Source organism: Pseudoalteromonas rhizosphaerae, from assembly GCF_902498845.1.
Taxonomy (GTDB): domain Bacteria; phylum Pseudomonadota; class Gammaproteobacteria; order Enterobacterales; family Alteromonadaceae; genus Pseudoalteromonas; species Pseudoalteromonas rhizosphaerae.
Genome location: NZ_CABVLM010000009.1, coordinates 173,015 through 230,685 on the forward strand (window position 1 = coordinate 173,015; position 57,671 = coordinate 230,685).

A 57,671-nucleotide genomic window follows, 5' to 3' on the forward strand; every position below is an offset into this window, starting at 1 on the left:
ATGGGTTGTTGATATACTTGAGCTTTTGGCAAGGTGTGCTCATTCACAAGCAACAAAGGCGCAATACTGTTAGTTGCAAAATCGGTGATTTCTTCTTCGTTATTATTTACCTGTAGCTGCATAATATCAGGGCCATCACTACTGATTGAAAAATACAGTAAATCCCCGTCAGATAATGCGAGTGGATTAGCAACCGCTTGTTGACCTTGAGTCAGCTTGAACAAACGTTGTGTAGTTAAATCATAACGGTAGATATCCGTTGCCTGAGCTAATCCTGCAACAAAATAAAGCTGCTTGCCATCCGCACTCCAACTTGGTTGTGATAAGTATTGATATCCCTTAGGCATTGGTACAGCAAATGATTTTTGTCCATCAAGATCTTGTATATACAATTGCCAATTATGATTAAACTCAGTTTTAAGAAAGGCGAGTTGCTGTTGATTGGGGCTAACTACAGGATAATCGTAAACCGTTGCTAGACTTTTTTCGAATAATGGTTCAGCTTGACCGGTTTGTAAATCAACTCGCACTAACTCTGAGTAACCTCCTTTAACCTGTTCTCCATAAAGTGTTTGCCCATTATCTGCAATACTAAAGCGCCGCAGGCCAGCTAAATCAGTTAGTTTGGTAACTTCACCGGTTTGCCTATCCCAGCTAAATATATCTGATATACGCTGATTATCAATATTATCTACGTTGCTGTAGGCTGAAAAATACAGCACGTCGTCATTTAGCCATTGTGGGTTTTGAATACCCGCACGATTGATTTGATTCAAGACTTGCTTTTGCTTACGTTGAAACACCTTGGGTGGTTTATCAGCAACATCTTTAGGATCATCAGCGAGTAGCTCTTGTTGCTCTTGGTTAAACTCTTCTGCAGCTTTGAGGTTATCCTCAGTACTGTAGAGTTTTAACTGAGTCTTGCCGTCTTGATCACGCTCCACCACTGCAAGTTGCTCGCTATTTGGTGATAAAGCAGGACCACTAGCATAGTGATCTAACGCCAACCAAAGCTCACTAGTAAGTGACTGTTCACTTCTTTCTTTACTCATTGCTTGATAGGTATACTCAGCAATAAAACGTCGATACAACTTACACGCAGAGTCACCAAAGACCCCTTCGAATGCGTCATCAAATTCGCGTTGCTTAACCCCTTGCATACGCGTCCAAACAGCATCAAGGGTTTGCTCTGAATAGTTTTTCTCTAGCCAAGCTAAAAATCGGGCGCCCATTAAATACGCCATAGAGCCAGCCATAAAGCCACCATCTGTACTATTCAACTGATCATAGCGGGGCAATGCACCTTGCTGAGCAAATTCGATTAAAATCGCCTCGCTGTAGTTATTAAATAATCGACCACGCCCCGTCATTTTCGATTCAAGTAATGTTGCGTAACCCTCTGCCACCCAGCGAGGCATCTCGCTGTGTGTTATATCGTATAAATCCCAAATATTCCTGAGCTCTTGACGCCATTTACTGCGGGTAGGTTGTGCTAAATGCACTAGATGAATATATTCGTGCAGTACCAGTAATTGCTGCCAACCACTATTATTTGAGATCACTGTATCTGACTGCGGTGGTGTAGTAAAAAGCGCCATCAATGGCTTATTTGAAACCGGTAATGCAAAACCATTAGCGGCATTGAGTGGATCAAACACCACCACATCAACCGCTTCATCTAAAGCACGGTTTTGTTGCTCAAGCACTTTGCTGCGGACGATTTCTAATTCATTGGCCGCAGAGCGTGCCCAATCTGCATTTTCTTGACTGTAATGAACATTAAAGTGTTCGGTATGAATAGTTTGCCATTGCACGGCGGCCTGTGTATGTGTGGCTAATAATAACGAAGTAGCGAGTAAGGTTTTTTTCATCATGTTCCCTGATCTCTTATTTTAAACCCATTATTGTCATAACTTAGTCTAAAAAGAGAGCATAAAAATGTAAGAAAACGTGAGTTACCGCTATTACGCTTTATAGCCTAATAAAATACCATCCTAAGAACTTGAAAGCGGTGAATTACATCCAACTTCGTTGATCCGATTCGGCTTGGCAAAGAATAAAGTCGATAATTTCATCGGCTTGCTCTGCTTTGATATAAGGCATAGTCGCTGTGCCCGCAGCGAGTTGTATAGACAAGCTCTTCAAACCACTTTTTCGCATAAAATAAGTGCTTACTGCGCGCGTGCTTTGCGCTTTATATAGTTCAAACACTCGATAATGCACACTTATCATGCCACTGCGAAACACTGCGTAATATCGCCCTTGATATTGATAAAAATAATAACCGTATCGTCGATATGATAAGTACACCAAGGAACTTAGTAATACAGCACAAAGCAGGCCATATACCGGGCTGTAACCTTGTCCTGCATAGCCCATAAATGCAATTAAAGCGCTCGGTAACAAAGCATAAAAGCATAGATTTTTGATCAGTAACGCTTTTTCGACACCTTTAAAGTTGAGTGCTTTAAAATCATCACCGGTTAAGTTAAGCCAAGGATGTACCCACTGACAAACTTGTTTTACTTGCTCAAGTGAAAGCACTGGCATCACTAAGCTTTGTTTGCTCTTTGCGCCCGCGCTAAAGCCGCCGCTGGTTGCTTGCAAGCACTGCACAGTATAACGTTTAAGTAGTCGTGCAATTAGGTTTTGCTTAATCAGCAGCGATTGTACTTTATCAAGACTCACCGACAACTGATGACGCTCTAATAATCCAGCAATGCGTTTAAATTTTCCGGCCTGAAAGTAAAGCTGAAAATTATAAAAGCGGATTAATGACATTAATACCGATAATAAAACGACAACCAACACAACAAGCACAAGTATTGAAAACACAGCGAGTGCTGCAGCATCAACCAACACGCCCACTTCTTGCTGATAGAATGATTCTAGGCGATTGATCACCGCTTTTTCTAAAAACTCCAGCACAACATTCATAAAAGGCGCAAGCGCTGCTAATGCCAAAATAGCCATATTCGACATCAAGCCAAATTTTGCAACTTCTTTATTGCTCAGCAGCAAACATTGTTGTGGTTCGTTGGTATGTGTATCTTCAGGTTGCTGCTTAGCTGCAGTTTGTTGTCGGGTTTCTTTATAAGCCAATACTCGCTCGCGCATTTGCTCTGCATATAGCGATGTAACCCCGGGTAATACAGCCTCTTGGCTAGTGCTGCCAGCGGCATCAAAAATACAGTTAACCAAACCCAGAGGCTTAAAATAAAACGGTTCGGCAATATTAACATTCTGCACTCGCAAAAAGTTCAAGGTTAAACGCTCTTTTTTAAACACCCCTTTATTGAGTAATATTTCATGCTCATCAGTAATGCAAAAGCGAAAATTAATATAGTAAAAAAATGAATAAATTAACAAGCTAATAATCGCTACCGCTAATGCAACTTGCCCCCAAAACCACTTATTTTCAACCTGCGTAACAAACACAACCATAATAGGTAGTAAGTTAAATACACCGTCTTTGACAAATCGGAAAGCAAAATGCACGATAAAATAAACCAGTGACCAAGACGAAACACGCTGCCATTTCAAATTATCCATTTAACGACTCATCAGTAGCTAATACACTATCACCGGCTTGATTGCTGGTATTGTTCGATACTTGTCTTGCTTCAGTGTACTTTTGAATATACTGACGGATATTTTTACAATCATAATAACTTAAGCCACTAATGTTGAGATCGGCGCTCATTCCGCCAGCACTGTACAAACGCAAGCTAGCCAAGCCCAGTTTTCGCTCCAAAGGGCCACGATGTATTTCTGTGTGCTGCACTCGTGAGAAAGGTAAAATCGTCACCTGCTGCCAAATAACGCCTTTGCGATAAGCTATATCATGCTCACGCATAGCAATTCCTTTAAGTCGCATACTGACAACGTTATAAGCTAGCGATAAAACTAAAATAATTGGTAAACCAATCAGTAAGCTCGTTTGTGCCAGTGCTGCAAACTCCTGATTAAAAAAGCAAACAGCGCCTAATATTGCAGTTAATGGTAGATAAAACAGCAGCCAGTTAAGCTGAGCGTGCAGCAACGCTTTATCTGCCAGTGGCTTATATAGTATTTGTTGATGTTGGGGTAAGATGTCCAGTTGGTGGTTTTCGAACACTATTTTTCCTTAACAAGCCAACGATTTGATACGTTGGCTTTGATTTATAGCAAAGTTGCGGCCCTATATTACACCCAGCGAATGGTCGTCGCTAAGGTATGACTTTCGCCTGGCGCTACAATCGCACTATCATCCATTACATTTGCCGCTTCAAGGCACAGCATTGTGTGGTATTCATCATCGGCAAAATTAGATAAACGCTTTGACTTATCAATCCACGGGTTCCACAGCACACAAGAGCTGGAGTTTTCACGGCCGACTTCAATAATTCCATCCGGAGTAATAATACGCTGGATAGCTGCGACTTGGGTATAAACCATATCTGTTTCACGAGCAAAACCAACCAGTCCATCTTGATCAAACGGGCCTTCGCTAAACTCAATATATTTGGAACCTTGCAGCCCATCCACTTGAGTTTCTTCAATAGCAGGGGTTGGAAAATAAGTGTGCAGCGCTTGCGTGAAAGTAATAGTTTGGTTACTTAAATTCGTGGTTGTTAAACGCACTTCAAGCTGATTAGTTAGTATAAATTCAACCTTTAGCTTTGATTTGTGTGGCCAGTAGGTTTCATCAACTTGTGCCATTGGCAAGGTTAAGCTAACTCGAATTTCATCGTCTTGCTCTGCAACTTCATCTGCTCGCCATAAGCTCGTACGTGCTACACCGTGAATTGGCCACTCAGGATTTGGATTGACACCAAACCATGGCCAACAAATAGGAATGCCACCACGTATACTTTTACCTTCTTGGTAATCTTCCTCGCTTGATACCCAAATTAATGGCTTTTTGTCACTTGGCGTGAATTCAGTGAGTTGTGCACCTTGTAGAAAAATTTTAGCGCTACAAAGCTCGCTTGCTACATTGATATATTCTAAACCAGTGTCAGTTTGTTCGATGCTTACAGATGGAGATAACTTCATTATACGTCCCATAAAAATGAAAAACCTATCTCACCTTACCCAATCCCCAACCAATTAGTAAATATTATTTAGTGAGTTTTTATGTCAAATTTACAATTTTTCACTCTGTCATGACTTATAGGTAAGATCAGCACCAAAAACGTTTAATTAAATAATATGTAAATGAACTAAATTTAATTTCAACTCAAAACAAATAAAAAACAGCCAAAGCTCTGTGTAAAGCCAATAATACAGTATAAATCGACCTTATCTATTTGAACTCTATTTATTAGATGTGTAATATTTATTGATTGCGCGAGCGCCTTGACCGTAAACCATCTGCGAATGAGATAAAAATGAAAAAATATGACGAATTATTGGTTTCTTTACGTAAAGTGATCCGCGCGATCGACCTCCATTCTAAGCAGTTAAATAAAATCTCCGGCCTTACCGGTCCGCAGCTATTAATTATGACTGAAGTAGCACAAACAGATGGTATTACAGCCAGTCGCATTGCCCAAAATGTAAACCTGAGTCCTGCAACTGTAACTAATATTTTGGATCGCTTAGAAAACCGCGATTTAGTGACGCGTGTTCGCAGCCAATTAGACAAACGCCGAGTGAGTCTTTACCTCACTGCAAATGGTCAAACGATTCTGCAAGCAGCACCACAACCGTTACAAGAACACTTTATTGAAAAGTTCTCAGCCTTAGACGAGTGGGAACAAAGCCAGCTACTATCATCAATGCAGCGCATTGCTACTATGATGGATGCTCAAAGTATAGATGCAGCTCCTTTATTAGAAGTTGGTGTGCTGACCCGCGCCGCTGAAGGCAAACCCACCGAATAAATAATTTATAAAATCATATTAAACAAATGATTACCCTAGAACAAATGGTTAGTTAACTTGGGTTAAAGGTACAATTAGTCTATTCTATACATACCTATATCAAGAATAGCGATTTATCATGCTTAAACTATCAAAGTTAGCTTTCGCGACTATGCTAGGCGCAACAAGCAGCGCCTCATATGCTTCAGACATTGATGCTATGCAAGCTCAACTTTCTCAACTCCAACAACAGATGCAGCAACTGCAACAGCAGCTTGCGGCTGAAAAAGCCAAACAAGCTAAAGTTAATCAACAGCTTGAAGAACAGACCAAGACCATCGCAAAGCAAACTCAAGATAATACCGAAACAGCCCTATCCGGAGTTAAATTTGGTGGTGCAATTCGTACTAACTACAGTCACACCTCATATGATGACGGCAATAAAAACCGTGGTGGCGATTTTGATTTTGATATTTTCCGCTTAAATGTTTCTGGCGATATTGGTGGAGTGCTGATCGGCGGAGAGATCCGCTTTTTTGATTACATGACCGCAATAAAATCAGCATGGGCAGGCTATCAATTTACTGACGACTGGCAAGTGCAAGTAGGTATCACAAAAGTGCCGTTTGGTAATGATCCTTATAACTCCCATAACTATTTCTTTAGTGCCAACTACTACGTCGGTTTAGAAGACGATCATGATTTAGGCGTGATGTTTAAACGTAAAGTAGCTGATAACTGGCAGCTCGATTTAGGTTTTTTCAAAAATGACGAACTCGGTGGTGTCGATGGTTATGTTGAAGATCGCAGCCATCGCTATTCGTACGATATTGTTGGTAGTCGCACCGCCGACGAGGGTATTTATGCCGAACCGAGCAAAGGGCTTGGTGAGTATAATACCTTTGCCGGCCGCTACGCCTATTACTTTGAACACGGCAAAGGCATGACCACAGAAGTCGGAATATCAGGCTTAGCCGGTGGCTTACATGACGGCCAAGACCGCGCAGGAAGTTACAACGCATGGGCACTGCATGTAAACAGCGTTATCAATAATTGGAATATTCAGCTACAGCATGGCGAATATGACTACAATATCGATGACACTAATCGTATCGCGGTTGGCGCATATGGGTTTTATGACTCTATTGCGACCGATGCAACCACCAGTAGCTTTAATGTCGCTTACAGCGTACCGGTTGAATGGGGTCCAGTAAGCAACCTGCAATTTTATAATGATTACAGCGCGATCTATAACAAGTCTGATGACACTGCCGATACTTGGATGAATGTAACCGGGGTATCCGTCGCGGCTGGCGGCTTGTTCACTTACTTTGATTTAGTTCATGCCCGCAATCAAGCATTTGTAGGTGGCTCTGTTGCCGGTGATAGTAATGAAACCGAGCGTCGCTTTAATATTAATATTGGCTATTACTTTTAATCTTTAAAATCAGCCTGTAATTAGGGGGGGTAGTCTTAAGAGGTTACCCCCTCATAAACTCATCCGTCATAACGCTGTAAGCAATGACTGCAAGCAATTACATTCCCATCAGCTCATAATAGGATATAAAAAGAACAGCGGCATCAGGTTGAATCGCAAGCTGAGGCGCTGAACGTGGCAGAGTATAACGTCATCGAGTACAATTAATTGACAATGCTGAGTAAACGAGCAGCATATCGTTTAACGTTGCTTGCCAAGCATTTAGCCGTTTTCAACTTTATCAGGCACAAGTCTATTCATGAATTTAAAAGTAATTTTAGCCACTTATAAAAATATTGGCTATCAACTATTAGGACTAGCCTTGGTTGGGCTGGGAATTATAGGTATTGTTTTACCTGTGATGCCCACCACTATTTTTTTCATTTTGGCATTAGCGTGCTTTACTCGCTCGTCCCCAAAACTTGCTGCTTGGTTACTCAATCATCCTCGTTATGGCGTAACCTTACGCCATTGGCAAAAGTACAAAGTAGTACCCGTAAAGGCAAAGTGGTTTGCGGGTATTGGTATGTCACTTGGCTTTATTGTATTGCTGCTTTGTGCACCGCCGTGGTGGGTTTTACTGCTGGTAGCCGGCATCGAAATAGCGGTTATGATTTATTTACTCTCTCGCCCTTCAAAATACCTACCAATGTAAATTTCGTAAATAATGTTGTGATAACTAATGCAAATCATTACCATGTAGATAATATTGCTTAACTACTAAATTATTTATGCCGTTAATAAATAAACGAACTTTATATAGTACCAGTCGTGCGTTGCATATTTATCTATCAACAGCACTGCTGTTTTTGCTTATTTTATTTGCTGTCAGTGGGATTGTACTTAATCATGTTGATTGGCTAGAAGGCGATAAAAGTGATGGGCAACTAACCACATCACTCCCAAGTGCATTACTTGAGCAGGGCCAAGAAAACCTAGCAACCTTACCCATTTTATATCCTGAAATAGAAGCTTATTTAGCTAACCAATATGGCTTAACTAAAGTAAAAAGTATCGACTGGGAAAAAGAAGATGCACTCGTGATGCTCGACTACCCGCTGCCTGCAGGTTTTGCCTTCGCAGAACTTAATTTCATCAGTGGCGAACTGAATCTCGAATATCAAACTGGCGGCTTTTTAAGCTTAATTGGCGATTTACATAAAGGCCGTCATAGCGGCGAAGCATGGAGCTGGGTGATTGATATATCAGCCGTGTTAATGATTTTTTTTGCTATCACCGGGATGATTATTTTATTTCAAAATAGAAAAAAACGCTTAGTAGGAATATGGCTAACAGTGCTTGGGGTCGCAACACCAGCAGTCATTTATTTATGCTGGGTTCCGCAACTAAAAGGAGTGTCTTAATGCTAAAACTTAATACCTTAATAAGCGCTGTTGTTTTATTTACAGCAGCTTTGTTTCAACCTCATGCGAATGCCGCTGAACTTGAAATAGAACTAACCCTACCTGATCTAGACGTACAACCTTACCATCGACCTTATGTCGCGGTTTGGCTAGAAACCCCAGAGCGTAAGCATGTAATCACGGTTGCCTTATGGGTTGAAAAAGCAGAATGGTTTAAAGACTTACGCCAGTGGTGGCGTAAAGCCGGAAAAAGTGACGCTAACTTTGATGGTGTAACAGGTGCAACAAAGCGCCCAGGTACTTACACCATTAACTGGAATGGCACAGATCTAGATGGCAAAGCCGTAGCTGCAGGCAAGTATTTACTTAATTTAGAAGTCGTTCGCGAAGAAGGTGGCCGTGATTACACCCGTGTAGAACTTGATCTAAATAAAGACGGCAAGATCACCATCGATGGCACCAATGAATTTTCACAAAGCTTCGTCACCATTAAAAGTCAGTAAATGTAGCTGCTAAAACAATTTAAATAAGGAAAGACTATGAAAATCAATTTACTTAAAAGCGCATTTATCGGCGCACTTACTTTCACTGCCCTAGCATCTAGCTATGCCAATGCACATGCTCGCTGGTTAGTGCCTTCGCACACATCTCTTTCAGGCGACAAAGCACATTATGTGATGATCGATGCCAGTATTTCGAATGAAATTTTCGCACCAGATAAAGCATATCGTCCAGCACAACAAGGCTCGGAATATGATGATAATCTGATTATGGCAATCGGCCCTGATGGCAAACCAGTTAGCGATAAAATTCGTGCATATTATCTGCAACGTAAAAATTCAGCGGCGGTAAAACTAGCTGGGGAAGGTACTTATCATATTACGATGAGCCAAGAACCACGACTAATGACTTTTTATAAAGATGCCAAAGGCGAACGTGGCCGTGTATTTGGCCCTAAAGACAGTAAAGATATTCCAGCTGATGCAACCGATATTAAAACCACAAAATCGATTGCAACGGTAGATACATTTGTAAGCCGCAACGGCACCTCAAAACCTGCGCTACTTGGTCAAGGCTTAGAGATCAGCGGCCCGACTCATCCTAATGATTTATTTGTTGGTGAAGAGGCGCGTTTTCAGTTATTAAAAGACGGTAAACCTGCTGCCAACATAGAACTTGCCATCTTAAAAGGTGATACACGTTATCGTAACGAACGTGGCGAAGTTAAAGTAACCACAGATAAAAACGGCTTTTTCACTAACACATGGCAACACCCTGGACTATACCTGATTGAAGCAAGTGTGAGCGAAGGTTCAACTGAAAAAGGTATCGATAGCGTACGTTATTCATTATTTACTACCTTAGATGTAGCACCTGAATAATTAGCGTTTATAAACGAGAGGTTAGCGCCTGCTAACCTCTCGTCAGTTTCACTACCAATTAGCACTATACACTATTTTATAGTCAGCCACCGTCACTGTTAGAATAAAAAAAACACTACAAAACAAAAGCTTAACTTATGGCTTCGATTTTGCTATTACTAGTTTATATGGAATGTATAACTAAAAACGAGTGACCAAATAATGACTAATAAACCTCTTTCTTTGCTAGCCAAAGCCCTTCCTATTGCCACTAGCCTATTGTTTCTCAGTGGCTGTATTGTGCATGTTTCAACCTCGTCAGCCAATATACAACAACAGCAGCAACGCTCAATATCAGCGTCACAATTACAGCAACTAAGTATTAATGCTGAGGCGGGTTCACTTAAAGTGATCGGCTCAACCACAGCAACTAACATCAGCGTAGATGCCACTATTTATACAGCAAAAAGTGATGACCCTTACATACTTACTCTGGAACAAAAAGGCGATAAAGCCGTACTTATAGCAAAAAATTATAGTTCATCAGGAATAGTGGTATATCAAGGTAATTCACCCAGTATTGATTTAGTTATTACTGTGCCAAGCTCATTTAACCTTGAGATTGACGATGACTCTGGCGATATAGATATTGCTGGTGTACTAGGTAATATCATTATAGATGACGACTCAGGGAGCATTCGTATTGATCAAGGTCATCACGTCACAATTGATGATGATTCAGGGGATATCGATCTGCAAAATATTACTGGTAATGTAGAGATCAGTGATGACTCTGGCAGTATTACTGCACGTAACGTTGCTGGCAATATGACTATTGAAGATGATTCAGGTGATATAACCCTTAATAATATCACTGGCAGCGTAGATATTGACGATAACTCTGGCAGCATCAATGCCAAAACTCTAGGCAGTTACATCACCATTGAAGATGAATCGGGTGATATTTATGTTGAACATGTAAATGGCCTAGTCACCATTGAGGATGGCTCAGGCAGTATTCGTGTTAACGACAGTAAAGGTCTCACCATCATTGACGCTGGCTCTGGTGATTTGAGCATCGATAATATCAACGGCCCAGTAAAACTTAACTAACTCTTGATGTAAAACGGCCAAGTAATTGGCCGTTTTTTACTGTCTAATTTTGTGTTGTCGGTCGTGTGATCACAACAACTGCTATATTTTGCTAATCGCAATGCTTGATGAGCGTAAATGTGTCATCGTTAGTTTCCCTACCAGCGGTATTTTGCATTAAAAACATCAACAAGTAATAGTAAGCACTGTTTACTACGCATAAAGCTCCTTTTAGTGCTATACAACACACCATTAAAATTCTTTAAAAAAGAATGTTAACACCTATTTTTACTAATTTTCGTTCTTTTAACCTGAGTATATTATTAATCAAGCATCAATAGTGACACTCGAAATTAAGTGATCATCTATTGTTAGGCTATAACTTATGTATTCAATTAATCGAATCAACGTGACTCTGCTTGGTCACCTTTAAGGAGCAAAACATGGCTAAAATACTCAACCCAACTGAACATGATATTGGTGGCTTAAACGTAAAGCGCGTACTGCCTAATTTTGATAAAAAAATGGTGGGACCATTTATCTTTTTTGATCACATGGGACCAAACGATTTTCCTGTTGGCCAAGGGATCAATGTTCGCCCTCACCCGCACATAGGCTTATCAACACTCACTTATTTATTTCGCGGCAGCATTTTACATCGCGACTCGCTAGGTAATAATTTAGAAATCCACCCAGGCGATGTGAACTGGATGACGGCAGGTAAAGGCATTGTTCACTCAGAACGAGAAAGCTTTGAAGTGCGCGCTAACCCGCATCATATTGACGGCTTACAATGCTGGATTGCGCTACCAGAAAATATGACTGAGATTGAGCCTTCATTCACCCATATAAAAAAACAGCAACTACCACACATAATTCATGAAGGTATCATGATGCGCTTAATTGTTGGTGAAGCTTACGGATTAAGCTCCCCAGTTAAAACCTACTCCCCCATGTTTTATATTGATGTGGTTGGCAGCGCCAATAGTCAAATTAAGTCGCCTAACCCACAACAAGAAACCGCGTTATATGTTATTTATGGAAGCGTTACCGTGGGTCAACAGGATTATCAAGCAGGTGATTTTATCCTACTTGATAACCTCGATACTGATATTCACTTTGCCAGTGATGCACGCTTTATTTTGCTCGGTGGCGATAAATTTGAAAAAGTCCCATACTTGCATTGGAACTTTGTTGCTTATAGCAAAGAACGCTTAGAGCAGGCAAAACAAGACTGGCAAACACAACGTTTCCCAAAAATCCCTGGTGACGATAAAGAATTTATTCCGCTATAGTAAACAGTATTTTAAGGCATAATAAGTTAGCCAGTATTAGCAAAGGACAACTATGTTAGAGATCGCATTAATTTATTTAGCCGCAGCCATTGTTGCGGTGCCTATCGCAAAACGCCTTGGGTTAGGCTCCGTGCTCGGCTATTTGCTGGCAGGTATTTTAATTGGCCCGTATTTGCTGGGGTTAGTGGGCGATCAAACGTCTGTTATGCATTTTGCTGAATTTGGTGTAGTAATGATGCTGTTTTTAGTCGGCCTTGAACTACAACCAGCAAGGCTTTGGAAGTTACGCCACTCTATTTTAGGGCTTGGGGGTTTGCAAGTAACCCTAACAGCCGCGGTAATTTTTGCAATTTGTTATTGGTTTATGGCCATGCATTGGCAAACAGCACTAGCAATTGGTTTAATGCTCGCGCTTTCTTCAACAGCAATTGTGCTACAAAGCCTGGAAGAAAAAGGTTGGCTGAAAAATGAAGCCGGCCAAAATGCGTTTTCGGTACTGCTATTTCAAGATATTGCCGTTATTCCTATTTTAGCATTACTACCATTATTGGCGTTTGAGCCAATGTTAAATGCCACCAGCACGCATAATTCGCTAACTGCTGATTGGCCAGTTTGGGGGCAAGTAACCGCCTCAGTAACAGTGATCGCGGCAATTATTTTAGCTGGTAAGTATATTTCTGCGCCGCTATTTAGGTACATTGCTGAAACCAGAATGCGGGAAATATTCACTGTATTTGCGTTATTTTTAGTGGTAGCGATTGCGCTGATTATGCAAAATGTTGGCTTATCTCCAGCGTTAGGGACTTTTTTAGCTGGTGTGGTACTGGCAGAAAGTGAATTTCGTCATGAGTTAGAGGCCGATATAGAACCCTTTAAAGGACTGTTATTAGGATTGTTTTTTGTCGCTGTCGGTGCCTCTATCGACTTTGCATTGTTATTTAATCAATTTACTTTAGTGGTTACATTGGTTGCCGCTTTAATTGTTGTAAAGGCCGCTGTTTTGTATGCCTTAGCACGAACTTTTAAAATTCATCATACCCAGCAACTGTTATTCACTTTAGCCTTAGCACAAGGTGGTGAGTTTGCTTTTGTGCTCCTGACGATGACTAATACATTGCAAATTTTAACCCCAGAACAAAGCAACTTAACCACCTTAGTCGTGGCCATCTCAATGTTAATAGCCCCTTTACTATTAATGCTTTACGACACATTACAAAAACGTAGCAACACAACAACAAAACCTGAGTTTGATAAACCAGAGCAGATAAGCCCAGCCAAACACGTAATCATTGCTGGGTACGGCCGTTTTGGACAAATTATGGGGCGCTTACTGAGCACCCAAGGGTATGATATTAGTGTCCTTGATCACAGTCCTAGCCAAATTGATCTGCTGCGCCGCTTTGGTAATACGGTGCATTATGGTGATGCAGCACGTAAAGAACTACTCGAAGCCGCTGGAGCTGATACCGCACAATTACTGGTTATTGCTATTGATAATGCCGACAAAACTCTCGAAATAGTTAAACTTGTCCGCAAACACTTTCCGCACTTAAAGATTGTGGCGCGCGCTAAAGATCGTCGCCATGCTTACCAATTACTTAATTTGCACGTTGATGCGTTTAACCGAGAAACCGTTGACTCCGCCATCAACCTTGCCGTTGAAACCCTAGAACTATTAGGAAATTCAAAGGAAGACTCGCAGCGCGCAGGACACTTATTTAGAGAGCACGATCGTGCCTCAGTACTGCAATTAGCAAAACTGTGGGGCGATGATCACAGTTATGGTGTAGCGGTACGTCAACGCACTGAAGATCTAAAACAAGTACTCAATCAAGATAAACGTGCCAGAGAATCACTCAATACCTGTGACCAAGGTGACTGCGAGGACAACCATAAAGATGCTTAAAATAACTTTAGAGCAATGGCGTATGTTTAGGGCTGTGGTTGAACATGGCGGTTTTAATCAAGCATCACTAAAAATTTATAAAAGCCAATCAAGTATTCACAATGCTGTTGGTAAAATTGAGACCGCTTTAGGTGTTAAGTTATTTACTATTGAAGGACGTAAAACCGTGATCACCGAAGCTGGTGAGATGATGATGCGCCGCGCTAATTACCTACTCGATGAAGCCGCCAAAATAGAAGCAATTGGGCAGACCCTCAGTGAGGGGATTGAAAGCAAATTACGTATTGCTGTTGATGAAGTTTTTCCGCAAGCACTGCTTTATAAAGTACTCAACAATACCTCGGCAATGTATCCATTATTACGTATTGAATTATACGAATCAGTACTGACTGGCGCGAATGAATTACTAGAGAACACCAGTGCCGATATTGCAATATCGGGATTCACTGGCAAAGCCGGGTTTAGTGAAGAGTTGTGCAATATCGAGTTTACTGCTGTTGCGCACCCAGATCATGCGTTACATAGCATCACCCGACCTATCACCCTTGAAGATTTAAAATCGCACCGACAAATTGTGGTACGCGATTCAGCCTTACACAATAAACAAGACGGTGGCTGGTTAGGTGCCGACCAGCGCTGGACAGTAAGCCATATGCGGACTTCCATTGATATGATCAGCAACGGCTTAGGCTTTGCTTGGCTACCTAGCACAGCGATTACCAATCAGTTAGCACAAAATCGGCTCAAGCCCCTTAATCTTAGCCACAATAGTAAGCGTAGTGCCATGCTACATTTACTATTTAAAGACGGTGATCGCCTTGGCCCGGCAGCGCGCACATTCATTGGCGAGTTACGATATCAAGTAATGCAGGCTGATCTTGATTGCTAATCAAGGGCTTTCATTCTATTAATTAGAACGAATAGTCCTTTTAAAAGCGATTTTAATCTTCCTTATAAAACTTATACTGCTGCTATTCAAATTAGCGATTAATCAGGAGTTAAGTTATGCACTACATACGCAAAGCCAGCGAGCGCGGCCAAGTTGATCTTGGTTGGTTACAAAGTCAGCATAGTTTTTCATTTGGCCATTACCATGATCTAAAACACATGGGGGTGTCGGTACTTAGAGTGATCAACGAAGATAAAGTACTTTCTGGTCAAGGCTTTGGCACTCACGGACACCGGGATATGGAAATAATTTCCTATGTCATTTCCGGCGCATTAAAACACCAAGACAGCACCGGCAATGAATACATTGTTCCTGCTGGTGACGTGCAACGGATGAGTGCCGGTAGTGGTATTATGCACAGTGAATATAATGCTTCAAATTCAGCAACAGCGCACTTTTTACAAATTTGGATACAACCCAAATTGCGTGGTATAGCCCCTAGCTATGAGCAAAAAAGTATTCCGCAAACAACTCAGCTTACACCACTTGTTACACCAAATGGCGAACACGGCAGCGTGAGCATCAACCAAGATGCCAGTATCTATCGTTTAAAACTTGATGAGGGTCAATCGCATACATTGCAAACAGCGAATAGAAAAGGTTATTTGCATATTATCTGCGGGCATATAGACGCAAACAAGCAAAATTTTAGTAACGGCGATGCCTTTGCACTAAATCGCAATGAACGGGTAACATTAACAGCCACCAGCAGCTTAGAAGCGCTGTGGTTTGATCTACCAGCATAAAGTAAATAATCAGTAAGTTGAAAAACTAATGACAGTAACAACCCTCTCTATCATCGCATTTGTCGTATTGCTCACCGGCGTGTCAAAATCAGGCTTTGCAGGAGCGCTTGGAGTGTTTAGTGTCCCTTTACTAATGCTAGTGATGCCCCCTGTTGCCGCAATCGGTTTGATGCTACCGGTACTTATTGTTGCCGATGTCTTTAGTTTAAAAAGTTACTGGCAACAATGGGATATACAGCAACTTAAACGCTTACTACCGGGTTTATTGGTAGGCGTAGTTATTGCACATGCGTTAATTGGCTGGTTAGATGCGGCGTTTATAAAAACAGCGATTGCTATTTTATGTATAGTGTTTGCTATTCGCAGTTTAGCCTTTAGCAAGTTTACTTTGAGTGCCTTAAATAGCCGTTTAGGTGCCTTCTCTATGGGCGGTTTAGCCGGTATTGCAAGTACCTTAGTACATGCTGGCGGCCCACCTTTAATAATGTATTTCAGTACCATTAAGTTACCACCGAAACGATTTGTCGCAACTGTGGCGATTATTTTTGCGATGATGAATGCCGTCAAGCTTATTGGCTTTATTAGTCTGGGTTTAATCGAAATAAAGTGGGCATTAATTGCACTTGCCAGCTTGCCGATTGCTTTTTGTGGTAATCGTTTAGGGATCTGGTTGCAGGGCAAACTCAATACTTCGCAGTTTCTGAAAATAATGAATGTACTACTCTTGTTGCTGGGTATTTGGTTGTTAGTGATGTGATCTGGCTAGTTAAACATTTCGTAGTTAGGTAAACTGATTCAACAAACGCTATTTAAGGCTCTATTTTGTTAAATAACCAACCACTTCGTAAACCCTTCTCTGTACTGGTTGTTATTTATAAAAAAAATAAAAACTGTTTACTGATCCAACGTACCGATGATGCTAACTTTTGGCAATCAGTCACCGGCGGGATTGATGAAGGCGAAACGCCTATTGTGACAGCTTACCGTGAGCTATTAGAAGAAACAGGGATAGATGCCCGCGCACTGGGTTTAACAATACGTGATCACCAAAAAACCAATCAATATACCATTAGAGAGTCATGGCGACACCGCTATCAAGCCAATGCGTTAATTAATACTGAGTATGTTTTTAGTATTTGCGTACCCGATGATATCGCCATTACTTTAGATCCGAATGAGCACACTGATTTTATTTGGCTAACGCAACAACAAGCGGCTGACAAAGCCTGGTCGCCAAGTAATCGCGATGAAATCTTGGCGTTATAGTTTATTTAATTGTTATCAATTAGGTTAACTGCTTACTTGTAGCACTTATTGAAACAACAAGCCCATATTGATTGCTTGTGGCAACCACATCATTGCGTCTGAGGTTAACTCATCGCTAGAAACCTCTAGCTGTAATGCTGTTTGCTTAATCGCCATATTAAAGCTACTTCCTTGTATACAAAAACCGAGTAGCAAATACTGCCAATGAGCTAAAGACCAGACTCTAAATCTATAATGTATACGTGTTAAAGCAAGGTAACATGGTTGCTGAATAGGTAAAATCAACTCATCAGGCATTACTTCTAATTTTGCTATGCAGGCTTCAATTTGTGAAATGAGCTCTAAAATAGGGTAATCTAATGTTATTACTCGCAAACAAGGCGCCGCTTGAATATCAGTATTATTTACTAAACACGTGAGCATTTGCTGTTCGATAGAAAGCTCGGTTGCCGTTACATTTTTTTCAAGACCTTGGGCTACTAACACCTCAGACTTGGTGCGTTCAAATAAGGCTATTTGAGCAGGTAAATCGACCATAGTTTGTTGAGCAACATCGATTATACCTTGTGGTTTAGTTTGTGCTAAAAATTCGGCGAATTGCTCACCTAAATAATATAGACTCCAACTTTTAGAAGGCACCGTCACAATAAATGCTTTAGCAAATGTGGAAAATAACGTATCTCCCATATACTGCGCCAACAATGAAAACTCACAACGTAAACAATCCACAAGCCTTAGCACATAACCTGCAGCGTAAATATCTACTCGCTGCTGGGCTGAAATTTTATCTGTACTTTTAATTAGCGTATCAAGCATAACGCCATCATGCGCATATGCCTGTAAGAGTTTATCATCCAAATCACCACGAACAATTAATACTGTTTGCAACCAATGCTGCACTTGCCTCAATGAATGTTCACTCATAATTTCTCTTTAGCTAAAACCAGCGGTGTAGAAATACAACCTTGTTGGTGGTTATTTTGTACTGGAGCATGAGGAATTTGACCCGCTAATACAGTTTTAGCTTTGTTTAACTCAGCGACTAATTCAGGAAACGCAGGAATATTTGCATCCCATTCCAGTAAAGTCGAGACAGGCCCACATAAAGATTGCGCGAGTTGATACAATTCCCATACAGGTTCAGGAACTGGTTTATCATGGGTATCTATCAAACAATGCCCGCTGAGTGTTGGCCCCGCCAAATGCATTTGCACAATACTTTTAAGCGGTAAGTTTTTTATATATGTCCTTGGGCAAAAACCGTGATTATACGCCGACACATAAACATTATTAACGTCTAGCAGCATAGCACACTGTGTTTGTTCGACCAGCTGCGTAAAAAACTCCGGCTCCGTGAGCGACGAGTTTTGAAACTCTAAATAAGTAGAGGGGTTCTCCAGCACTAATGGCCGCTGTAAAAAGTCTTGTACCTGATTAACCCGGTTAATAACATGCTTTAAGCTTTCCTCAGTAAGCGGCATAGGTAGTAAATCGTGGCTATTTACTCCTGCAAAGCCTGTCCAACATAGATGATCTGATATCCACGCTGGTTTTACAAAATCCGCCAATGCTTTTAACTTTTCTAAATAGTCAAAATCAAGCGCAGAGCTACTGCCTATATTCATAGACACACCATGCATAACAATAGGGAAATCAGCCATCAATTGTTCTAATACATGACGGCCATAGCCATAATTATCGATGTAATTTTCACTAATGATCTCAAACCAATCAACCCCTGTTACTGGTTTTTGCATTAAGTACGGATAATGCTCACTGCGCAACCCCAAACCAAAGCCTAGCGGGTTTATTTGCTCAATAGCAGAAGCAGCAAAAGGCTGCTTCTGTATGTATGATGTCATGTATTCAATCCAATTAAGTTGAAGGCGGAAGCGCTAAGCGAATATCATCTGCAGGTGGCGGCGTAGTTTGCACTCCTTTTGCATTACAATAGGCCTGCCACGCGATACTGTAAACCGCATCACCTTCTTTAAATGGCATTTGCTCTAGAACTTTACCTGTTTCTGGGTCGGTATATGGTTTAGCCGTAGATGCATAGTCTGGTCCATCACCAAATTCAAATAATTGCATCTGGGGTTTTGCTGATGGCTCTTTTGGGAATAGCTGCGAGGCAGAAATCGGCACAGCACAACCACCTAAATTATTACATTTGTTATTTGCAGGAGCGCTAAATGGACCATCAGCAGGGGCGCTACCACCACAGCTTCCTCCCGGTGTTGTGCTATGCACAAACCCACACCCACCTTGCGCTTTGCAATTGTTCGAACCTTTACAGCTGTGGAACACTGTTGCGGGAGGTAAATTATTTGAATTTTCTTTTGTATAATCCATACCTTGGCACGCATGGTATAAAACATCCTTAGACATATCCGCAATACCCGCAACCAGATCTGGAGCCTGCCCTGTTGTAGCCCAACAAATAGATACTCTATCGCCCGCCCCCCCCATTGCAGGACCTGGAAACTCAGTCGTTTTACCACCCCAATAGCGATCCAATGCTGTGGTAAGTCCTTTTAAAGTGCCAACCGCTGATTCACTAAAAATTTGATGTGTTTGTGCACGACGTTCAGGGCTAGAAAACAAATTATTCAATGCTTTTTCTACATCAACTACAGCAGGTAAATCTGGGTGCTTCTGCTTAGCCTTATCGCCACCTTGCGGGTTAAGCATTGCTACTGTAAATTTACCGCACAAGTTATGCCACGTTTGCCAGGTCATATACACTTGGGCCGCGTTGTTATCACTGTAAGATTGACCCTCTTGGTATTCATATTGAATAATCAAATCAAGTACATCAGCAAAGGTAATAAAATGATCTTTTTTAGTATTTGTAATACGTGCGCATGCAATACCAGATACAGGAAGTGGCTTTTGCCCAGCGCTATCCGCTGGGTAATCTTCTTTTAGGTTATCAGCATTAGGTTGAAACTTAGCAGCGACCTGATGATCATCTGCCTCAATCGGTGTGCTTTTCAATGCTACCGTTTGTTGCTGCAAATACGTTATTACCCAACTCTCTGCCGCCCAGCGGCTGCAGATTTCAGAAACAACACCTTTACCTTCACCTTGATCCGTTATTGCATTGATATTATTAACAATCTCAATTTTTAACTTATCTAGATCATTACTTTCATTGATTGAACCATTAATCCCCGGGTATTGCGGTTTATATTCGGCTGAGTCACGAGTATTAAAGTAATCACGTTGCACGGAATCAGGTTTAGCTGGATTCACCAAAATATCAATTAAGCTACTACCATCCTCATACACAATTTCAAGATAGTCCCAATAACAGCAATACATATGCCCGATAGAACCAAACATAGGTAAATCAACTTCTGTATCTGTTGCTTTAAACCAATCAAAAGGAGCTGTTTCAAAGTATTTAGGGCGAACGCCATCTAAATCTTTATTGATTATTAATTTTTTTGCACTTTCCTCGGTTTCTTCAATCAATAAAAACAGTAAAGCCTGCTCTTTTGTCAATGCCGCTGCATTGACTCGCATATCTTGTAGTGTTTGACCCTGAAAGTGAGTTGTAAAGTATTCTTTCACTTTAGGGCTAAGTTTTGATAAATCACGGCTGCAGTCTTTAAAATCTAAGATATGCGGGATTTGCGTTGTATCGTCATAACAATGCCAACCAAACTTTTCTGTTTGCAGTGCATTACTGGTAAATGAAGGAGTTAGATTTAGTTTACTGGCGATATTAGAAGCCAACTGTAAATGCAGCATTTCTTCTATAAACACACTATAAACAGCATTAAACGCCTGTTCATTTACGCTCAGTGGCTTGCTGGGTTTTGGCGTTGGAGTAATATCTAATTTTGCTATTCGTTCATTAGGAATAAAGCCTACTGTTGCCCCTAACCCAGGCCATAAACGCTCGGGATACAAGCCTTCATCCCCACCTATTGCATGCATGCCTTGTATTGAATACAGACCTGTCATATATAACGGGATGGTAAATAACTCAACGTTAATCGCAGCTTGTGCGATGGCTTTTATACACGCAATATCAGCGTCTTTGTAACTTACGGGACGCTCTTTAATTTTTTTGTATTGTTTGATGCTGACTTTAAGATCAAGATCGAGGTTAATCCTTACCGCCTTTTGTGCACTCTGCATTTTCAATTGCTCCATGATGACAGTTATATGCGACCAAGAAACTTGTCGCGTAAGTCAAATGAGTGTAGAAGGTTTCATCAGCGATGCAGTATTACAATACATTACAAAAGTAGATATTTGGCACAGAAGTAAAACTAATACTTTAAAACCAAAGAAAAAGTGACTAAAAAAACATTGATAATAAAACCACTATTTTAAAAGCATTTAGATAAGTGAGTCCTTATTGCGATTGCAGATATTTCGCACTATATGAAAGCTAATAATTTTTTAGTCCCAAAAGCTCACAACCTACAACTTTTATTTATTGCCACTCCCATGCTATCAAAAGCATTATCAAATTTACTCCAATAGACACTCTAACTTTGTTTGGCTAGCATAACGACAAGCGGCCGAAAAGCTTGCTCACTCAGTAGTCGCGGTGAAATACTCACGCTAAATGACACAGTAAAGCTCTACTATTTGTCAAATTTATTGATACGTTTATTTATTCTGTAAATTTTTAGACTTATCAGCCATAGTAAAGATCTTATTTTATCTAAAAAAGTACTCCGTATGGATAGTGAGTTTTTTTCCAAACAATTTGAGTCTGTTTGGTTATTGATCCAATCAATGCTTAGCCAACAAGCAACGTATCTACAATTATTGGTGATCATCACCAGCTATGCTGCCGCCTATTGGATTTATTCTAAAACAGTTAAAAAGCGCGTTGATAAGCACACTAAAGTGGCGTCCGATCACCCAATAAACATTATGCTGTTTCGACTTAGCAATATCGTTTACCCGCTAGTAGCAATCATTTTACTGCGGATATTTACCTCTATCGGCATCACTGTAGACTTGCAAGTGTGGTTAATGAATACCGCGCTCAACATTGCTATATTGCTGTTTGCTTACTCAATTATTAAAGAGTTTGTTAGCAGCCCTTTTATGTCAGCACTGTTTAAGTTAGTTGGCCTGCCCGTTTTGCTGTTGCACCTACTGGGCTTTTTGCCAGCATTTATAAAAACCCTTGAAGCGGTTTCGATTAATTTAGGCAATATTCAAGTCAGTTTATATGGCCTAACTCGGGTATTGTTTTTTGGCGCTATTTTATTTTGGTTAGGCCGCGCTTCCAGTAATGTTGGTAAGGTTATAATTCGCAACCAGCAAACTCTGGATATCAGCACCCGCGAAGTCTTTACCAAACTCTTTGAAGTTGGCTTGTTTTGTGTCATCGCGTTATTACTACTTAACATTATGGGTGTTAACCTCACCGCCCTTGCTGTGTTTGGTGGTGCGCTAGGTGTCGGCCTTGGCTTAGGGTTGCAATCAATCGCTTCCAATTTTATTTCTGGCATCATTATTTTGCTCGATAAATCACTCACCATTGGTGACTTTGTTGAGCTAGAAAACGGCAAAAGTGGCTTTGTTCGAGAGTTCAAAATGCGCCATGCGATTTTAGAAACTTACGACGGCAAAGACATACTGGTTCCTAACGAAACCTTTATTTCATCACTGCTGACCAACTGGACCCATAAAGACCCAAAACAGCGCTACCGTGTTGATTTTAGTGTGGCATACGCCACCGATGTTAGAGCCATGGTAGAAATAATTAAACAAGCTGTTGCCGAGCATCCACAAGTCATTAGCGGGCCTGATGTACCATTTGAAGAGCGTCCTGACTGCGAAATAGATAGCTTTGGCGATAATGGCATCAATATGTTTGTGGAATTTTGGATGCAAGGAATTGATGACGGTAAAAATCGGGTTGGTGGTGATTTACTATTAATTATTCTAGAAACCCTCAAAGCCCATAATATTGCGATACCATTCCCGCAACGCGAAGTTAGAGTGCTTAATGAAGACATGCTAAAAAAAATGTAAAAAATAAAGGCATAAAAAGCTGTGTTATAAACTTATAACACAGCTTTTAACCACTAAGTAAGTGTTATATCTCTAAAGATACTTTAACCAAGGTTTATTTGCTTTGCGCTTATAGTGACTAAATGCCTTAGTTGGCCAATATAACGTAACGGCTAACACAACCGTAATTAACCAAATCCATGTAATATCATTTACGGCAAAATATGCACCATGATTAGCACCAAAAATAGCACTGCAAATTGTGTATAAAATCAATAAAACGTAAAGATGAAAAATATAAAAGAACATCGGCACCGAGCCATACACTCTTAAAGCATTACTAAAGCGATTTAACGGACGCTCAAAAAACCATAAGCCAAAAAACATCAGCGCTAAAGTGATTAATAAAAAGCTCAGTGAAGGTGGATATTTGGTAACGTTAAATATCGACATAGCCGTTTGCACTGCTGTTGAAAACTGCTGCCAAGGTAGCGTTTCGCCATAGATATTTAAGCCGCGTAAAATAGCAAATAACGCTATACACGCTAAGCCCAAACCAATCAGCCACTGTTTACGATCTTCACTGTCTCGATTATGTGCGTACAGTGGGCCTGCGCAGTAACCAAGTAATATAACCCCAATCCAAGGTAATACTGGGTAACTGATTTTGACATTAACTAAACCACCTTCAGAGATAAAGCCGCGATCGTGCAGAATAGTCCATAAGGTATAACCCCACTCATCAGGACTGAAGGTAATTGGTGTGAGTAAGTTATGGCCAAAAACGATCAATAAACCCAATGCTAACAATAGTCGTTGCGGTAAGTTAATTAGTAATGCCAGAGCCAGCATACACAGGCCAATAGCCCATATCACTTGTAGAAAAATAGTCGGGATAAACCAAATCCACAAAAAGCAAATAACCGTAACTTCAAGGGCAATTAAAAACAACCCCCGCTTAACTAAAAAACTACGTGCAGAGCGTACTTTACCTGAGCTTGGGTGGCTATAAAGCCACGCCGAAAGCCCTGTTAAAAAGATAAAGGTTGGCGCGCAAAAGTGCGCTGCAAAACGGCTCCAAAACAGCCCTGGAGAGGTAACGTCAACATCCATTGGGTCTAATACCGGCATTTGCGAGAAAAAACGCTCTCGCACATGATCAAGTAACATTAATAAGATAACCACGCCACGCATGATATCGATACTATGAATACGGTTTTTAACTTGTTCAGAAGTCATATGTTATACCCAATTTAAACTGTGTTGGTGCACCAGGGTAGGCCCATAATGCATTGTAGCTACTGGCTATGTAGCTTTCATCAAATACATTATCAACATTAAGTGAAACATTTGTCCGTTCAGTCGCCTGCCATTGAGCAAATAAACCCACCAGCTGATAACTTGGTAAGTTAAAAGATAAGTTTACTGGGTCGCCTAGTCGCTCTGAAATATATTGATAATGACCACCAAATTTAATGTCTTGCTCAAGTACACGGGTATTGTGATTTAAAGAAAGCGAAAAATTATTTTTTGGTACGTTAACTAACGGGCTACCTTTAGGTATAGGCTCTAACCACTCAACATTAATCATGTCTTTGGCTGTTTCAGCCTTTACGTAAGCATACGAAAGTGTGTACTGAGTGTTTTCACCTAAACTACCAGTCAGATCAACCTCAATACCTTTACTGGTTACTTTACCAATAGGTTTTGAATAACCCTTATCGTCAGCCACCAACATGTTGCCTTTGCTAGCATCAAATAAAGCGATGGTACCGCTAACGTTGTCAAAGCCGAACTTCACACCCACTTCAAAGGAATCACTTTCTTCAAAACCAAACGATTTACCCTGAGCGTCAGTACCACTTAAAGGTATAAAGCCTTCGGAATAGCTGGTATAAAGGTTAATCGCATCATTTAGCTCATATACCATGCCTAGCCGTGGGCTAAGTCGATTCATAGTGCTATCTGAAGCAACACCTGACTTAGTCTCGAAAATATTCTGCTCAATTTCATCAAACCGCAATCCCAGCATTAATTTAAAACGCTCGGTAAGGTCTAACTGATCTTGTACATAAATACCGTATGCCTTTTGCTTTTCATTGTTTTCATACAGTTGCGCAACATCGGGGCCTTGCCCTTCACTGTAGTTTGGCTGATAAATATTTAATGTGTACGTATCTTTACCACCACGATAACGATAAAGCCCAGTGCGAAGTTCATAGTCATACCCATCAACACCAATCAAAACATGGTTAGTGATATCAGCAAGATCAAAATGACCACTTAATTCTGCGCGTACTGACAAATCATTAGAGTAATAATCTCTATAACGGTGTTGACGCGTAAGCATAGGATTATCTAAAGACAAAGTCTGTCTTGGAGGAGATAGTTCAGCATCAGACGAAAAACCTGTTAACGAAGCGGTACGATGGTTAGCGCCCAATAAGAGTGACCAGTCGCGATTAAAGTCATAGTCATAATTAAGTTGGTGTCCGCGAGAGTGCACTTTAGTTGGCGCATCATTAGGGTTACCTAAAAAGCGACTTCTAGGTACTGTGTCAAAATTATCGTTAAGTACAACAATACCTCGGTCATACATTTGCTGCTGGTCAACGTACTCAAACTCATACGTTAATGACGATTTATCGTTGATGCTGTAATACACCGAAGGCGTGATCACAAACTTATCATGATGTACGTGATCTCGAAAACTGTCACTATCTTGCCATGCACCATTAATTCGAAATGCAATATCTTCAGTTAGGCCGTTAGTGTAATCACCTTGCACACGTTTATGATCTTCACTGCCAAGTTCAGCTTTTAACTGGCCTTGCTGATAGAACTGTGGTTTTTTAGTAATGATATTAATTGTACCGCCTGGTTCAGAGCGACCATAGAGTGCAGAACCAGGACCTTTTAACACTTCAATATATTCAATGTTAGATACATCACGTGGGCCCGCAAAACCTCGCCCACCACTAAAGCCATTAATTAAATAGCCTGATGGCATATTTTCATTACCCGATAGCCCCCGTATAGAGTAGCTATCCCACAATGCCCCACCATTATTTTTACGAGAAATACTGGCAGAAAAATCCAGTGCATCTCTAAACTTGGTAATGCCATTATCAACCATCATTTCTTTACTTAATGTGGTAATTGACTGCGGCAGCTCTTTAACAGGAATATCTCCTCTAAAGGCTTGTTTATGTGCAATAGTGATGGTTTCTATATCTGATTCTGTGGCATTAGAGCCAAAAGAGAGTGCTGCAAAGGCAAGAGTTAATGCTGAGTACTTCATGATCCACTTTAATGATTGCTAGTCTTGTTTGGATATAATATAACATAATTGCAAGGCGGTGATACAATATAACGTTCAATTTAATAAAAAATAAATAATACCAACCCTAAACGCCATAGTGCCAGCTACTCTGCAACTTATTCGTAAATGGCATTGGCCTGAGCAAGAGCAAGCGACTAACCTCACTATGCGCTTTGATTATTGCTTTGACAAAGATGTCACTCGTGACGAAATAATTAGCCACTGTATTAAGCAATCAAAGCAACTGTGCAGTTAATTTATTTTGATCAGTATATTGAGCCTAAGGCCTGTATTGCCTACAATGGCGCACAATCTATTCAATGCAGATCCACAATTATGACTGATACAAATAAACCAGAATTACCAGACCAACTTTCGATCAACCCACGTAGCAAATTTTATGTAGAAGAAGTATTCGAGCATGAAATCGGCATTACACTTAATGGCAAAGAGCGTTTTGACGTTGAAGAATACTGCATCAGCGAAGGTTGGATCAAAGTAGCCGCACCTAAAGCACTAGACCGTCGCGGCCAGCCATTACTTATGAAAGTAAAAGGCACAGTCGAAGCGTTTTATAAGTAAGCTAACTGTTTACTGTAAATGAAAAAGCCGACTGAAGTCGGCTTTTTTGTGTTTGTTACTTACGACGCCAGCCGCTCCATACATCATCTATATCATCGGCTTTATTTCTGTTCTTTTTCTTACCAGTACCTTCAGGCTTGGCCATTGGCTTGTCGTTTTTAAGCGCAAGTGCTGCATCAAGGTTGGCTTGGTTTACGGCAAAGCCTGTTACTTCTTCACGCTCTAGGCGTAGTTTGTTTTTCTTTTCGATAATTTTAAAGTGATGAAAGTCTTCATAATCAATCAGTGATAACGCTAAACCTACTTCACCAGCACGGCCACTTCGGCCAATACGGTGCATGTAATCAGCAGGGCTGCGTGGTAAGTTAAAGTTAATCACTACTGGCAGTTTGGCAATGTCTAAACCACGGGCGGCAATATCCGTGGCTATTAGTACTTCTATTTCGCCATCTTTAAACTTTTCGATTACCCGAGTACGTTCACTTTGGCCTTTATCACCATGGAACACTTGCGCATTCACGCCGCGTTTTTCGAGCTTACTGGCTAAGTGCTCACAATCTTTTTTAGCGTTGACAAAAATCAGTGCTTGGCGCCATTGCTGCTGTTTAATTAAATGCGCTAAAACCGTGGTTTTTTCGCCTTTATTAACCGTAAATACACGCTGTACTAAGGTGCTTTCATCTTTGCTTTGTACTTGTATTTCTATCGGATCGTTTAACAACTCTTGGGTTAATAGCTTAACTTGCTCAGGGAAAGTCGCTGAAAACAACATGGTTTGTTTTTTAGCGGGCATAAGCGCTAATAAGTTAGCCAGTTCTTCGGTAAAGCCAAGGCTTAATAAGCGGTCGGCTTCATCAAGCACTAAGGTTGAAACTTTATCGAGCTTAATCGCATTGCTTGATATTAAGTCCAGCAAACGCCCTGGGGTTGCTACGATGATATCGGCACCACCACGAAGTGCCTGCATTTGGGTATTAACCGATACACCACCAAACACGGCAACTGTTTTAATCGCGCCGTTAAAATGCGCCGAATACGACTTAACATTATCAGCTACTTGCGTTGCAAGCTCACGGGTAGGTACCAAAATAAGCGCCGAGACATAGTTACCTTTGGTATCTCGCTTGAGTGCACCTTGTGATATTTTTTGCAATATCGGTAATGCAAAGGTCGCTGTTTTACCAGAGCCGGTATTTGCACCAGCAATAAGGTCACTGCCCGCTAATATACTTGGTATTGCCTTAGCTTGAATTGGCGTAGGCTGGATATATTCCAGCTCGGTTAAACGAGCTAGTAGCTCTGGGATAAGGCCAAGTTCGGTAAACGTGCTAGGGCTTGCGGCTGAGGTCATATTTATTACGGGCTTATTGCTAAAAAAGTAGCCTGTAATTTTAGCGTATTTAGCACGTATTAAGTAGGGGTTAGTGATTTTAAATGTGTTTTAGGTAATGGTACGCGTGGTCGTATCCGCTACGAATACCGCGAAAATTAATCTATTGATGCGCAGGTTTAACTAGGCCTGCGTTTTTATCAATGGGGTATCTTGGCTTTTTAAGAACTCAACGGCCTTTGCTTGATATTCTTTAATAAAAGATTCTGAGGTTAATTTTTCTACCGTTGACAAAGAAGACCGCGCATATCCAACAACTTTACTAAAAGAGCGAGGGTGCTCTTTTCGCATTTGTTGTGCTTCCTTAACACCAAGTTCAAAAAATGCTGTTATATCGATTTTATCACTTGAAGAAAAACCTCTGTTCTGGAAGTTGATCCCTTCAAGAGAGCCCTTTACACCCATAACATCATCCCAAAATGTTCCTCTGAGGCTTTCTGTGTTACCGCTTGCTCTTTGTGTGTCCTACTCAAGTTTTCTCACCGCATCAACTATCCCTTTGAATTCATTGATCGACATATTACTAAAATCAAAGCCTTCAGGATTAAGCAGCGCACTATAGGGTGAGCTTTTTTGTGCTTCGCCAGTAAATGCAGCAATCGCTTCTGGTTCTGCCTCTACCTCTTTTTTAGCATCTGTCACTTGCTGCTGAGGAGCTATCGGCGCTTTGGGTTGATTTGTAGTAGTAAGACTTACCGCTTGATGAATATTAAAATTGATTGTCATAAAAGTTCCTTTTTTAGTTGTTCTGCATTCAAGTATTTCTGTATCGGCTGACTTACTTATTAGTTTAGGACTTATTTTGGGTACTTTACCTAAATCATTTTGCTAGACAGATATCGCCATATATACATTGTAGCCATGACGAAAAAAGCCTGTATTTCTGGCACGTTTATTAGCTACTCTGTAGGGATTAGTGGCTTTAAAAATGGCTTTGATGAAAATATTCGACCCACTAGTTAGAACGAAGCGAAGTTGTTCATTGATTTAGCTAAATAAAAACCATAGCACGACGGCTAAAGTAACTCTATCTGACTTCAGGTTAGAGAAAAACGATAGAAACAGGCAGCGCAGCACATACTTTTGAGCTAATAGGTATTTACTAATTTATCTAAAAATAAATAGATCTTTTGGTTCATAGCATCATAGTCATGAGCAAGTAATACTTCTGGCTCCTCAACAAAGCGGTATTTTGCAGTTTCACTAAGATCATCATGCTCAATTAGCAAGGCTACAACCTCTTTAGTTAGCTCCATATGACATTGAAAACCAAATACTCGCTCATTATAAGCAACGATTTGCCTTGGGCAGCCCTCGCTATATGCGATGATCTTTGCATCAGGTGTCAGCCCCGGCATATCATTGTGCCAATGACCGACTTCTAACACTTTATCGAAGTGCTCAAACAAGGGGTGCACTAAACCTGCTGGTGTTAAAGTAATTGGAAATTTACCAATCTCACGCTCAGGACTATGTTCATAATGAGCACCTAATGCTTCGCCAATCAACTGAGCCCCTAAACAAACGCCAAGTACAATTTTCCCAGCAGCAATCGCTTTTAAGATTAGGGCTTGCTCACCTTTTGCATCAAAATAAGGGCATTGTTCAATTGTTGTATTAGGACTTTGAGGGCCACCCATTACAATTAAAATATCAATATCTTTAATCGCATCTAACAGAGGGCTACCTTCATACATCTTAGAATAACTAATAGTATAACCCTGCATTCTAGCCCAAGTTTCGTATGCACCTGGCGCTTCAAAATACTCATGGATAATAAAGTGAATATGCATTTTTTTGCCTTTTAAATAACAGAGGCTCACGATGATATACCAAATCAGAGCTATGCGTTTTATACTAACAGACACAAAACATCGATAAACCGCCACCATGCAAGCTAACGAGCTAATCCAAAGTTATACTCATAAACAGCTAATAACAAAAACAATTCATATGCCTGCTGGTTACGTTGATGATTTTCACTCACACCCATGGCATCAAATAGTGTTCCCATTTAAAGGTTTACTACAATCAAGCATTGGTGGTAAAAGCATAATAGTGCCTCATAATGCAATGCTATACATACCCGCAAACACGTCTCATAAATCTGTAGCAGTTACAAATACTGAATTTTTAGCCGTTTATCTTAATCCTGATGTATGGGTGGAGTATGCAAGTGAAGCTAAATCTTGCCTTGTAACGCCATTCATTAAACAGCTCATATTGCTCTTGTTTGAAAATGAAATGAGCCAACAATCAGAATCTAATATTACTCATTTATTACTCGTGCTCAGAGATCAAATTGTCATGGCTAATAGTTATGACATCCCCTTATTACTGCCAACCGATAAACGCCTGCTAGCAATTTTCAAACAACTTAAGCAACAACCTGATTTGTCATTCACTTTAAAAGAGTGGGCTAAAAAAGTAGGGGCATCAGAACGCACTTTATCGAGAGTTTGCGCAAAAGAATTTAGTCAATCTTTCTCATTGTGGCGGCAAAATATAAGACTCGTTTTATCTTTACAACTTTTGGATTCAAAGAGGTCGATTCAAGATATTGCATTAGAGTTAGGCTATACCTCTGATTCAGCTTACATTTACGCATTTAAGAAATTATTTAATCAGACCCCGAGTAAATATCGTCGCGATAGCTTAGATCATAATTTAACGCTAAGAATTTAGAACAAATTAATTGATAATGTTAAGGATGACAGCGTTTTTTCCCTAATAAGTATTGATAAAAACAATGTCGCTTCCAGCTTAGATTAATCTATGTGTTTATCAAAAAGCGCCACTAAAAAGTGGCGCTTACTATTAACTACAGCTGGTAGTTAACCCCTACATAATAGGTTGAGCCAAACTCGGTGGTGTTATACAAACGATCGTCCGAGTCACTATATTGCTCTTCACGCTGGTTGGTTAAGTTAACTGCTTCGAAAGTGACTTTTAACTTCTCACTTATATTATAAAAAGCTGAAAAATCCACATAAGTCGTACCATGAAAGCCAGCTTCATCTTGGTCTGAATCCGATGGCGAAGCTATCTCTGTTAAGTACTCACTACGATACGATGACGATACCCGCATACCCCACTGCTCTGTTTCGTAATATAACGTGGCATTCGCTGAGTGCTCAGATAAACCAGGGAATGCTTTGGTTGTAAAATACTCATCGCCATCATAGTAATCCATATCACCGTCAGCGTAAGTGTAGTTGGCGATAACGCCCATGTTATTAAACGGTGCGGGTAAGAAGGTAAAGTCTAATTGGCCGCCTAACTCTAAACCTTGAATACTGGTTTTTTCGCCATTTACGCTGGTGTAATAAGTAAACTCAGTGGCTGCGGTTTGTCCGGGTGCTAACAAGGCTTCTGAAAAGCCTGTTTGCCCGTAGGGCATTTTAGTGCTGCTACCAATTACAAAATTATCAATATCTTTGTAGAATAAGCCTGCGGTGATAAAACCAGTATCATCGATATACCATTCAATCGCAGTGTCGTAGTTTATTGACTCATAAGGTGAAAGCCCCGGATTACCGGAACTTAGCTCTAGCTTATCTGTGTTAACAGAACCTGAAATAGCAAGCGAGGCTAAAGAAGGGCGTGTGAGATTTTTACTAATACTTCCTCTTACCTGAACACCCTCGGCGGCATACCAAACTACGTTCAATGAAGGTAACAACTCGGCATAATCTTGTTCAACCTGCGTTTCTACGTTGTCGCTACCTGTGGATATATAACCGGTTGAAGTAACATCTGTCTTTACGTAACGTACGCCAACGTTACCGCCGAACAACTCATTTTGCCATTGATACTCAAGCCATGCTGCACGGGTTTCTTCGGTTAGATCATAAATACTGTTTATCAGTAAATCTTGCTCTGATAGCTCAGAGCTTACACCAAAATAATCCTGCGTCTTGGCAACATTTGCAGCAGCCCAGTTTGCTTTGTCATGGCCGTTATAAACACTGAAAAAACTAGCATCTAACCTATTATCAATTTCTCCAGATTCAAACTCTCCTTTTAGTGCGTCTTTAACTTGGTAGCCTTTACCGTCAGAGCTAAACTTTTTATTTAAAACGCCATACTTTAATTCACCCGTGTCGCCTACAAATGTATTGAACGAGAGTTTAATCGTGTCATAGCTAGAGTTCTGTTCGCTTTCATCCAGATCAAACTCGTGCATTTTCCAATTATCGATTGAGGCTGTATCAAAGTCATAAGTATGCTTAGCATAAAAACGATCTTGCACATAATCAGAGGTCACTCTACCAAAGCCTTCATAAAACACTTTATCACTAACAGGAATAGTAAATTTATTCTCCGAATGACCTAGTAGTAACTTAAGCGCTGTAGATTCACTTAACTGCCAATCAGTTAAAAATGATACTTGGCTAAACGTTGTGTCCATTTGCTGTACGCGGCTTTCTGTTGCTAACGTAGCGTTACTAATATCTGTGTAAACAGCTTCACCGTTCTCGTTATAACGCAGCTCATTGACCACGGCACCGCCAACTGTTTGTCCACCAGCAGTTGTTGTTCCACCCAAACCACTTAACCCTGCGCCACGCGTTGCTATATGGTGCTCATTTTTATCGTTGTTAAGCTCCGCATATAAAACATCTAAATCAAACGACAAGCTGTCACTAACTTTATACTGAAAAGCAGAGGTAACACCCAAGCGCTCTTGTTCGTTTTCCCATGCTGAGTAACGATTACCACGAGCAAAGCGCAACTCTTTATTAGTCACTTTATCTTGCGTTGCTTGATCTAAAGCACTCAAGTCAGAGCCTGCGCCATCAAGTGGGCGCCAACGATACGTATTTGTGCCTTGCTCCATCGTATCGCGCTTAGAGTAAGCTAATGAGAATAATGCGCCAAAGTTATCCCAGGTATTTGAGATCAAACCAGCCAAACGAGGGCTGGTGCCATGTGCCATAGAGTTAGATCCTGCTTGAGCCGAAATCGCCCCTTTTAGACCGTCGTAATCAAACGGCTTACTTGGGCGCAGCGCAACTGTACCACCTATGCCACCTTCTTCCATACTTGCCGAGAATGACTTTTTCACATCAATTTGGCTAAATAGTTCAGAGGCAAAAACGTTAAAATCAAATCCACGAGAACGGTTAGCCTGCCCTCGGCTATCCATGCTACTGCCACTCGTTGCGAGTACATCTAAACCATTCAGCTCTACTCGAGTAAAATCAGGACCCAAGCCACGTAGCGATATTTGTCGACCTTCACCACCTTCACGAGTAATAGTTACCCCCGGTACACGTTGCAATGATTCAGCGAGGTTTAGATCTGGAAAATCAGCAATATCTTCAGCAACAATACTGTCTTGAACCATTAAAGAGTCACGCTTTACGTCACGGTTTTTTAATAAGCTTTGGCGAAAGCCTTTAACAACTATATTTTCCATCTCTTGCGCTTGCTCGCCTTGCTCTGCTGCAAAAGTTGACGAACTGGTACTGGCTATACCCGCTAAAATTGCCAAGGTTAAGTAGCGTTTTGTTAATTGCGGTTTCATGGTTTTCTCCGATTAAAATTAAAAGTTAAAGTGGGCAATCAGTCACAGCACTCAAACAGCGTACAAACGGATTTATAGGCTGTTTATCATCTTGCTTGTTCACTAATTTAAAACTGACGAAAGGGGCATTTAGGGGCGTTTGCTTTGCACCTAAATAAAAATCGCTTGAAATGATCTGCGCTCCAGAGCTGATGGCGCTAATAGCGCGGTTGCTTGGTGACTTTGTTGCATTAAACTCATCGGCACGGGTTCTGACGATAAAGCCTTGTGTAACAGCCTGCGATATCAATTGCTGCTGTTGCTGGGGATTGTTAAACAATAGAAAAGCGGCATCTGGATGAGTAATCGGCCACGCTGCAAACATATTGGGCTTTGGTACTTGAGCAAACCGCTGTAGCTGGCGTTCATTTGCATCAAAAATAAATACAAACTTACCTCTTACGCTCTCCAAATCAGGCCAGCCCTGACTTTTTATCGATTCTGCTAAACCTTGATTTGGCTGTTTGATGTCTGCTGGGGTGAGTAATTTATCTTGCCCTAACACTTTACTAATAACGTTACTCAAGGCTTGATAGTGATCTACTGAAAAAAGCTCAGGCTGAACGCCTGCAATTTCTTCCCAACGAGTTTCTTTCGCATTAAATAAAATATAAATAGGTAGATGACGAGGGTGTTGATTTGACCAGTTTTTTAATTGCGTTAAACACTCAGTAAATAAAACACAATGACTGCTCACATCAACATCGGGAATATGTAGCACTTTAAAACCGGGCTTTGCAAGCTGCTGCTTTTGCACGTCGCTGTATAGTTGATTTTTAGTCCATGCTTGGCCCAGAGGATTTGAATATCGGCCACCTTGACTGTCTGCAAGTACATCGATCTCAAGCTGTCTTAACCCTAAATCTAGCTGCTCATTAAGTGTAGGGTGTGCATAACTAATTTTATCTGCAAACCCGCTTTCTAAATTATCTAGCTTATTGACTATCTGCTCATCAAGCCCTGTTTTATAACTGTTATGACTACCAATCACCTGTAACTCATTAAGCTTTGCAGCTGCTTTTACTGGCAAGCTGATGGCAGATAAAAAAACGATACCACTAATAACTTGCAACCATTTACTAAACATATCGACCCTTCATTCGCTTAAAAGCGAGTTGTTAATGCCTGTAAAGAGAGGGGGAAAGTTAAAAAGGCGCCAAAAAAAATTAAATTTTTTTAATTATTCATAATTCGATAAAAGTTAATTTAGTTGTCATATTTGTTTGTCAGCATAGGGTAGATTTTTTAATTAAAAATAAGAATATAGCCGTGAGTAAACGCGAATTTTCAATTACAACTGAGTTGTTAAAAGATGAGCTAAAATTGAAAGCCGCAATCCGTAAATGGGTCAAAGTGCCTGAAGATGAGGCTGACGTGTTCCAAGAAACATTTGCCACTGTGATCGAACAAGATAAACATAAAAAAATTGATAACCCGCTAGCATACGCTGTTACAGTTGCGCGTCATTTCGCATGGAAATTATCAGCTAAAAAAAGCGAGCCTTACGATGAAACACTTGATACCCGAGAGTCTGAATGTATTGAGCAGCGCTATTCACAGCACCAACAAATATCAACAATCCAAACGGTGTTAAAAAATATGCCGCCTATGCGCCAACAAGTTTTTATCCGCCGTCGTTTATACAATCAAAGTAGAGAGCACATAGCCAAAGAGCTTGGTTTAAGTGAAGATGCTGTAAAAAAACATATAAATCGCGCACTCGCGCAACTTGCTATGCATGCACAATAACCGGCTTGGTAATTAAAGCTTCATAATAAAAATTGTCTCCTTGGTATTTTTAGTTTGCTCTTTAATAGGACATTCAAACTAAACTCAAGGAAACGTAAAATGAAAAAATCATGCTTTATCTATACCTTCGCTTTTGTCAGTACAACTCTTTTCTGTCAGGCAGTACAAGCTGCTCCACCGCCAAAAATTGCAGAGTTTACAACCAATGATGCTAAAAAATGGGCCCCTCGTTTTGATTATGATACAGATGGCTGCTACCCATCGGTTGGGATCGGCAGTAATGGTCAAGTTAATGGTGGATTAAAGCCAACGGGTAGTATTAGAGGGGGCTGCAGGGACTACTCTGATTTAGTTAACTCAAATACTAATCATCGTAGTACCTGTGTTAATAACGGCAGTGTTCAATATTGTGCACATATGTATGCATTATATTTTGAGAAAGATCAGGCGATAGATAACGCATGGTTTGATGATGTTTTCAGCCATAGACATGACTGGGAATACGTAATTGTATGGCTTACCAATAACAATTTAACTCATATTAGTTATTCCAAGCATCGCGGTGCTGTTACAGCTGCCAAAAGCGATTACGCTTACAATGATGCTCAGCAACAACATGTTCGCATTGTGTATCATAAAGATGGCGCATCAACTCACGTATTTAGACCTGGTGGTGCGCAAGAGGTGGCAGAGAACGCAACTGGGGAGTGGCATACACCAACACTAGCTTCATGGCAGTTAATGCAAGGCGATGTAGGGACAACAAATGCCGATTTACAGTATTTATTTAATACCACCAGCTTTGATAAAGCTAACACTCCTTTTAATGATGGTAACTTTATCAATAAGCTTAACTCATCGCTGCCTAATGGTTATCCGGGCTTCTAATAGCATTAAAATTAAAAACGTTACAGCATCAATATAAAGCGAAGGTAATACTGCCTTCCTGCTTGAGTGGTGTTGTATATCGCATGATGTTGGCCTGCATACTCTCGGTAGTATTCATTACTAAGATTATTCACGCCAACATTTAATTCAAGTACATCGTTTAAAGCAAAATAAGCAGACCAATTAATACGCCTAAACGGTAAAAACCCCGTCTCGAACTGATCAACCCATATCTGCTGATAATTTATTTCACTAATATAACCACTACGATAATTCAGCTGTAGTCGGCTGCCCCATGTTGGTTGTTGGTAATCTACTGAAAAATTAGCCACATGTTTAGATAACCCTTCTAACTGCCCGGTATACTTAAACATATCAGCAAAACGGTAATCTCGTTCGCTATCAGCGTAACTATAAGCCGCATTAAGAGTTATATAGGGTTGCAAGTGGTGGGTTAAATCAATATCGATACCCTTCACCCAAGCCGTTGCTTGGTTCACCCGCTGATATAAATTTTTATCATCAGCAACCTGCTGATAATTGATTAATCCTGATAATTTTTTAACATACAAACCGCTCACAAGTTGAGTGTGTGAATCGACACTACCAATCAACTGCATTGTAAATTGCTGACTTTCATAAGCTGATAACGATGTATTACTCACTTCATAGCCTGTTATACCCGATAACGGCTGCTTGGTTGGGTTAAAGTATTTGGTGGCCACAGGCGTTAAGTTCTCACTTACATTTAAGCGGGCTTGCCAATTAGCTGAAAGTGCATGTCTAAAATTAGCTGAAAAGAGCGGCCGTGAATAGCAACTGTTTTTGCTTTCAAAGTTTTTTGCTTGATAGACTTGCTCATCAAAATGCTCGATGCGCATACCTAAATCAACACTATAATCATCCTGCTGATACTCATACTGCAACCAAGCGGCGCTGTTAATTCGCTCTAAGCTATAACTTTGCGAATCTAAAATATCGCCACTATCGAGGCGAATATCGGTTAAGTAACGCTTGGCCACATTACTATTGTTGACGCCTAGCCAAGATACTTCTTTATGGTAATCAACGATCTTACTTAATTCACTATCAAGTGCACTATCTAAAAGGCCTGTATTAAATTCTCTTTTATAAAGGTCATCCTGCTGTTTTTGAACTCGCTCATCGACAAAACGTTTATACTGGACACCAAATTGCCAAAGGGTTGCGTCATGCTGGTAACTAAAACTTATATTACCCTGCTGCTGTTCAATTAATGACTGGTTAGCCTGTATATCGATTTCGTCTAGTTGCCATTGTCTACTCGACTGTAAATCCATACTGTAACTATTATGAGGATGAGCCAGTTGAGGTGAGTAGTCGGTTGTTAAATTGCTAAATCCTTTTAAAAATACTTTTTCATCTTTTGGCACGTCTAACTCGTTTTTCGAGCTCCCTAACAACCAATTCAACTTAAGTTTTGCAGAAAGCCAATAATCACCTCGCCAAGTGAGCTGCGAAAATTGTGTTGTTTTGTTTATTTGCCGACTCTCAGTAGCTATTTGCGCATTTTCAAACTCTGCAAAGCGCAAGTAATCATGTTCATCAATTTCAAGCTGCGTAATTTTACTCGGCTGCTCGCTACCGGCTACGAGTGCAGAGGAGTTGATCCCTCTAGTTGAAAGGTGATACTCCTGCTTTTGGTTATTAAGCTCTGCATATAACCAATCAAGTTTATGGCTAAAGTTATCACCATAATAATGTACAGCAGCGGTAACCCCTTGCTGTTTAATAGTGTTATTCCAAATGGAATATCGATTTCCACGCGGAAAGTAAACCTCTTGTGCTTGTAGCTTTTGCTGTATGTCAGTACTAAGTTGGCTAATGTCAGTACTTGCAATATCTAAATGCCGCCACCGATAGGTATTGTATCCCTGCTCTTGCGTTACTTTGTGATTTATACTGCCGCCGAGCATATAAAACCAATGCCGGCGTTTGTATTGCCAAGAAAACGCACCACGATATGTGGGCTCATCAACAAAGTCTGTTTGGCTGTATTCAAACATGGTATTTAATTGCGACTCTTCATCCATAAGCTGTTCAGCGCTGCTGGTATAGAGATTAATGTTGCCCGCAATTCCTCCGCTATCCTGAACAACACTATATTCTTTAACGATATCGACCTTTTCAAATAACTCACTTGGCAACACATTAAAATCAAATGCAATCGCACGTTCATTTTGTCCTCTGCTATCAAGCGAAGAACCATGTATAGCAAGGGTCTGCATACCGTTTAATGCAACATGAATAAAATCACCACTTAATCCTCGCATTGCAACCTGCCTTGCCTCAGCACTGTCGTAACTGGCCGATATTCCTGCAACATTAAGTAATGAATCAGCTAAATTATTAGTCGCAAAGCTCGCGGCATTCATTAATGATATTGATTCAACTCGCACAGCGTCATCGGGGTTCACATCGTTATTAACTGAATATCTACGAGCCCTTTTAGTCTGTACTGACGAAGCACTAATGATCACTTCTTCAAGGGGGATATCTTTTTTTTCGGGCAGGCTTGGCGCATTATTAATAGATTTATCATTTTCAACTGCATTTATTGTTAACTGAGAGACGATTAGAGAGCCCTCTAATTGCCCAATATTAACTTGGTAGTGAGTCGCTATTAACCGGATGATGCTTGTTAAATCATTGTCACCGAAGTAATAAAAATCGGCAGATATATTAGCCAAATCAGCGGCAAAAAAAACGGCTTCACCGGTTTGCTCTGAAAGCATTTTTAGACTGCCAAATAAATCTTTCGCCTGAACTACCACTAAATGTTCATTAGAGTTAGAGGTAGTTATAGCTTGTTGACTAAAGCTAAGTTGGCTATTGCAGAGACAGAGTAACAGGAATAAACCGCTTACTCTTTGCATCTTAGTTATTACGTATAATAATTTGCTCGGAGTATTGCGATACTCTTAATTTATTGGCTAAAGCAAGCATCTGCAGCGTTTGCTTTGGCGTGTTTAGATTAAACCGACCAGTAACAAGCATTGATTTAAGGGTGCTATCTTCTAAGCTAATTTTTTCACTCATTTGTCGGTCAAGCTTTGCAAGTACAGAACCCAAACTCATTTGATAAGCATCCAGCCACTGTGGTTGTGTGTTATCTAGATCCAAGTAATGATTGAATGACTTAGGCAGGAGCTTCACCTCCCCCATTTTTCCATCAATGATTTCAACACTTTGTCCAGCGGTTAACTCAACGGTGGTGTTATCTAGCTGATTTGCGACATGAACACTGCCATGAACTACAATAACCTGAGTACCAAAGTCACTTTTATCTACCGAGAATTCAGTACCCGTCACCGTAACCCGCGTATCTCCAGCATCAACAATAAATGGTTGGTTATCACTTAAATGTTGCACAGAAAAAAGCGACTCACCTTGGCTTAGCTCAACCTTACGTGACTGCTTCGTAAATAAATAACTAAGGGTACTTTGCGGGCCAACCTTCATGGCAGAGCCATCAGGTAAATCAACATAGCGCGATTGTGAAGTGTTTGTTTTTGCGATTATACTTTCTGGCTTAGCAGGTGACTGTATGGCTAAAAAATTAACCGCGATGAGTAAAAAAACTGAACAAAATGCACTTGCCCATAACCACTTAGTCATTGGCTTTTTACTGCTTACAGGGAGCTGCTCGGCTTGTTCTTCGAGCATATTTTCAAGTTCATCAGAACGCCATATTTTAAGACATTTTTGATAAGCATCACGATGTTCAGGCGCCTCATCCAGCCAGATTCTAAGTTGTTGCTGTTGTTCGTCTGACAAGCTATTTGATAACTCAGCCCAATTGGCTGCTTGCTCGAAAATGGCGATTCTATCTGTCATGTGTGATTTATTAAATAAAGTTCAAGGTAGCATAACAATCATATATGACAATTTGGCTACACAGATCATTTAATACCCCTCAACTACTACATGCTTCACTATAAACAAAAATATCTGACAACCATATTTCGATATCTAACGAAACATAAGGTTTTCCAAGTGGTTATATTACCGATAACAATTAAGTGACATTGATGGAGAAAAAAATGATAGCCGTTTTATTTGAGGCGTCAGCGATACCAGAAAAGCAAGAACGATACTTTCAATTAGCAGAACAATTAAAGCCTCTTCTGCGTGATATTAATGGATTTATATCTATTGAACGGTTTCAAAGCACAACCAATCCAGACAAGTTTATTTCCCTGTCTTGGTGGGAAAATGAGGAAGCAATTAAACATTGGAAACAGAACTTTCATCATCAGCTTGCTCAAGATGAGGGGAAAACGTCTATTTTTTCTTTTTACAAAATCAACATTTTAACCTCAACTCGAGCATATAGCTCTAATAACTAAGGAATTGTACGATGCATGATATACATATAGTTTTAAAAAACAGCCCTGGCGAATTAGCTCGCTTTGGAGAAGTGCTTGGAAAAAACGGCATTGGTTTAGAAGGAGGCGGGATATTTACTGTTGGCCATCAAAGTCATGCCCATTTTTTGGTTGAAGACGGCGATAAAGCAAAGGATGTTCTTATTACCCATGGTATTGAAGTAAAAGGCATTTCAATCCCACTCATACGAAAGCTAAAACAACAACAGCCGGAGAGTTAGGTGTAATCGCTAAAGCATTGGCTGAAAAAGGTGTTAATATTATCGTTCAATATAGTGACCATGATAATCGATTAATCCTTGTCACTGATAACTATGCATTAGCTGAAAAAGCGACGACTGATTGGGCTATCCGCACTTGAGCGAACATAATATCTCTTCGAGAGAATCAATAAACTACAGCCAAGAATCTAACATCGCAGCTCTAGCGGCTGCGATGTCAGACACTTCTAGAATGAAAATACTCTGTGCACTAATGGATGGAAAAGCGTGGACGGCTACTGAACTTAGCTCAATAGCCGATATTGCAGCGTCGACAACGAGCTCTCATCTATCTCGCCTGCTTAAGGCCAACCTTGTTACATGTTTATCTCAAGGTCGACACAGATATTTCCGTCTTTATAACCATAGCATCGCTTCACTACTCGAGAATATGATGGGTGTTGCTTTTCAAGTAAATAACCCATCCCGCTTAAAAGTTCCAAAAGAGTTACTAAAAGCAAGAACCTGTTACGACCATTTAGCCGGTGATATTGCTGTTAAATTATATGACTCGTTAGTCAAAAATAAATGGATTAACGACGAAGGCAGTGATCTAACAATACAAGGTAAAGAAAAGCTTTTGCAGTTAGGCGTTCCTATAGATGCCAAAACTAAGCGGAAAAAATGTTGCCCCTGCTTAGATTGGAGCGAAAGAAAGTTTCATGTTGGCGGACACTTAGGATCATCCCTGCTAGATTTTTTTGAAAATAATAACTGGATTAAAAGAGTTCCTGGGTATCGAGAAGTTATTATTACTAGTAAAGGTCATAAAGAACTGCATAGGCATTTTTTCATTGATGAATAACGCCTAACTATACCCCATTAAATAACTTTAAAATCAATATACACATTCTTACCTTGCGGCCTAGCTAACTAAGCCCGAGAAACTTTCGAATTAAAAGTAGCAACTAAAAATAGAGCTGGTTTAGTCTTACTTATTGTCTAACTGTGCTTGCAACCTAGCTTTCGTTTCTCTTAAGTAATTTATATAAGGATATGAGTCATCTGCAATCGCTAAAGCAGACTCCATATGTTTAAGCGCTTGACGAGTATCACCTTGCATTTCATAACCATAAGATAGAGCTGAAAGCGCATCGACTGATTTTGAGTGGTTTTTTAAATTGTACTTAAACACCTCAATTGCACGAGTAAACTGCTTGCTGCCCGTTAAGTTATAACCGAGTGATCTAACAGCGCGATCGGGTGGAGATATTTGCTCACCCCATTGCTGAGATAGTGTTTTGTAATATGCATCAATAGAGGCTACATCGTCAGCCAAAGCACTTATGGGCATTTGTTTAGGTAAAAATAAGTTGTAGTAGGCATTAAATACGCCAGCAGCAGTGGTTAAGCCATGCGAGATACCATCAAACGCATCATTATAAAAGCGTAGCCCCCGCGCTTTATGCGATTGCAGTGATTGCTGTAGTTCATCATACCTTTCACGCATTATGCCGGCTTCTTCGCCGATATTTATATAAACGTAATTATTAAGCTCTTTGCTTTTAGCTAAAAATGACTTTGTGCTTTTTACTGACGCGCCATAGTTCCACCAAACCGCAGGGCTATAAGCAATGTGCGCTTGGAATAACTCAGGTTTGGCTTGCAACGCGTATAACGAAAATACACCACCAGCGGAGGCGCCAGAAATAACCTTATAGTCATGCGTACGATAGTTTTTATTAACTAAAGGAATGAGCTCTTGTTCAAAAAACGCTAAAAACTTTGCCGCGCCGCCCCCTTCACCGACAGGACCTTGCGGCTCTTTATTCACTGTAGGATACATATCTCTAAGTCGATTAGTGTTTTCAATAGCGACAATAATAACTTCAGGCGCACGATTATCATTTTGTAAACGCTCAATAATAGCACTGGCAAGCGGTATATTACCCGCGCCATCTAAGCGATATATTACCGGATAAACTTTATCGGGTTCAGCTTGGTAGCTTTTAGGCAATTGAACGACAACTGTACGCTGCTCATTTAGAACAGCCGATTTAAATGTATGTGTGTGCTGAGAATAATCAGCTGTTTGTTGTTTAACATCAGATTGTGCAAAGGCACTTTGTTGACTAAAAATACAAAAACTAACAAAACACAGAGCGGTGATTAAGCGCATAACTAATCCCTTAGAGAATAATGAGTTACTTAAGTTAACAGAGTTTCAGACACAAAAAAAGCGCATTGAGCGCTTTTATCTTTAACAGGTAATTACCAAACTATTGATTTTATTCAACAGTAACTGATTCTGCGAGGTTACGAGGCTGGTCAACATCAGTGCCTTTAATTACCGCTACGTAGTATGAAAGTAACTGTAACGGGGTGATTAGTTACGAATACCACATTAAAGTATTTATTAAGAGCGCTTATATTCTTGATCTTATTAATTCGAGTATGTTATTTTCTTTGATTGAATGGATTAATTTTAGATACAAGGAAATATCATGTCTCAATTTAATTTGTGTTTAAATCAAACAAATCTATTAAATTGCAATGATTTTGCGACTCAGGCCATTTTTTCAAGCTTTCTTGATAAGGTCTCTTCTAGCGATGTATAAAATACCTGAAATCATTTTTTTTATAATATCGTTTCCTCCATTTATCTCTTTTCTCATTTCAGCCTTGTGTTTCACTCGCATTTCAATGAAGCACATTGAGAAAAAAATGCGCGAAGAAGGAATACATAAGCCGCTTTGGGATAAAGGTATAGGTATAAGAGTGAACATGTATGGCAAAGTAATTAGACGACAAAGACCAGCAAAAGCAACGGTTGTTAATGATGAAGCTATTTTACGGCACGCAAGACCTATTGATTTAATTTTAGCTCGCGTAATGCATATATCATTTTTAGGTTTGATGCTAATAATTGCTTATGGCTATTTTGCTTATGACTTAGGTGAGCGCGCATATTAATTTCATGGCGAAGTTATAGACAGAAGGTTTTATGCTACAGAAAATCACTTGTACCTTTATTTATGCTCCTTACGCTGACATAAGTTGGTTTTAGATGTTTATCATACCTGAAAGTTTTTACTGGCTACTAGCTGGACCATCATTCATTGCTTTCTTAATCTCAACCCTATGCTTCACTCGCATTTCAATGAAGCATATCGAGAAGAAAATGCGCGAGGAAGGAATACATGAGCCGCTTTGGGATAAAGGTATTGGTATAAGAGTGAGCATGTATGGCAAAGTAATTCGTCGTCAAAAACCTGCCAAAGCAACCATCGTTAACGACGAAGCGATACTTCGCCACGTACGTCCTATTGACCTTATACTCGCTCGAGCGATGCATTACTCATTAGTTGTTATGATGATCTGTGCGACCTATGGTTATTTTGCTTATGACTTAGGTGAGCGCGCTTATTAATTTTGTGTTCGAATTATAATCGATAGGTATAATGCTACAAAGCATCATCTCGTACTTTAATGTATGCTTCCTACTCTGATATGAATTAGCTTTAAATTATGTATGTGATACCTGAAAAGACTTTTTTATTTATATCTTTACCAATAATAATTAGTTATCTAATGTCAGCCTTGTGTTTCACTCGCATTTCAATGAAACACATTGAGAAAAAAATGCGCGAAGAAGGGATACATGAGCCGCTTTGGGATAAAGGTATAGGTATAAGAGTAAGCATGTATGGCAAAGTAATTAGACGACAAAAACCCGCAAAAGCGACGGTTGTTAATGACGAAGCCATTTTACGGCACGCCAGACCTATAGATTTGATTTTAGCTCGCATAATGCATATATCATTTTTAGGTTTGATGCTAATAATTGCTTATGGCTATTTTGCTTATGACTTAGGGGAGCGCGCATATTAAAAAAGGCGCATTGAGCGCCTTTTTATCTTTAACAGGTAATTACCAAAACATTGATTTTACTCAACCGTAACCGATTTCGCTAAGTTACGTGGTTGGTCAACGTCAGTACCTTTAATCACCGCTACGTAGTATGAAAGTAATTGTAATGGCAGTGTATATACCACTGGGGCAATCACGTCATCTACATGGTTTACGTTGATAACACGCATTGTGTCGTCTGACTCAAAGTGTGAATCTTTATCAGCGAATACATAGATGATGCCGCCACGTGCACGTACTTCTTCTACGTTTGATTTAAGCTTTTCAAGCAATTCGTTGTTTGGTGCTACAACAATAATTGGCATGTCTGCGTCAATCAATGCTAATGGGCCATGTTTAAGCTCACCTGCGGCGTATGCTTCAGCGTGAATATACGAAATTTCTTTAAGCTTAAGCGCGCCTTCCATTGCAATTGGGTATTGCGAACCGCGACCTAAAAACAGTGAGTGGTGCTTGTCGGCAAACTCTTCTGCAAGGTCAGCAATGCCATCAGCAAGTAATAAAGTTTCTTCTAACTTAGCTGGAAGCAATTTTATAGCGTTAACAATAGTGCCTTGATCTAGGCCTTTTTCTTGCGCGATAGACGCAGTAAGCATTAACAAACCAACTAATTGCGTGGTAAATGCTTTAGTCGAGGCTACGCCAATTTCAGCACCGGCTTTGGTCATAAACGCAAGATCTGATTCGCGCACAAGTGATGAGCCAGGTACGTTACAAATGGTCATTGATGCCATGTAACCTTGCTGTTTTGCTAAACGCAGTGCTGCTAAAGTATCAGCCGTTTCACCCGATTGAGAAATAGTAACCAGTAAGCTGTTTTCATGTACAAACGACTGGCGGTAACGGAACTCAGAGGCAATTTCTACGTTACAGCTAACACCTGCAAATTGCTCAAGCCAGTAACGTGCAACCATACCTGAGTGGTAAGACGTACCACAGGCAATAATTTGTACGTGTTTTACATCTTTAAATATTTGCTGTGCACTGTCGCCAAAGGCATCAATCGCTACGCGGTCGTCATTTAAACGTCCTTCAAGAGTATTACGTACTGCAAGCGGCTGCTCGTAAATTTCTTTAAGCATGTAGTGACGGTATTCACCTTTACCTGATGCATCTTGTGTGATGTTTGATTCAATGACTTCACGTTTAACGGCATTGCCGTCTACATCAAAAATTTCCACACTGTTACGGGTGATACGCGCTACATCACCTTCTTCAAGGTAGATAAAGGTACGAGTTACTGGTAATAATGCTAATTGGTCAGAGGCAATAAAGTTTTCGCCAAGACCTAAGCCAATAACTAATGGACTGCCTGAACGGGCAACAATAATTTCATTATCGTTGGCTTTATCAAATACTACTGTACCAAATGCGCCATCAAACTGCTTAACCGCAGCTTGTACTGATGCAAGTAAAGTGGTGTGTTGCTGGCGAAGTTGATGAATTAAATGCACCATTACTTCGGTATCTGTGTCTGATAAAAACTCGTAACCATCGCCTTTCAGCGCTTCACGTAAGCTGGCGTGGTTTTCAATAATACCATTGTGCACTAAGGCAATTTCGCTGTTTGAAATATGCGGGTGCGCGTTTGCTTTCGTCACGCCGCCGTGAGTTGCCCAGCGAGTATGTGCAATACCGGTAGTCCCTTTTACGCCAGCTTCATCAAGCGCGTTTTCAAGGTTAACTACTTTACCCACTGCTTTTACGGTATTAAGTGTATTACCATCTAAAAGTGCCACACCAGCTGAGTCGTAACCACGGTATTCAAGGCGCTTAAGGCCTTCAACTAAAATTTTATTTACTGGGCGTTCTGCAACTGCCCCAACTATTCCACACATAATTTCTCCTTTTGTACATGCCAAAGCGTCAACTTTGGGTTTGTATGTGTTGTTTAATATTTAAATGAACATCACAGGTGTTGTCGGCCTGTAATAAACACGAATTTTATAGCTCAGCGCAGATCAACTGCACACCACACGCTTGTATTGCTTGGCGAGTATCGAGTGCTAAGTTGCTGTCGGTGATAAGCGTAGTCACTTGCTGCCAAGGTAATTCTAAATTAGGGATTTTTCGGCCGATTTTTTCTGACTCCACCAGCACTATAACTTCACGAGCAGCGCCTGCCATAACTTGACTTAGGCCTACTAGTTCATTAAAGGTAGTAGTACCACGCTCAACATCAATGCCATCTGCACCAATAAATAGCTGATCAAAATCATAAGAACGTAAAACACTCTCTGCAACCTGCCCCTGAAACGACTCAGAATGCGGGTCCCACGTACCACCGGTCATCAAAAGTGTTGGCTCGTTTTCCAGCGCCAATAAGCGATTAGCCACTTTAATTGCATTAGTCATCACCACTAAACCGCGCTTATTACCCAGTTCAGGGATCATTGCTGCTGTAGTACGACCACTGTCGATAATAATGCGGTTATGATCTTTGATTAGTGCTGCTGCGGCTTTTGCAATCGCCACTTTACGTTTTGAATCAATATCATCGCTTACAATTTCTTGCGGCAATGCTATCGCGCCACCATAGCGGCGCAGTAATAGTCCGCTTTTTTCAAGCGCTGTTAAGTCTTTACGAATGGTTACTTCAGAGGTTTGAAACTGCTCAGCTAAAATATCTACGGCTACTTCACCTAACTCATTAACTTGAGTAAGAATAAGGTGACGACGTTGCTGGGTGTTTCGTTTAGTCATTAAGCAAACCATTTAAGTTTCGTTTCGAAAGTTATGGGATTTTAAACGAAACTATAAAAATGGCAAGGTGTAGATCAAAAAAAGCGCAATATGCGCTTTTAATTGGTCAGGGAAATTTTATTGAGGATTTAGCAATTCTCCACTCAAAATACATTTAACAATGGCATGCTGTCGGTTTGTACTGTTTGTCTTTCTAATACAATTTGTTAAATGGAAATCAACGGTTCTTTGGCTAATGCTGAGTATTTGGCTGATCTCCCAAGAGGTCTTTCCAATAGAAGCCCAACGAATACATTCTTTTTCACGTCGCGTAATTTTTACAGCCTCAAGATTTGTTGAGCGTCGATAAGCTTCAAATATTTCAACTAAAAAAATTCGCCAATAATCCCCTAGCATTTTCACTTTACGAGGTTCAGCGCCTAAATTTGACAATTCCAACACTAGACAAGCAAATTTATTTTTATGTAAACCCGTAGGAATTATTAATACCGACTCAAAGCTGCCAATTAACTCACTAAGCTGAATTGCTCTTGTTTCATTTAAGCAATAATGAAGCAACCGCTTACAGGAATTAATATCATTTAAAAAAGAATCATCAAATTCACCGAAATAATGAGTATCAAACTTAAATAAATCGGAGAGATCAAAAATAATAAACCCTGCTTGAACATAGCTATAATTATTTTTTATATCTTCAAAAAAACCATTAAAGCCATGTATTGAGTTTATAAGCTCAATTCTAGAATGTAGTTCATTCATATTTATCATATGCAAAACTCGATTTAGACTCATCTTTACAGAGTATAGGAAATACGACACAAGAAGAACTTGGCGAGTCATTATCAATAATTTGAGTGTCAATACCTACATACGTGTCAGCGGGATATATTACTGTTAAGAAAGTAAAAATAGCTGTATAGATAAATGATGTTTTAAATATGTTATTCATCGTGGTGTAGCCCCTAATTTATGTTGTAGTTATATTGTTCACATTAAATTTGAGCTACACGGTAGATTTTATCAATAACAATGAGATAACTTTTCTATAACCTTACAAAAATAAACTTTAACCTATTGAATATAAATGGAAATAATTTCACTAGTTCTACTACCTAAACTTTCAACGATAATTACACCATTCATTTTGTCCACATAAAAACTTGGTCTAATAACACTAAAGTCAAACGTTTTTGACTTTAGATTAGAAGTATCTACATCATTTAAGTCTATTTCATAGAAGGTCGTATTTATCAAATTATGATTACTCCATAATACTTTACCGTTTATTACAGCCCAATTCGTGTTTGTCTCAGTGGACATGCTTACCGGCATTGAAGTCATCGTTTCTTCATTCGCATCAAACCGTGATAACCTCCCCGTATTATCACCTAATACATATCCCCCTTCAAATTGTCGAATAAAGCGGTAACCTTTAAAGATAAGGTTTTTAGTTTTTTCTTCAATAACATACTCAAATACTTGCCATTCACCATTACTTTTTCGCGTATATAGAATGGATTTTTCATTTAATGAAAGAGTAACATCGCCAATCAACTCATCAGCCTTAGAGAGGTATGTCAGGCTATTATCAAACGTATTAAGAATTGTTATGCGGTCTTGAAGCTTTAATAATACATATTGTCCAGACAGAGAGGCGCCGAGCAACTCTAGTGGGTTTTCAGTGCTCATTAGTGTTGCTTTTTTCGTAACCTTACTTTTTTCATAAAAAATTAAGGAGCTAACACCTCCCTCATTTATTACCGTCCAGATTTTGTTACCTAAAGGTTGATAGGCAATAATGTTACTATCTTGCTCAGGTTGTTTCTTTTGAATCATTTCAACATTTTTAAAATCACTTAATGGCAGCTTTTTCTCTATCAGAGTATTGATAATATCATTATCTCTGATAGCTAATAGTGTATTTGGGGTTACTCGTTCTAATGCGATAAGGCCTTTGTTTTTATCGATAATAATATTTGAATCACCTGTTTTAACATTTATTTTAGCTAGCTTTTTATCATCTAATAAAATGATATGCTCATCATCAAGCCAATGAACATCATAGATAGTTGTATTTTGATCATGGTGAAAAAGAGTTCTGCCAGTCTTTAAATCGTGTACTCGAATAGAATTACGCTTACTACCCAAATAAATTCGCAGTACAACCAACTTACCAGAGTCTGGAGAAATATCCGCACGACTATCATGAAATCCTTTTTGAGGAACAGAAGTAATCTCTTCAAGCAAGCCTTTTTCAGAGTTGAATTTATAGATAAGTAATGCACTTTGCTGATCTTTTTGCCCAGAAAAATAAATTACGTCATTTTCATTTTTGTCGATAAACACATCTGTGATGAAATAAAAATCAGCTACTAACGTACCTACTCCATGCGCTTTATTTGTTAGATCTATCTGCTTTAATAAAGCAATATCACCTAAATTATCGGAAAAGTACAAGCGCTCCCCATCATTAGAGAAAACCAAACCTGTAGGCAGGGTTGTATTATCTACAAGCACCTCTATAGTCTCTGTTTTCTGGTCTTTTAAATAAATATGATAATTCTTTTCATGACTTAATTTACTAGTGAATGCAATGTATCGACCTTCACTGGAGGCTGCAAAGGCTTTTTTGTCTGAGACGACAGTATTTACCACCCTAGCAGTAACTGAAACTTCATCGACATTGTATTTAAATAAAAGATAAGCTAACGAAAGAAAAAGAATCGCTATTGCAATAAGGTAAAAATAGACCTTAGCTTTTTTAACATTCTTGTGCTCTGTTTTTTCTATACTTGTTTGTTTTTCTTCTATAGGGGAAGGAATTGTTGATACAGGACAAATTAATTTATATCCACGTTTAGAGAGCGATTGAAGATACTTAGGATCTTTATAATCATCATTCAAAATTATGCGAAGTTTACTTATAATTCGCCTTACTGCGGCATCAGAAACACAGCGGTCTTTCCATAAGTTATCATGCAATTCATCCATTGAAATATAACGCTCATGATGCTCAATAAAATACATCAATACGGCAAATACTTTTGGTTCAAGTACAACTAACTGCTCATTAATTTGAAGAGACATCTCTTCAGTGTCCAAACAGTACTCACCAAATTTAATCAACATAGCATTTGCCACTTACAAACCTTAACAGTCCCTTAACGTTCATTATAATAACGTACTGCAATAGTAATTACCATAAAGTTTAATGCATTGATTTAAATGAAAGTTACATTTTGGTTACGTAGATATCATCGCTTAATTATTGCAAAAAAAAAACGACCTTATACGCTCAATTTTAACCCCAACATTATAAGGTACAAGCAATGCAGAACAGCATAAAAAATGAAAAACATGCCATAGCAGCCCACAGAACAACTGATGGATTAATAGAAATCACCAATCTTGAGTTACTTGATGCGTTTGTTGGAGGATTTATAAGCCCTGAAGAAGTTTATTGTCACGTGAATGATAATGATGAAAAATCTACAACCACGGCAAGCCAAGAAGGCATCAGTTAATGAATACTGCAACTTGTAACTATTACAAACCTAAGCTAAAGCGATTAACTGAAAAAAGAGATCTAATCTCTTTACCGAACCTTGAAGACTGGTGTGAAGAAATGTGCCTTGCGTTTGATAGGAATGTTCTTAATCAAAACTCAAGTACCAACAAAACCCTACATTGGTTGTTTAATGCATATCCCCTTGTTTTAGCTTACCAAGGAAAAACACAAGAAAGCGAATTGTTTTTACACAGAGTAATAGCTTATTGGTCGGATAAATTTTTGCAGGATGAAAATAATCAAAATCTCATAAACTTAATCGATCCCACAATCAACTTATTACGCCTTTATAAGCTGACAAACCAACACTCAGCATTCCTACAGCTGATGGGTGAAACAGCTATTCTCGACAATACAGGCAAAGCAAAACTAGGTTCCATAAGTGTAAACAAAGAAATACTAGGTGAGCAATGGGAGATATTGCACTTAGCTGCACTAGATGAACTATTGAAGTTTTCCCTTTTGAGATCAAATTTTAATGACGTCCTCAATTTAAAAAAAGCAATACCCGTTCGTTTAAAAAGTAATGATGTGTACATAGAAGCAAGTGTAACGGCATTAATAGGTTTAGGTAAATATAAAGAAGCAATACAGCTTTGCTGGGAAGAAATAAGCAGAAAAAAATGTATAAAGAATGGGATATATAGTTATCGCTTGTACGAGGCTTTCATGGGGTTAGGGGAGCAAAGCAAAGCTAAAACTGTTATGAAACATTTAATATCAAATATGGAAAAAACCCCTCTTGAGTCTTTATCTTTACTAACTTTTTCATCAATGATTATCGAAACAGAAAATCTTTCTCCCTCTTCACACTTGGCAAGAAAAACGTTAAATAAATATATAGAAATAAAAGACGAGTTTAACTATGGAATGACTTTATGTCACTTATATAAAAACCACCCTGATGAAGATAATAAGGAAAAAATATTAAATCTATATAATAAAACTAGTTATACAATTTTGAAGAACAGAGTAGAAAACACAATAAATATAAAAAAAGAAATAAAAAAAGAAGATAACATTAATTTAAAAAAAATAAGTGAGTCAATAAACCAATTAATTGGAAAAGGCTAGTAAATATTACAGTTACCTTATCAACTTTAATTAGCCATAGTAGTTCCACCTCATCCAGAGGGATAAATAATACAACTAAAGGAATTTAAAATGACTAAGAAATTTGAAAATATCGAAAGCCAAGAAATTAAATTAAATGAGCTAGGTGAAGTTGAATTAAGCGAAGAACTAGCCAACGCAGTTGCTGGTGGTTTTTCTCCAGAAGAAGAAGAAGAAGAAGGCGTAACAATCAACTTTGGTTGTGGTAAAAAAGAGAAATAAAGCAAATGGGGCTACTTTTTAAGCTAGCCCCATCTAAAGAGGAATATCATGTCTAATGCGCAACAAATAAAAGGCTTTTCTAGACAGCATCTTGCAAATAGCCTTACAAATAAAAAATTTCAGCTTATCCTATTCCCTACTGAGCAATGTAATTTCCGATGTGTATACTGTTACGAAGATTTTGAGATAGGAAAAATGCCTAACTGGCTCGTTGAGGCAACTAAAACTTTAATTCACAATAAGATACCAACATTAGAATATTTATCTCTAAGCTGGTTCGGTGGCGAGCCTTTATTAGCAAAAGATATTCTTTTTGATATAGCCGAATATAGTCTATCACTCTGCGAACAATATGGATGTAAACTTAGTGGTGATTTAACAACTAATGGCCTTCTTCTTGATATTAAAACACTTACCCGACTTATAGAGCTAAAACAGAACAGCTTTCAAATATCTATTGATGGTGATAAGGAATCACATGATAAAACTAGGTTAACACGAAGTGGTCGAGGTAGCTTTGATAAAATTTGGGCAAGATTACAAGATGCCGCAAATACCGATCTAGGCTTTGCTATAACACTTAGGATACATGTAACTGACTTAAACCATGAAAGTGTACTAAATTTTTGCGATCGCTATGATAAAACGCTAAGAAAAGATAATCGATTCAATCTACTTTTCCAGGCAATTGCTGATTTGGGTGGCGATAATCAAGAAGCTATCACAAGTCTCACATCAAAAAAATCTGCTGCATGCTTGGTGAATGAGCTAACCCAAAGATACTCAGAAAATACAGATAAGCCGGGGACTAATTATATATGTTATGCCGGTAAACCTAACTCTATTGGCATTAGAGCAAACGGCAACCTTAATAAGTGCACGGTGGCTCTAAGTGACGATAGAAATACCGTTGGTAAAATCAACCCAGACGGGACATTGACCCTAAATAATGAAAAGTTCAGCACATGGATAAAAGGTTTTACTACATTAGATAGTTGGCAAATGGGGTGTCCTTTAAGCTATATGAATAGTAATAGTACTGTGGGTGATATTCCCATCAAGAAAGTAGGTTAATACTATGTCTATCGTTAATATGTTTCGTAAAGAGGCCCTTAGAAATCAATATAAGTCGAGCGACATTGGTAAGTCGCTCATAAAACAGCCTAAAATTATAAATAATTCTATTTCAGCTTTAATTGCAATTTTCGTATTTAGCTTTTTAGTTATTAATGTTCTAACTTTATCAACAAAAAGAAGTCTTGACGCCAAGGTCTCATCTGAACACTATACCCCGCTTATTTATAATGAAGTAGTGGTTATAAATAAGCACTTTGCGATAGATGGTGAGAGCGTTAAAAAAAATCAACAGCTACTTACTATCTCTAAGTTTGATAGTAATAGTAAGTTAGAAAAAGAGGTTATTCGCTCTCCTTCCGATGGTTTGTTTTTTCATTCTTTAATCGAAAAAAATATAATACAACCATTTGAACCTCTTGGTTACGTTTTAAGTACCACTTCAGAAAATGAGTTATCTTTTTGGATTTCTAGCAATAAAAATATGAGTATTAATGTAAAGGATAAAATTACCTTAATCGTCAATAATGATGAATTAAAAGGTATAGTCACTATGGTTATTGGTAGTAATAAAAATAATAAAGAACAAAAAATACATTTAAAATTAGAAACTAACAATTATTCAAAACTGTCACCTAACGCAGATATAAAAATACTACTCACTCAGCAATCAGAAAAAGCCCTTAACTTAATTAAATAGTGAAATTTAAATGCGTCTCACAGACTACATTGACTTTAAACCATCAAAACTACCTCTTTTCTTACAAAGTGAAGTAGCTGAATGTGGTATCACATGTATAGCTATGATTGCTTTTTATCATGGTTATAAAGTAAACATGCTTGCTATGCGACAACGTTACCCCGTTGGTACTCAAGGAATAACAGTTAAGCACATTTTAAAAATTGCAGATGATATTGGCCTATCTGGGCGAGTATTAAAATTAGAGCTTGGACAGCTATCTAAGCTAAGGGGACCTGCAATATTGCATTGGAACTTTAATCACTTTGTTACGCTTGCTTCAGTAAATAGAACTGGCATTGTTATCCATGATCCCGCAAAAGGAAAAGTTAAACTAGATTGGCAACAAGTCTCTGAAGCATTTACCGGTATTGCAATCGAGTTAACTCCAACACCTGCATTTACTGTAGCCGATGAACGAGTGAAGATGCCGCTCAGAGCATTCATTGGCAATATTGAAGGACTCGCATCCTCATTATTTAAGATATTCGTTGTCGCCTTGATTCTGCAATGCTTCCTCTTAATATCCCCCTACTATATTAGAATTGTGATAGATCATGGAATTCCACTCTCCGATAGTGGAATGTTAATATGGTTGCTAATCGCATTTATTGCCGTCACCTTACTAACAACTTTTAGCAATATTATTCGCTCTGCTGCAATTTTATACTTAGACAAAAATTTGGGCTTTCAAGTAAAAGCGAACATCCAGCGACACCTATTACATTTACCCCTTTCGTTTTTTGAATCTCGCCATGTTGGCGATATTAAATCTAGGTTTGAAGCATTTAATGAAGTCCAAAGAATGATAAGTCGTGGTTTTATTTCTGCCATTGTCGAAGGCTTGCTAGGCATAACAACTTTAATCATTATGTATACTTACTCACCAGCTCTTGCTTTAGTATCTTTATCATTCCTCTTATTCACATTATTGCTTAGGTTATATTTAACCAACAAAGAAAATAAGCATTTAGAGCAAGTTTTATCTAAACAAGCAAAAGAAAACAGTCATTTTTTAGAAACTATCAGAGCAATTATGCCCATAAAATGCTATGTAAAAGAAAGTACCCGACTTTCTTCATGGCTCAATTTATTTGCAGATACTACAAATGAAAATATTAAACGTGAAAAGGTCACGATTACTGCAGAAATTAGCCAAGATTTAGTAAGTAAAATAGAGTATCTAATTGTTATATTTATTGGCGCGACATTAATAATCAATAAAGAATTTACTATAGGGATGTTTATTGCTTTCCTAGCTTATAGACAACAATTTTCGAGCAGCACACAAACTCTGGTAGATCATATATTTAAGTTCAAGTTAGCCTCAACTTATTTACGGAGAATGTCTGATATAGTGATGCAAAACCAAGAGCAAGAAAATACCTCACTGACAATAACCAAAGAACAAGCAAAAGGCCACATTGAAGTACGCGACCTGCATTTTCGATATTCAACATCCTCTCCTTGGTTATTTAAAGGAATAAACTTTAAAATTGATGCCGGAGAATCGGTGGCTATCATAGGTCGCTCTGGGTTGGGTAAATCATCGCTCCTAAAATTAATGACTGGATTAATCAAAGCAGAGCGAGGTGATTACTTGTTAGATGGACACTCGATAAAAATGCTTGGCATGAGAAACTTTCGCTCAATGTGTGCAACGGTAATGCAGAATGATCAATTACTAAATGGTTCCTTAATTGAAAATATCTGCTTCTTTGAGCCAAAACCTGATCTAGATAAAATCACAGAAGCCATTAAAGGTGCTGCTATATGGCATGAGATTCAAAGCATGCCTATGGGTTTACACACTCAAGTTGGTGATTTAGGTAGCTCATTGTCAGGTGGTCAAAAACAAAGATTGCTTTTGGCAAGAGCGCTTTACAGTCAACCAATCATTTTATTTTTAGACGAAGCAACAAGCCACCTTGATGCTGCTACTGAATTGCAAGTAAATAAATATTTAAAATCAAAAAAAATAACTAGGGTCAGTGTTGCTCATAGGCAAGAGACAATACAAGCAGCAGATAGAATAATTGATCTCGAAGAATTAATTAAGAACCAAACGTTAGCCCAAGCTGTGTGATTAAATACCATGGTAAGAATAACAAAAGGAATAACTATGAAATTTACATCCAAACTAATCTATCAAGGGTTGATAGGTTTATCTGTCGTTATGCTTATCTCTGGCTGGCAATTAGGCTTTGCAGATAATGCCGAAGTTATATCAAAAGACTCTGTCACCATTGCGAAGGTTGAGCGCGGTGATTTTTCAATTAAGGTTGATGGCTATGGTTCATTGCAATCAATCAATAAACGACTTCTCACAGCCACAAGTAATGCGGTGGTTGACGAAATAAAACTAAAAGCGGGTGCTGTGGTTAACCATGACACAGTGATCCTCACTTTAAATAACCCCGAGCTAGAAAGTAAGCTCCGCTTGGCGTTAGCAAAGCTTAAAAATGCCAAAACCCAAAAACGGCAAACCGTATTACTGCAACAGCGTGAGTTGTTAAATAACGAGTCAACCGTGTCAGAGCTAAAAGCACAATCTGAAATAGCCATGCTGCAAGTTGAAGCAGAACGTACACTGGCTAAATCAGGTATTGTATCGGGGATCAGCGCGAAGAAAAATGAGCTCGAAGCCAAACAGCTATCAAAGCGTATTAACCTTGAAGAATCTAAGCTTGATAAATTAGCACAGATGCAAAAAGAGTCGCTTTCAATTCAAGATGACTTAATAGCCCAAGCGCAAGACGAGTTTGATGTCGCCAAATTAATGGTAGAGCAACTTTCAGTTAAAGCGGGAATGAATGGTGTTATTCAACGCTTGCCTTTAAGTTTAGGGCAAAGTGTCAGTGCTGGCTCTGAACTGGCACTAATAGGGAGCCTCTCCCCTCTA

54 protein-coding genes (2 of these 54 running past the window's edge) are annotated in these 57,671 nt (G+C 39.4%); 32 read left to right on the top strand and 22 right to left on the bottom strand.

Annotated features, from left to right (window positions below):
* The 4 genes from PSR9079_RS15030 to PSR9079_RS15045 all read right to left on the bottom strand — a co-directional run.
* Nucleotides 1-1,871 carry the 5' portion of a TolB family protein gene (locus tag PSR9079_RS15030; protein WP_149982320.1) on the bottom strand. Its footprint begins 970 nt before the window's first position, so the window shows 1,871 of its 2,841 coding nt (coding positions 1-1,871); it begins with the start codon at nucleotides 1,869-1,871; its stop codon lies beyond the left edge, outside the window.
* A 145-nt stretch (nucleotides 1,872-2,016) separates the two neighbouring features.
* Nucleotides 2,017-3,552: a PH domain-containing protein gene (locus PSR9079_RS15035; protein ID WP_149982260.1), complete on the bottom strand. Its 1,536-nt coding sequence runs from the start codon at nucleotides 3,550-3,552 to the stop codon at nucleotides 2,017-2,019.
* Nucleotides 3,545-4,117 (bottom strand): PH domain-containing protein, encoded by a 573-nt coding sequence (locus PSR9079_RS15040; protein WP_149982261.1) that lies wholly within the window; start codon nucleotides 4,115-4,117, stop codon nucleotides 3,545-3,547. The genes PSR9079_RS15035 and PSR9079_RS15040 overlap by 8 nt, the downstream gene beginning before the upstream one ends.
* Before the next feature lie 68 nt (nucleotides 4,118-4,185).
* Complete coding sequence (locus PSR9079_RS15045; protein WP_149982262.1) at nucleotides 4,186-5,037, bottom strand: D-hexose-6-phosphate mutarotase; 852 nt, start codon at nucleotides 5,035-5,037, stop codon at nucleotides 4,186-4,188.
* Nucleotides 5,038-5,372: 335 nt separating this feature from the next.
* Between PSR9079_RS15045 and PSR9079_RS15050 the strand changes: the two genes are divergently transcribed.
* From PSR9079_RS15050 to nudB, 13 genes are all read left to right on the top strand, one after another.
* Nucleotides 5,373-5,867, top strand: coding sequence for a MarR family winged helix-turn-helix transcriptional regulator (locus tag PSR9079_RS15050; RefSeq protein ID WP_145240209.1), 495 nt, complete (start codon nucleotides 5,373-5,375; stop codon nucleotides 5,865-5,867).
* Between the two features lie 118 nt (nucleotides 5,868-5,985).
* Nucleotides 5,986-7,284 (top strand): porin, encoded by a 1,299-nt coding sequence (locus tag PSR9079_RS15055; protein WP_149982263.1) that lies wholly within the window; start codon nucleotides 5,986-5,988, stop codon nucleotides 7,282-7,284.
* Between the two features lie 298 nt (nucleotides 7,285-7,582).
* Nucleotides 7,583-7,978: a YbaN family protein gene (locus PSR9079_RS15060; protein WP_149982264.1), complete on the top strand. Its 396-nt coding sequence runs from the start codon at nucleotides 7,583-7,585 to the stop codon at nucleotides 7,976-7,978.
* Nucleotides 7,979-8,054: 76 nt separating this feature from the next.
* Nucleotides 8,055-8,687, top strand: a complete 633-nt coding sequence (locus tag PSR9079_RS15065) for a PepSY-associated TM helix domain-containing protein (protein WP_149982265.1) — start codon at nucleotides 8,055-8,057, stop codon at nucleotides 8,685-8,687.
* Entirely contained in the window at nucleotides 8,687-9,190 is a 504-nt protein-coding gene (locus tag PSR9079_RS15070) for a DUF2271 domain-containing protein (protein ID WP_149982266.1), read from the top strand. Before PSR9079_RS15065 ends, PSR9079_RS15070 begins: the two co-directional genes overlap by 1 nt.
* 36 nt (nucleotides 9,191-9,226) lie before the next feature.
* Nucleotides 9,227-10,069, top strand: a complete 843-nt coding sequence (locus PSR9079_RS15075) for a DUF4198 domain-containing protein (RefSeq protein WP_149982267.1) — start codon at nucleotides 9,227-9,229, stop codon at nucleotides 10,067-10,069.
* Nucleotides 10,070-10,270: 201 nt separating this feature from the next.
* Nucleotides 10,271-11,161 carry a DUF4097 family beta strand repeat-containing protein gene (locus PSR9079_RS15080; RefSeq protein WP_149982268.1) on the top strand — a complete coding sequence of 297 codons (891 nt, stop codon included), beginning with the start codon at nucleotides 10,271-10,273 and terminating at the stop codon, nucleotides 11,159-11,161.
* A 422-nt stretch (nucleotides 11,162-11,583) separates the two neighbouring features.
* On the top strand, nucleotides 11,584-12,435 hold the full coding sequence (locus PSR9079_RS15085; protein WP_145240193.1) for a pirin family protein: 852 nt from the start codon (nucleotides 11,584-11,586) through the stop codon (nucleotides 12,433-12,435).
* A gap of 52 nt (nucleotides 12,436-12,487) precedes the next feature.
* Entirely contained in the window at nucleotides 12,488-14,341 is a 1,854-nt protein-coding gene (locus PSR9079_RS15090) for a monovalent cation:proton antiporter-2 (CPA2) family protein (RefSeq protein WP_145240191.1), read from the top strand.
* Nucleotides 14,334-15,230, top strand: coding sequence for a LysR family transcriptional regulator (locus PSR9079_RS15095; protein WP_149982269.1), 897 nt, complete (start codon nucleotides 14,334-14,336; stop codon nucleotides 15,228-15,230). Before PSR9079_RS15090 ends, PSR9079_RS15095 begins: the two co-directional genes overlap by 8 nt.
* Nucleotides 15,231-15,346: 116 nt before the next feature.
* On the top strand, nucleotides 15,347-16,036 hold the full coding sequence (locus tag PSR9079_RS15100; RefSeq protein ID WP_149982270.1) for a pirin family protein: 690 nt from the start codon (nucleotides 15,347-15,349) through the stop codon (nucleotides 16,034-16,036).
* 28 nt (nucleotides 16,037-16,064) lie between these two features.
* A complete protein-coding gene (locus tag PSR9079_RS15105; RefSeq protein WP_149982271.1) occupies nucleotides 16,065-16,793 on the top strand; it encodes a sulfite exporter TauE/SafE family protein in 729 nt (242 codons plus the stop codon).
* Nucleotides 16,794-16,858: 65 nt separating this feature from the next.
* On the top strand, nucleotides 16,859-17,302 hold the full coding sequence (nudB, locus tag PSR9079_RS15110; protein WP_149982272.1) for a dihydroneopterin triphosphate diphosphatase: 444 nt from the start codon (nucleotides 16,859-16,861) through the stop codon (nucleotides 17,300-17,302).
* A gap of 45 nt (nucleotides 17,303-17,347) precedes the next feature.
* Here the strand turns inward: nudB and PSR9079_RS15115 are convergent, their stop codons facing one another.
* From PSR9079_RS15115 to PSR9079_RS15125, 3 genes are read right to left on the bottom strand one after another with little or no spacing between them, the layout of a single operon-like run.
* Nucleotides 17,348-18,226 (bottom strand): HvfC/BufC N-terminal domain-containing protein, encoded by an 879-nt coding sequence (locus PSR9079_RS15115; protein ID WP_149982273.1) that lies wholly within the window; start codon nucleotides 18,224-18,226, stop codon nucleotides 17,348-17,350.
* A complete protein-coding gene (bufB, locus tag PSR9079_RS15120) occupies nucleotides 18,223-19,164 on the bottom strand; it encodes an MNIO family bufferin maturase (RefSeq protein WP_149982274.1) in 942 nt (313 codons plus the stop codon). The genes PSR9079_RS15115 and bufB overlap by 4 nt, the downstream gene beginning before the upstream one ends.
* A 13-nt stretch (nucleotides 19,165-19,177) precedes the next feature.
* Complete coding sequence (locus PSR9079_RS15125; protein ID WP_246175573.1) at nucleotides 19,178-21,451, bottom strand: ferritin-like domain-containing protein; 2,274 nt, start codon at nucleotides 21,449-21,451, stop codon at nucleotides 19,178-19,180.
* A 552-nt stretch (nucleotides 21,452-22,003) separates the two neighbouring features.
* Here PSR9079_RS15125 and PSR9079_RS15130 point away from each other — a divergent pair.
* Nucleotides 22,004-23,314, top strand: a complete 1,311-nt coding sequence (locus PSR9079_RS15130; RefSeq protein ID WP_149982276.1) for a mechanosensitive ion channel family protein — start codon at nucleotides 22,004-22,006, stop codon at nucleotides 23,312-23,314.
* Between the two features lie 72 nt (nucleotides 23,315-23,386).
* Here the strand turns inward: PSR9079_RS15130 and PSR9079_RS15135 are convergent, their stop codons facing one another.
* Together PSR9079_RS15135 and PSR9079_RS15140 are read right to left on the bottom strand one after the other, a co-directional pair.
* Nucleotides 23,387-24,532 (bottom strand): acetyltransferase domain-containing protein, encoded by a 1,146-nt coding sequence (locus PSR9079_RS15135; RefSeq protein ID WP_145240173.1) that lies wholly within the window; start codon nucleotides 24,530-24,532, stop codon nucleotides 23,387-23,389.
* Entirely contained in the window at nucleotides 24,522-26,594 is a 2,073-nt protein-coding gene (locus PSR9079_RS15140; protein ID WP_149982277.1) for a TonB-dependent siderophore receptor, read from the bottom strand. The genes PSR9079_RS15135 and PSR9079_RS15140 overlap by 11 nt, the downstream gene beginning before the upstream one ends.
* 118 nt (nucleotides 26,595-26,712) lie before the next feature.
* Between PSR9079_RS15140 and PSR9079_RS23680 the strand changes: the two genes are divergently transcribed.
* Together PSR9079_RS23680 and PSR9079_RS15145 are read left to right on the top strand one after the other, a co-directional pair.
* Entirely contained in the window at nucleotides 26,713-26,871 is a 159-nt protein-coding gene (locus PSR9079_RS23680) for a hypothetical protein (RefSeq protein WP_179959198.1), read from the top strand.
* A gap of 80 nt (nucleotides 26,872-26,951) precedes the next feature.
* Nucleotides 26,952-27,197: a DUF3297 family protein gene (locus tag PSR9079_RS15145; RefSeq protein WP_149982278.1), complete on the top strand. Its 246-nt coding sequence runs from the start codon at nucleotides 26,952-26,954 to the stop codon at nucleotides 27,195-27,197.
* A 55-nt stretch (nucleotides 27,198-27,252) separates the two neighbouring features.
* Here the strand turns inward: PSR9079_RS15145 and PSR9079_RS15150 are convergent, their stop codons facing one another.
* The 4 genes from PSR9079_RS15150 to PSR9079_RS15160 form a co-directional block, all read right to left on the bottom strand.
* On the bottom strand, nucleotides 27,253-28,548 hold the full coding sequence (locus tag PSR9079_RS15150) for a DEAD/DEAH box helicase (RefSeq protein ID WP_149982279.1): 1,296 nt from the start codon (nucleotides 28,546-28,548) through the stop codon (nucleotides 27,253-27,255).
* Between the two features lie 162 nt (nucleotides 28,549-28,710).
* Nucleotides 28,711-28,992 carry a hypothetical protein gene (locus PSR9079_RS24015; protein WP_246175574.1) on the bottom strand — a complete coding sequence of 94 codons (282 nt, stop codon included), beginning with the start codon at nucleotides 28,990-28,992 and terminating at the stop codon, nucleotides 28,711-28,713.
* A 60-nt stretch (nucleotides 28,993-29,052) separates the two neighbouring features.
* Nucleotides 29,053-29,313 (bottom strand): hypothetical protein, encoded by a 261-nt coding sequence (locus tag PSR9079_RS24020; protein WP_246175575.1) that lies wholly within the window; start codon nucleotides 29,311-29,313, stop codon nucleotides 29,053-29,055.
* Between the two features lie 362 nt (nucleotides 29,314-29,675).
* Nucleotides 29,676-30,380 (bottom strand): type 1 glutamine amidotransferase, encoded by a 705-nt coding sequence (locus PSR9079_RS15160; protein WP_149982280.1) that lies wholly within the window; start codon nucleotides 30,378-30,380, stop codon nucleotides 29,676-29,678.
* 97 nt (nucleotides 30,381-30,477) lie between these two features.
* Here PSR9079_RS15160 and PSR9079_RS15165 point away from each other — a divergent pair, with 97 nt between their 5' ends.
* A complete protein-coding gene (locus PSR9079_RS15165) occupies nucleotides 30,478-31,272 on the top strand; it encodes a helix-turn-helix transcriptional regulator (protein WP_149982281.1) in 795 nt (264 codons plus the stop codon).
* A gap of 136 nt (nucleotides 31,273-31,408) precedes the next feature.
* Here PSR9079_RS15165 and PSR9079_RS15170 read toward each other — a convergent pair whose 3' ends face one another.
* On the bottom strand, nucleotides 31,409-34,117 hold the full coding sequence (locus tag PSR9079_RS15170; protein ID WP_149982282.1) for a TonB-dependent receptor: 2,709 nt from the start codon (nucleotides 34,115-34,117) through the stop codon (nucleotides 31,409-31,411).
* 25 nt (nucleotides 34,118-34,142) lie between these two features.
* Entirely contained in the window at nucleotides 34,143-35,243 is a 1,101-nt protein-coding gene (locus PSR9079_RS15175) for a Ca2+-dependent phosphoinositide-specific phospholipase C (RefSeq protein WP_149982283.1), read from the bottom strand.
* A gap of 182 nt (nucleotides 35,244-35,425) precedes the next feature.
* Between PSR9079_RS15175 and PSR9079_RS15180 the strand changes: the two genes are divergently transcribed.
* On the top strand, nucleotides 35,426-35,905 hold the full coding sequence (locus PSR9079_RS15180) for an RNA polymerase sigma factor (RefSeq protein ID WP_179959199.1): 480 nt from the start codon (nucleotides 35,426-35,428) through the stop codon (nucleotides 35,903-35,905).
* Nucleotides 35,906-36,004: 99 nt separating this feature from the next.
* Entirely contained in the window at nucleotides 36,005-36,793 is a 789-nt protein-coding gene (locus PSR9079_RS15185; RefSeq protein ID WP_149982285.1) for an NPP1 family protein, read from the top strand.
* A gap of 20 nt (nucleotides 36,794-36,813) precedes the next feature.
* Here PSR9079_RS15185 and PSR9079_RS15190 read toward each other — a convergent pair whose 3' ends face one another.
* Nucleotides 36,814-39,567 carry a TonB-dependent receptor plug domain-containing protein gene (locus tag PSR9079_RS15190; protein ID WP_179959200.1) on the bottom strand — a complete coding sequence of 918 codons (2,754 nt, stop codon included), beginning with the start codon at nucleotides 39,565-39,567 and terminating at the stop codon, nucleotides 36,814-36,816.
* A gap of 142 nt (nucleotides 39,568-39,709) precedes the next feature.
* Nucleotides 39,710-40,669 carry a FecR family protein gene (locus PSR9079_RS15195; protein WP_149982287.1) on the bottom strand — a complete coding sequence of 320 codons (960 nt, stop codon included), beginning with the start codon at nucleotides 40,667-40,669 and terminating at the stop codon, nucleotides 39,710-39,712.
* 206 nt (nucleotides 40,670-40,875) lie between these two features.
* Between PSR9079_RS15195 and PSR9079_RS15200 the strand changes: the two genes are divergently transcribed.
* The 3 genes from PSR9079_RS15200 to PSR9079_RS15210 all read left to right on the top strand — a co-directional run bounded on the left by PSR9079_RS15200 (nucleotide 40,876) and on the right by PSR9079_RS15210 (nucleotide 42,285).
* The gene (locus tag PSR9079_RS15200) at nucleotides 40,876-41,181 is read left to right on the top strand and encodes an antibiotic biosynthesis monooxygenase family protein (RefSeq protein ID WP_149982288.1); all 306 of its coding nucleotides are present in this window, start codon (nucleotides 40,876-40,878) and stop codon (nucleotides 41,179-41,181) included.
* An 11-nt stretch (nucleotides 41,182-41,192) separates the two neighbouring features.
* Entirely contained in the window at nucleotides 41,193-41,441 is a 249-nt protein-coding gene (locus tag PSR9079_RS24025; RefSeq protein WP_246175576.1) for an ACT domain-containing protein, read from the top strand.
* A 136-nt stretch (nucleotides 41,442-41,577) separates the two neighbouring features.
* Nucleotides 41,578-42,285 carry an ArsR/SmtB family transcription factor gene (locus PSR9079_RS15210; protein WP_246175577.1) on the top strand — a complete coding sequence of 236 codons (708 nt, stop codon included), beginning with the start codon at nucleotides 41,578-41,580 and terminating at the stop codon, nucleotides 42,283-42,285.
* Between the two features lie 126 nt (nucleotides 42,286-42,411).
* Here the strand turns inward: PSR9079_RS15210 and PSR9079_RS15215 are convergent, their stop codons facing one another.
* A complete protein-coding gene (locus PSR9079_RS15215; protein WP_149982289.1) occupies nucleotides 42,412-43,599 on the bottom strand; it encodes an alpha/beta hydrolase-fold protein in 1,188 nt (395 codons plus the stop codon).
* Between the two features lie 431 nt (nucleotides 43,600-44,030).
* On the opposite strand from PSR9079_RS15215, the gene PSR9079_RS15220 reads away from it, so the two are divergent.
* The 3 genes from PSR9079_RS15220 (at nucleotide 44,031) to PSR9079_RS15230 (ending at nucleotide 45,311) form a co-directional block, all read left to right on the top strand.
* The gene (locus PSR9079_RS15220; protein ID WP_149982290.1) at nucleotides 44,031-44,393 is read left to right on the top strand and encodes a hypothetical protein; all 363 of its coding nucleotides are present in this window, start codon (nucleotides 44,031-44,033) and stop codon (nucleotides 44,391-44,393) included.
* A gap of 94 nt (nucleotides 44,394-44,487) precedes the next feature.
* Nucleotides 44,488-44,850 carry a hypothetical protein gene (locus PSR9079_RS15225; RefSeq protein ID WP_149982291.1) on the top strand — a complete coding sequence of 121 codons (363 nt, stop codon included), beginning with the start codon at nucleotides 44,488-44,490 and terminating at the stop codon, nucleotides 44,848-44,850.
* Nucleotides 44,851-44,948: 98 nt separating this feature from the next.
* The gene (locus tag PSR9079_RS15230; RefSeq protein ID WP_149982292.1) at nucleotides 44,949-45,311 is read left to right on the top strand and encodes a hypothetical protein; all 363 of its coding nucleotides are present in this window, start codon (nucleotides 44,949-44,951) and stop codon (nucleotides 45,309-45,311) included.
* Between the two features lie 56 nt (nucleotides 45,312-45,367).
* Here the strand turns inward: PSR9079_RS15230 and glmS are convergent, their stop codons facing one another.
* The 4 genes from glmS to PSR9079_RS15250 form a co-directional block, all read right to left on the bottom strand.
* The gene (gene glmS, locus PSR9079_RS15235) at nucleotides 45,368-47,188 is read right to left on the bottom strand and encodes a glutamine--fructose-6-phosphate transaminase (isomerizing) (RefSeq protein WP_149982293.1); all 1,821 of its coding nucleotides are present in this window, start codon (nucleotides 47,186-47,188) and stop codon (nucleotides 45,368-45,370) included.
* A 106-nt stretch (nucleotides 47,189-47,294) separates the two neighbouring features.
* The gene (locus PSR9079_RS15240; protein WP_145240141.1) at nucleotides 47,295-48,053 is read right to left on the bottom strand and encodes a DeoR/GlpR family DNA-binding transcription regulator; all 759 of its coding nucleotides are present in this window, start codon (nucleotides 48,051-48,053) and stop codon (nucleotides 47,295-47,297) included.
* A 117-nt stretch (nucleotides 48,054-48,170) separates the two neighbouring features.
* Entirely contained in the window at nucleotides 48,171-48,812 is a 642-nt protein-coding gene (locus PSR9079_RS15245; protein ID WP_246175578.1) for a helix-turn-helix domain-containing protein, read from the bottom strand.
* Between the two features lie 312 nt (nucleotides 48,813-49,124).
* Nucleotides 49,125-51,194, bottom strand: a complete 2,070-nt coding sequence (locus PSR9079_RS15250; RefSeq protein ID WP_149982295.1) for a winged helix-turn-helix domain-containing protein — start codon at nucleotides 51,192-51,194, stop codon at nucleotides 49,125-49,127.
* Between the two features lie 188 nt (nucleotides 51,195-51,382).
* Here PSR9079_RS15250 and PSR9079_RS15255 point away from each other — a divergent pair, with 188 nt between their 5' ends.
* The 7 genes from PSR9079_RS15255 to PSR9079_RS15280 form a co-directional block, all read left to right on the top strand.
* Complete coding sequence (locus PSR9079_RS15255) at nucleotides 51,383-51,577, top strand: hypothetical protein (RefSeq protein ID WP_149982296.1); 195 nt, start codon at nucleotides 51,383-51,385, stop codon at nucleotides 51,575-51,577.
* Nucleotides 51,577-52,695, top strand: a complete 1,119-nt coding sequence (locus PSR9079_RS15260) for a hypothetical protein (RefSeq protein ID WP_149982297.1) — start codon at nucleotides 51,577-51,579, stop codon at nucleotides 52,693-52,695. Before PSR9079_RS15255 ends, PSR9079_RS15260 begins: the two co-directional genes overlap by 1 nt.
* Before the next feature lie 90 nt (nucleotides 52,696-52,785).
* Entirely contained in the window at nucleotides 52,786-52,956 is a 171-nt protein-coding gene (locus PSR9079_RS23685) for a hypothetical protein (protein WP_179959201.1), read from the top strand.
* Nucleotides 52,957-53,004: 48 nt separating this feature from the next.
* A complete protein-coding gene (locus PSR9079_RS15265) occupies nucleotides 53,005-54,030 on the top strand; it encodes a radical SAM protein (protein WP_149982298.1) in 1,026 nt (341 codons plus the stop codon).
* A gap of 4 nt (nucleotides 54,031-54,034) precedes the next feature.
* Nucleotides 54,035-54,730: a hypothetical protein gene (locus PSR9079_RS15270; protein ID WP_149982299.1), complete on the top strand. Its 696-nt coding sequence runs from the start codon at nucleotides 54,035-54,037 to the stop codon at nucleotides 54,728-54,730.
* Nucleotides 54,731-54,740: 10 nt separating this feature from the next.
* Nucleotides 54,741-56,855, top strand: a complete 2,115-nt coding sequence (locus PSR9079_RS15275; RefSeq protein ID WP_149982300.1) for a peptidase domain-containing ABC transporter — start codon at nucleotides 54,741-54,743, stop codon at nucleotides 56,853-56,855.
* Between the two features lie 36 nt (nucleotides 56,856-56,891).
* Nucleotides 56,892-57,671: the 5' portion of an efflux RND transporter periplasmic adaptor subunit gene (locus PSR9079_RS15280; protein ID WP_149982301.1), read on the top strand. 447 nt of this gene lie beyond the right edge of the window; only the first 780 of its 1,227 coding nucleotides appear in the window; the start codon lies at nucleotides 56,892-56,894; its stop codon lies beyond the right edge, outside the window.

What these genes read in the sequence shown, in the direction of transcription:
- PSR9079_RS15035 (WP_149982260.1), bottom strand. Translation starts at nt 3,552, where the DNA reads ATGGATAATTTGAAATGGCAGCGTGTTTCGTCTTGGTCACTGGTTTAT.
- PSR9079_RS15045 (WP_149982262.1), bottom strand. Translation starts at nt 5,037, where the DNA reads ATGAAGTTATCTCCATCTGTAAGCATCGAACAAACTGACACTGGTTTA.
- PSR9079_RS15050 (WP_145240209.1), top strand. Translation starts at nt 5,373, where the DNA reads ATGAAAAAATATGACGAATTATTGGTTTCTTTACGTAAAGTGATCCGC.
- PSR9079_RS15055 (WP_149982263.1), top strand. Translation starts at nt 5,986, where the DNA reads ATGCTTAAACTATCAAAGTTAGCTTTCGCGACTATGCTAGGCGCAACA.
- PSR9079_RS15060 (WP_149982264.1), top strand. Translation starts at nt 7,583, where the DNA reads ATGAATTTAAAAGTAATTTTAGCCACTTATAAAAATATTGGCTATCAA.
- PSR9079_RS15065 (WP_149982265.1), top strand. Translation starts at nt 8,055, where the DNA reads ATGCCGTTAATAAATAAACGAACTTTATATAGTACCAGTCGTGCGTTG.
- PSR9079_RS15070 (WP_149982266.1), top strand. Translation starts at nt 8,687, where the DNA reads ATGCTAAAACTTAATACCTTAATAAGCGCTGTTGTTTTATTTACAGCA.
- PSR9079_RS15075 (WP_149982267.1), top strand. Translation starts at nt 9,227, where the DNA reads ATGAAAATCAATTTACTTAAAAGCGCATTTATCGGCGCACTTACTTTC.
- PSR9079_RS15080 (WP_149982268.1), top strand. Translation starts at nt 10,271, where the DNA reads ATGACTAATAAACCTCTTTCTTTGCTAGCCAAAGCCCTTCCTATTGCC.
- PSR9079_RS15085 (WP_145240193.1), top strand. Translation starts at nt 11,584, where the DNA reads ATGGCTAAAATACTCAACCCAACTGAACATGATATTGGTGGCTTAAAC.
- PSR9079_RS15090 (WP_145240191.1), top strand. Translation starts at nt 12,488, where the DNA reads ATGTTAGAGATCGCATTAATTTATTTAGCCGCAGCCATTGTTGCGGTG.
- PSR9079_RS15095 (WP_149982269.1), top strand. Translation starts at nt 14,334, where the DNA reads ATGCTTAAAATAACTTTAGAGCAATGGCGTATGTTTAGGGCTGTGGTT.
- PSR9079_RS15100 (WP_149982270.1), top strand. Translation starts at nt 15,347, where the DNA reads ATGCACTACATACGCAAAGCCAGCGAGCGCGGCCAAGTTGATCTTGGT.
- PSR9079_RS15105 (WP_149982271.1), top strand. Translation starts at nt 16,065, where the DNA reads ATGACAGTAACAACCCTCTCTATCATCGCATTTGTCGTATTGCTCACC.
- PSR9079_RS15115 (WP_149982273.1), bottom strand. Translation starts at nt 18,226, where the DNA reads ATGAGTGAACATTCATTGAGGCAAGTGCAGCATTGGTTGCAAACAGTA.
- bufB (WP_149982274.1), bottom strand. Translation starts at nt 19,164, where the DNA reads ATGACATCATACATACAGAAGCAGCCTTTTGCTGCTTCTGCTATTGAG.
- PSR9079_RS15125 (WP_246175573.1), bottom strand. Translation starts at nt 21,451, where the DNA reads ATGCAGAGTGCACAAAAGGCGGTAAGGATTAACCTCGATCTTGATCTT.
- PSR9079_RS15130 (WP_149982276.1), top strand. Translation starts at nt 22,004, where the DNA reads ATGGATAGTGAGTTTTTTTCCAAACAATTTGAGTCTGTTTGGTTATTG.
- PSR9079_RS15135 (WP_145240173.1), bottom strand. Translation starts at nt 24,532, where the DNA reads ATGACTTCTGAACAAGTTAAAAACCGTATTCATAGTATCGATATCATG.
- PSR9079_RS15140 (WP_149982277.1), bottom strand. Translation starts at nt 26,594, where the DNA reads ATGAAGTACTCAGCATTAACTCTTGCCTTTGCAGCACTCTCTTTTGGC.
- PSR9079_RS15145 (WP_149982278.1), top strand. Translation starts at nt 26,952, where the DNA reads ATGACTGATACAAATAAACCAGAATTACCAGACCAACTTTCGATCAAC.
- PSR9079_RS15150 (WP_149982279.1), bottom strand. Translation starts at nt 28,548, where the DNA reads ATGACCTCAGCCGCAAGCCCTAGCACGTTTACCGAACTTGGCCTTATC.
- PSR9079_RS24015 (WP_246175574.1), bottom strand. Translation starts at nt 28,992, where the DNA reads ATGGGTGTAAAGGGCTCTCTTGAAGGGATCAACTTCCAGAACAGAGGT.
- PSR9079_RS24020 (WP_246175575.1), bottom strand. Translation starts at nt 29,313, where the DNA reads ATGACAATCAATTTTAATATTCATCAAGCGGTAAGTCTTACTACTACA.
- PSR9079_RS15160 (WP_149982280.1), bottom strand. Translation starts at nt 30,380, where the DNA reads ATGCATATTCACTTTATTATCCATGAGTATTTTGAAGCGCCAGGTGCA.
- PSR9079_RS15165 (WP_149982281.1), top strand. Translation starts at nt 30,478, where the DNA reads ATGCAAGCTAACGAGCTAATCCAAAGTTATACTCATAAACAGCTAATA.
- PSR9079_RS15170 (WP_149982282.1), bottom strand. Translation starts at nt 34,117, where the DNA reads ATGAAACCGCAATTAACAAAACGCTACTTAACCTTGGCAATTTTAGCG.
- PSR9079_RS15175 (WP_149982283.1), bottom strand. Translation starts at nt 35,243, where the DNA reads ATGTTTAGTAAATGGTTGCAAGTTATTAGTGGTATCGTTTTTTTATCT.
- PSR9079_RS15185 (WP_149982285.1), top strand. Translation starts at nt 36,005, where the DNA reads ATGAAAAAATCATGCTTTATCTATACCTTCGCTTTTGTCAGTACAACT.
- PSR9079_RS15190 (WP_179959200.1), bottom strand. Translation starts at nt 39,567, where the DNA reads ATGCTTTCAGAGCAAACCGGTGAAGCCGTTTTTTTTGCCGCTGATTTG.
- PSR9079_RS15195 (WP_149982287.1), bottom strand. Translation starts at nt 40,669, where the DNA reads ATGACAGATAGAATCGCCATTTTCGAGCAAGCAGCCAATTGGGCTGAG.
- PSR9079_RS15200 (WP_149982288.1), top strand. Translation starts at nt 40,876, where the DNA reads ATGATAGCCGTTTTATTTGAGGCGTCAGCGATACCAGAAAAGCAAGAA.
- PSR9079_RS24025 (WP_246175576.1), top strand. Translation starts at nt 41,193, where the DNA reads ATGCATGATATACATATAGTTTTAAAAAACAGCCCTGGCGAATTAGCT.
- PSR9079_RS15215 (WP_149982289.1), bottom strand. Translation starts at nt 43,599, where the DNA reads ATGCGCTTAATCACCGCTCTGTGTTTTGTTAGTTTTTGTATTTTTAGT.
- PSR9079_RS15220 (WP_149982290.1), top strand. Translation starts at nt 44,031, where the DNA reads ATGTATAAAATACCTGAAATCATTTTTTTTATAATATCGTTTCCTCCA.
- PSR9079_RS15225 (WP_149982291.1), top strand. Translation starts at nt 44,488, where the DNA reads ATGTTTATCATACCTGAAAGTTTTTACTGGCTACTAGCTGGACCATCA.
- PSR9079_RS15230 (WP_149982292.1), top strand. Translation starts at nt 44,949, where the DNA reads ATGTATGTGATACCTGAAAAGACTTTTTTATTTATATCTTTACCAATA.
- glmS (WP_149982293.1), bottom strand. Translation starts at nt 47,188, where the DNA reads ATGTGTGGAATAGTTGGGGCAGTTGCAGAACGCCCAGTAAATAAAATT.
- PSR9079_RS15240 (WP_145240141.1), bottom strand. Translation starts at nt 48,053, where the DNA reads ATGACTAAACGAAACACCCAGCAACGTCGTCACCTTATTCTTACTCAA.
- PSR9079_RS15245 (WP_246175578.1), bottom strand. Translation starts at nt 48,812, where the DNA reads ATGAATGAACTACATTCTAGAATTGAGCTTATAAACTCAATACATGGC.
- PSR9079_RS15255 (WP_149982296.1), top strand. Translation starts at nt 51,383, where the DNA reads ATGCAGAACAGCATAAAAAATGAAAAACATGCCATAGCAGCCCACAGA.
- PSR9079_RS15260 (WP_149982297.1), top strand. Translation starts at nt 51,577, where the DNA reads ATGAATACTGCAACTTGTAACTATTACAAACCTAAGCTAAAGCGATTA.
- PSR9079_RS23685 (WP_179959201.1), top strand. Translation starts at nt 52,786, where the DNA reads ATGACTAAGAAATTTGAAAATATCGAAAGCCAAGAAATTAAATTAAAT.
- PSR9079_RS15265 (WP_149982298.1), top strand. Translation starts at nt 53,005, where the DNA reads ATGTCTAATGCGCAACAAATAAAAGGCTTTTCTAGACAGCATCTTGCA.
- PSR9079_RS15270 (WP_149982299.1), top strand. Translation starts at nt 54,035, where the DNA reads ATGTCTATCGTTAATATGTTTCGTAAAGAGGCCCTTAGAAATCAATAT.
- PSR9079_RS15275 (WP_149982300.1), top strand. Translation starts at nt 54,741, where the DNA reads ATGCGTCTCACAGACTACATTGACTTTAAACCATCAAAACTACCTCTT.